This is a genomic window from Salinithrix halophila, from assembly GCF_042650125.1.
Classification (GTDB): domain Bacteria; phylum Bacillota; class Bacilli; order Thermoactinomycetales; family DSM-45169; genus Salinithrix; species Salinithrix halophila.
Window position 1 is genome coordinate 283,744 of sequence record NZ_JBHSAP010000009.1, and the last position, 57,380, is coordinate 341,123.

The 57,380-nt window shown below is 51.9% G+C and carries 60 protein-coding genes, 1 other RNA gene and 1 riboswitch (2 of these 62 only partly in view); of the genes, 7 read left to right on the forward strand and 54 right to left on the reverse strand.

Features of this window, described 5'->3' with window-relative positions; translation table 11 throughout:
• Window positions 1–790: the 3' portion of a cation:proton antiporter gene (locus tag ACFOUO_RS07655; RefSeq protein ID WP_380703861.1), read on the forward strand. The gene continues 446 nt to the left of window position 1, outside the view; only the last 790 of its 1,236 coding nucleotides appear in the window; its start codon lies off the left edge, out of view; the stop codon is at window positions 788–790.
• Window positions 791–886: 96 nt separating this feature from the next.
• Here ACFOUO_RS07655 and ACFOUO_RS07660 read toward each other — a convergent pair whose 3' ends face one another.
• The 3 genes from ACFOUO_RS07660 to rodA are packed head-to-tail and all read right to left on the reverse strand — an operon-like array spanning window position 887 to window position 2,642.
• Window positions 887–1,105, reverse strand: a complete 219-nt coding sequence (locus ACFOUO_RS07660; RefSeq protein ID WP_380703863.1) for a DUF1540 domain-containing protein — start codon at window positions 1,103–1,105, stop codon at window positions 887–889.
• Between the two features lie 56 nt (window positions 1,106–1,161).
• On the reverse strand, window positions 1,162–1,434 hold the full coding sequence (locus tag ACFOUO_RS07665) for a hypothetical protein (protein WP_380703865.1): 273 nt from the start codon (window positions 1,432–1,434) through the stop codon (window positions 1,162–1,164).
• A gap of 59 nt (window positions 1,435–1,493) precedes the next feature.
• Window positions 1,494–2,642, reverse strand: a complete 1,149-nt coding sequence (gene rodA / locus ACFOUO_RS07670) for a rod shape-determining protein RodA (protein ID WP_380703867.1) — start codon at window positions 2,640–2,642, stop codon at window positions 1,494–1,496.
• A 169-nt stretch (window positions 2,643–2,811) separates the two neighbouring features.
• Between rodA and ftsW the strand changes: the two genes are divergently transcribed.
• Window positions 2,812–3,987 (forward strand): putative lipid II flippase FtsW, encoded by a 1,176-nt coding sequence (gene ftsW / locus ACFOUO_RS07675; protein ID WP_380703869.1) that lies wholly within the window; start codon window positions 2,812–2,814, stop codon window positions 3,985–3,987.
• Between the two features lie 66 nt (window positions 3,988–4,053).
• Here the strand turns inward: ftsW and ACFOUO_RS07680 are convergent, their stop codons facing one another.
• The 10 genes from ACFOUO_RS07680 to ACFOUO_RS07725 all read right to left on the reverse strand — a co-directional run bounded on the left by ACFOUO_RS07680 (window position 4,054) and on the right by ACFOUO_RS07725 (window position 11,975).
• Window positions 4,054–4,818 carry a thiazole synthase gene (locus ACFOUO_RS07680; RefSeq protein WP_380703871.1) on the reverse strand — a complete coding sequence of 255 codons (765 nt, stop codon included), beginning with the start codon at window positions 4,816–4,818 and terminating at the stop codon, window positions 4,054–4,056.
• Between the two features lie 2 nt (window positions 4,819–4,820).
• A complete protein-coding gene (gene thiS, locus ACFOUO_RS07685; protein ID WP_380703873.1) occupies window positions 4,821–5,024 on the reverse strand; it encodes a sulfur carrier protein ThiS in 204 nt (67 codons plus the stop codon).
• Window positions 5,025–5,045: 21 nt separating this feature from the next.
• Window positions 5,046–6,155 carry a glycine oxidase ThiO gene (thiO, locus tag ACFOUO_RS07690; RefSeq protein WP_380703874.1) on the reverse strand — a complete coding sequence of 370 codons (1,110 nt, stop codon included), beginning with the start codon at window positions 6,153–6,155 and terminating at the stop codon, window positions 5,046–5,048.
• Window positions 6,155–6,844: a thiamine phosphate synthase gene (locus ACFOUO_RS07695; protein ID WP_380704786.1), complete on the reverse strand. Its 690-nt coding sequence runs from the start codon at window positions 6,842–6,844 to the stop codon at window positions 6,155–6,157. The genes thiO and ACFOUO_RS07695 overlap by 1 nt, the downstream gene beginning before the upstream one ends.
• 9 nt (window positions 6,845–6,853) lie before the next feature.
• Window positions 6,854–6,958: riboswitch (TPP riboswitch) on the reverse strand.
• 124 nt (window positions 6,959–7,082) lie between these two features.
• A complete protein-coding gene (locus ACFOUO_RS07700) occupies window positions 7,083–7,382 on the reverse strand; it encodes a 2Fe-2S iron-sulfur cluster-binding protein (RefSeq protein WP_380703876.1) in 300 nt (99 codons plus the stop codon).
• A gap of 6 nt (window positions 7,383–7,388) precedes the next feature.
• Window positions 7,389–7,751, reverse strand: a complete 363-nt coding sequence (locus ACFOUO_RS07705; RefSeq protein ID WP_380703878.1) for a DUF488 domain-containing protein — start codon at window positions 7,749–7,751, stop codon at window positions 7,389–7,391.
• Window positions 7,752–7,771: 20 nt separating this feature from the next.
• A complete protein-coding gene (locus tag ACFOUO_RS07710; RefSeq protein ID WP_380703880.1) occupies window positions 7,772–8,386 on the reverse strand; it encodes a DedA family protein in 615 nt (204 codons plus the stop codon).
• Window positions 8,387–8,649: 263 nt separating this feature from the next.
• A complete protein-coding gene (locus tag ACFOUO_RS07715) occupies window positions 8,650–9,747 on the reverse strand; it encodes an NADH-quinone oxidoreductase subunit D (RefSeq protein ID WP_380703882.1) in 1,098 nt (365 codons plus the stop codon).
• 80 nt (window positions 9,748–9,827) lie between these two features.
• Window positions 9,828–10,562 (reverse strand): isochorismatase family protein, encoded by a 735-nt coding sequence (locus tag ACFOUO_RS07720; RefSeq protein ID WP_380703884.1) that lies wholly within the window; start codon window positions 10,560–10,562, stop codon window positions 9,828–9,830.
• 348 nt (window positions 10,563–10,910) lie between these two features.
• Window positions 10,911–11,975 (reverse strand): M42 family metallopeptidase, encoded by a 1,065-nt coding sequence (locus ACFOUO_RS07725; protein WP_380703886.1) that lies wholly within the window; start codon window positions 11,973–11,975, stop codon window positions 10,911–10,913.
• A 179-nt stretch (window positions 11,976–12,154) separates the two neighbouring features.
• On the opposite strand from ACFOUO_RS07725, the gene ACFOUO_RS07730 reads away from it, so the two are divergent.
• The gene (locus tag ACFOUO_RS07730; protein ID WP_380703888.1) at window positions 12,155–13,837 is read left to right on the forward strand and encodes a hypothetical protein; all 1,683 of its coding nucleotides are present in this window, start codon (window positions 12,155–12,157) and stop codon (window positions 13,835–13,837) included.
• Window positions 13,838–13,951: 114 nt separating this feature from the next.
• Here ACFOUO_RS07730 and ACFOUO_RS07735 read toward each other — a convergent pair whose 3' ends face one another.
• Both ACFOUO_RS07735 and ACFOUO_RS07740 read right to left on the reverse strand, forming a co-directional pair.
• Window positions 13,952–14,233: a hypothetical protein gene (locus ACFOUO_RS07735; protein WP_380703889.1), complete on the reverse strand. Its 282-nt coding sequence runs from the start codon at window positions 14,231–14,233 to the stop codon at window positions 13,952–13,954.
• Between the two features lie 250 nt (window positions 14,234–14,483).
• The gene (locus ACFOUO_RS07740; RefSeq protein WP_380703890.1) at window positions 14,484–14,873 is read right to left on the reverse strand and encodes a hypothetical protein; all 390 of its coding nucleotides are present in this window, start codon (window positions 14,871–14,873) and stop codon (window positions 14,484–14,486) included.
• Between the two features lie 149 nt (window positions 14,874–15,022).
• On the opposite strand from ACFOUO_RS07740, the gene ACFOUO_RS07745 reads away from it, so the two are divergent.
• Window positions 15,023–15,943: a hypothetical protein gene (locus ACFOUO_RS07745; RefSeq protein WP_380703892.1), complete on the forward strand. Its 921-nt coding sequence runs from the start codon at window positions 15,023–15,025 to the stop codon at window positions 15,941–15,943.
• 90 nt (window positions 15,944–16,033) lie between these two features.
• Here the strand turns inward: ACFOUO_RS07745 and ACFOUO_RS07750 are convergent, their stop codons facing one another.
• The 14 genes from ACFOUO_RS07750 to ACFOUO_RS07815 all read right to left on the reverse strand — a co-directional run bounded on the left by ACFOUO_RS07750 (window position 16,034) and on the right by ACFOUO_RS07815 (window position 33,813).
• A complete protein-coding gene (locus ACFOUO_RS07750; protein WP_380703894.1) occupies window positions 16,034–16,852 on the reverse strand; it encodes a GDSL-type esterase/lipase family protein in 819 nt (272 codons plus the stop codon).
• 222 nt (window positions 16,853–17,074) lie between these two features.
• An RNA gene (gene rnpB / locus ACFOUO_RS07755) (RNase P RNA component class A) lies at window positions 17,075–17,500 on the reverse strand.
• A gap of 86 nt (window positions 17,501–17,586) precedes the next feature.
• Window positions 17,587–18,690 carry a Nif3-like dinuclear metal center hexameric protein gene (locus ACFOUO_RS07760; RefSeq protein ID WP_380703896.1) on the reverse strand — a complete coding sequence of 368 codons (1,104 nt, stop codon included), beginning with the start codon at window positions 18,688–18,690 and terminating at the stop codon, window positions 17,587–17,589.
• Window positions 18,666–19,466, reverse strand: coding sequence for a tRNA (adenine(22)-N(1))-methyltransferase (locus tag ACFOUO_RS07765; protein WP_380703898.1), 801 nt, complete (start codon window positions 19,464–19,466; stop codon window positions 18,666–18,668). Before ACFOUO_RS07765 ends, ACFOUO_RS07760 begins: the two co-directional genes overlap by 25 nt.
• A 44-nt stretch (window positions 19,467–19,510) precedes the next feature.
• Entirely contained in the window at window positions 19,511–20,218 is a 708-nt protein-coding gene (locus tag ACFOUO_RS07770) for an endonuclease/exonuclease/phosphatase family protein (RefSeq protein ID WP_380704788.1), read from the reverse strand.
• Between the two features lie 141 nt (window positions 20,219–20,359).
• On the reverse strand, window positions 20,360–21,808 hold the full coding sequence (locus ACFOUO_RS07775) for a M1 family metallopeptidase (RefSeq protein WP_380703900.1): 1,449 nt from the start codon (window positions 21,806–21,808) through the stop codon (window positions 20,360–20,362).
• A 101-nt stretch (window positions 21,809–21,909) separates the two neighbouring features.
• Window positions 21,910–23,025 (reverse strand): 4-hydroxyphenylpyruvate dioxygenase, encoded by a 1,116-nt coding sequence (gene hppD / locus ACFOUO_RS07780; RefSeq protein WP_380703902.1) that lies wholly within the window; start codon window positions 23,023–23,025, stop codon window positions 21,910–21,912.
• Window positions 23,026–23,205: 180 nt separating this feature from the next.
• Entirely contained in the window at window positions 23,206–24,849 is a 1,644-nt protein-coding gene (locus tag ACFOUO_RS07785; protein WP_380704790.1) for an AMP-binding protein, read from the reverse strand.
• Window positions 24,850–24,888: 39 nt separating this feature from the next.
• The gene (locus ACFOUO_RS07790; protein ID WP_380703904.1) at window positions 24,889–26,028 is read right to left on the reverse strand and encodes an acyl-CoA dehydrogenase; all 1,140 of its coding nucleotides are present in this window, start codon (window positions 26,026–26,028) and stop codon (window positions 24,889–24,891) included.
• 223 nt (window positions 26,029–26,251) lie between these two features.
• Window positions 26,252–27,370, reverse strand: coding sequence for an RNA polymerase sigma factor RpoD (gene rpoD, locus ACFOUO_RS07795; protein ID WP_380703906.1), 1,119 nt, complete (start codon window positions 27,368–27,370; stop codon window positions 26,252–26,254).
• Window positions 27,371–27,406: 36 nt separating this feature from the next.
• Window positions 27,407–29,239, reverse strand: a complete 1,833-nt coding sequence (dnaG, locus tag ACFOUO_RS07800) for a DNA primase (RefSeq protein WP_380703908.1) — start codon at window positions 29,237–29,239, stop codon at window positions 27,407–27,409.
• A gap of 386 nt (window positions 29,240–29,625) precedes the next feature.
• On the reverse strand, window positions 29,626–32,298 hold the full coding sequence (gene ppdK, locus ACFOUO_RS07805) for a pyruvate, phosphate dikinase (protein WP_380703910.1): 2,673 nt from the start codon (window positions 32,296–32,298) through the stop codon (window positions 29,626–29,628).
• The gene (locus tag ACFOUO_RS07810; protein WP_380704792.1) at window positions 32,295–33,122 is read right to left on the reverse strand and encodes a pyruvate, water dikinase regulatory protein; all 828 of its coding nucleotides are present in this window, start codon (window positions 33,120–33,122) and stop codon (window positions 32,295–32,297) included. Before ACFOUO_RS07810 ends, ppdK begins: the two co-directional genes overlap by 4 nt.
• Before the next feature lie 19 nt (window positions 33,123–33,141).
• Complete coding sequence (locus ACFOUO_RS07815; RefSeq protein ID WP_380703912.1) at window positions 33,142–33,813, reverse strand: helix-turn-helix transcriptional regulator; 672 nt, start codon at window positions 33,811–33,813, stop codon at window positions 33,142–33,144.
• Between the two features lie 200 nt (window positions 33,814–34,013).
• Here ACFOUO_RS07815 and ACFOUO_RS07820 point away from each other — a divergent pair, with 200 nt between their 5' ends.
• Window positions 34,014–34,937 carry a TIM barrel protein gene (locus tag ACFOUO_RS07820; protein WP_380703914.1) on the forward strand — a complete coding sequence of 308 codons (924 nt, stop codon included), beginning with the start codon at window positions 34,014–34,016 and terminating at the stop codon, window positions 34,935–34,937.
• A gap of 82 nt (window positions 34,938–35,019) precedes the next feature.
• Here the strand turns inward: ACFOUO_RS07820 and glyS are convergent, their stop codons facing one another.
• The 20 genes from glyS to ACFOUO_RS07920 all read right to left on the reverse strand — a co-directional run bounded on the left by glyS (window position 35,020) and on the right by ACFOUO_RS07920 (window position 51,971).
• Entirely contained in the window at window positions 35,020–37,110 is a 2,091-nt protein-coding gene (gene glyS / locus ACFOUO_RS07825; RefSeq protein ID WP_380703916.1) for a glycine--tRNA ligase subunit beta, read from the reverse strand.
• Window positions 37,103–37,990, reverse strand: coding sequence for a glycine--tRNA ligase subunit alpha (gene glyQ / locus ACFOUO_RS07830; protein ID WP_380703918.1), 888 nt, complete (start codon window positions 37,988–37,990; stop codon window positions 37,103–37,105). Before glyQ ends, glyS begins: the two co-directional genes overlap by 8 nt.
• Window positions 37,991–38,315: 325 nt before the next feature.
• Window positions 38,316–39,068: a DNA repair protein RecO gene (gene recO, locus ACFOUO_RS07835; RefSeq protein WP_380703921.1), complete on the reverse strand. Its 753-nt coding sequence runs from the start codon at window positions 39,066–39,068 to the stop codon at window positions 38,316–38,318.
• A gap of 12 nt (window positions 39,069–39,080) precedes the next feature.
• Window positions 39,081–39,215, reverse strand: coding sequence for a YqzL family protein (locus ACFOUO_RS07840; RefSeq protein ID WP_380703923.1), 135 nt, complete (start codon window positions 39,213–39,215; stop codon window positions 39,081–39,083).
• A gap of 122 nt (window positions 39,216–39,337) precedes the next feature.
• Complete coding sequence (era, locus tag ACFOUO_RS07845) at window positions 39,338–40,252, reverse strand: GTPase Era (protein ID WP_380703925.1); 915 nt, start codon at window positions 40,250–40,252, stop codon at window positions 39,338–39,340.
• Window positions 40,242–40,646, reverse strand: coding sequence for a cytidine deaminase (locus ACFOUO_RS07850; protein ID WP_380703927.1), 405 nt, complete (start codon window positions 40,644–40,646; stop codon window positions 40,242–40,244). The genes era and ACFOUO_RS07850 overlap by 11 nt, the downstream gene beginning before the upstream one ends.
• A gap of 32 nt (window positions 40,647–40,678) precedes the next feature.
• Entirely contained in the window at window positions 40,679–41,377 is a 699-nt protein-coding gene (locus ACFOUO_RS07855; protein ID WP_380703929.1) for a DUF502 domain-containing protein, read from the reverse strand.
• Between the two features lie 30 nt (window positions 41,378–41,407).
• Window positions 41,408–42,097, reverse strand: coding sequence for a diacylglycerol kinase (locus tag ACFOUO_RS07860; protein WP_380703931.1), 690 nt, complete (start codon window positions 42,095–42,097; stop codon window positions 41,408–41,410).
• 2 nt (window positions 42,098–42,099) lie between these two features.
• The gene (gene ybeY / locus ACFOUO_RS07865; protein WP_380703933.1) at window positions 42,100–42,573 is read right to left on the reverse strand and encodes an rRNA maturation RNase YbeY; all 474 of its coding nucleotides are present in this window, start codon (window positions 42,571–42,573) and stop codon (window positions 42,100–42,102) included.
• Window positions 42,570–44,705, reverse strand: coding sequence for an HD family phosphohydrolase (locus ACFOUO_RS07870; protein WP_380703935.1), 2,136 nt, complete (start codon window positions 44,703–44,705; stop codon window positions 42,570–42,572). The genes ybeY and ACFOUO_RS07870 overlap by 4 nt, the downstream gene beginning before the upstream one ends.
• A gap of 27 nt (window positions 44,706–44,732) precedes the next feature.
• Window positions 44,733–45,692, reverse strand: a complete 960-nt coding sequence (locus ACFOUO_RS07875; RefSeq protein ID WP_380703937.1) for a PhoH family protein — start codon at window positions 45,690–45,692, stop codon at window positions 44,733–44,735.
• A gap of 6 nt (window positions 45,693–45,698) precedes the next feature.
• Entirely contained in the window at window positions 45,699–46,907 is a 1,209-nt protein-coding gene (yqfD, locus tag ACFOUO_RS07880; RefSeq protein WP_380703939.1) for a sporulation protein YqfD, read from the reverse strand.
• A gap of 13 nt (window positions 46,908–46,920) precedes the next feature.
• Entirely contained in the window at window positions 46,921–47,199 is a 279-nt protein-coding gene (yqfC, locus tag ACFOUO_RS07885; protein ID WP_380703941.1) for a sporulation protein YqfC, read from the reverse strand.
• 207 nt (window positions 47,200–47,406) lie between these two features.
• Window positions 47,407–47,613, reverse strand: coding sequence for a small, acid-soluble spore protein, alpha/beta type (locus ACFOUO_RS07890; protein ID WP_380703943.1), 207 nt, complete (start codon window positions 47,611–47,613; stop codon window positions 47,407–47,409).
• A gap of 145 nt (window positions 47,614–47,758) precedes the next feature.
• Window positions 47,759–48,226 carry a hypothetical protein gene (locus ACFOUO_RS07895; protein ID WP_380703945.1) on the reverse strand — a complete coding sequence of 156 codons (468 nt, stop codon included), beginning with the start codon at window positions 48,224–48,226 and terminating at the stop codon, window positions 47,759–47,761.
• A 33-nt stretch (window positions 48,227–48,259) separates the two neighbouring features.
• Window positions 48,260–49,237, reverse strand: a complete 978-nt coding sequence (gene floA / locus ACFOUO_RS07900) for a flotillin-like protein FloA (protein ID WP_380703947.1) — start codon at window positions 49,235–49,237, stop codon at window positions 48,260–48,262.
• A gap of 89 nt (window positions 49,238–49,326) precedes the next feature.
• A complete protein-coding gene (locus tag ACFOUO_RS07905) occupies window positions 49,327–50,661 on the reverse strand; it encodes an NfeD family protein (protein ID WP_380703949.1) in 1,335 nt (444 codons plus the stop codon).
• Between the two features lie 121 nt (window positions 50,662–50,782).
• Entirely contained in the window at window positions 50,783–51,223 is a 441-nt protein-coding gene (locus ACFOUO_RS07910; protein ID WP_380703951.1) for a GatB/YqeY domain-containing protein, read from the reverse strand.
• 17 nt (window positions 51,224–51,240) lie between these two features.
• The gene (gene rpsU / locus ACFOUO_RS07915) at window positions 51,241–51,411 is read right to left on the reverse strand and encodes a 30S ribosomal protein S21 (protein ID WP_380703953.1); all 171 of its coding nucleotides are present in this window, start codon (window positions 51,409–51,411) and stop codon (window positions 51,241–51,243) included.
• Between the two features lie 215 nt (window positions 51,412–51,626).
• Entirely contained in the window at window positions 51,627–51,971 is a 345-nt protein-coding gene (locus ACFOUO_RS07920; protein WP_380703955.1) for a histidine triad nucleotide-binding protein, read from the reverse strand.
• Window positions 51,972–52,124: 153 nt separating this feature from the next.
• Here ACFOUO_RS07920 and ACFOUO_RS07925 point away from each other — a divergent pair, with 153 nt between their 5' ends.
• Window positions 52,125–52,436 carry a hypothetical protein gene (locus ACFOUO_RS07925; protein WP_380703957.1) on the forward strand — a complete coding sequence of 104 codons (312 nt, stop codon included), beginning with the start codon at window positions 52,125–52,127 and terminating at the stop codon, window positions 52,434–52,436.
• Window positions 52,437–52,540: 104 nt separating this feature from the next.
• Entirely contained in the window at window positions 52,541–53,509 is a 969-nt protein-coding gene (locus ACFOUO_RS07930) for a Na/Pi cotransporter family protein (RefSeq protein ID WP_380703959.1), read from the forward strand.
• On the opposite strand, the gene deoC is transcribed toward ACFOUO_RS07930, so the two are convergent.
• From deoC to ACFOUO_RS07955, 5 genes are all read right to left on the reverse strand, one after another.
• Window positions 53,503–54,174, reverse strand: coding sequence for a deoxyribose-phosphate aldolase (deoC, locus tag ACFOUO_RS07935; RefSeq protein WP_380703961.1), 672 nt, complete (start codon window positions 54,172–54,174; stop codon window positions 53,503–53,505). The genes ACFOUO_RS07930 and deoC overlap by 7 nt on opposite strands.
• Window positions 54,175–54,189: 15 nt before the next feature.
• Window positions 54,190–54,627 (reverse strand): NUDIX hydrolase, encoded by a 438-nt coding sequence (locus ACFOUO_RS07940; RefSeq protein WP_380703963.1) that lies wholly within the window; start codon window positions 54,625–54,627, stop codon window positions 54,190–54,192.
• A 118-nt stretch (window positions 54,628–54,745) separates the two neighbouring features.
• Window positions 54,746–55,249 (reverse strand): hypothetical protein, encoded by a 504-nt coding sequence (locus ACFOUO_RS07945; RefSeq protein ID WP_380703965.1) that lies wholly within the window; start codon window positions 55,247–55,249, stop codon window positions 54,746–54,748.
• A gap of 148 nt (window positions 55,250–55,397) precedes the next feature.
• Entirely contained in the window at window positions 55,398–56,744 is a 1,347-nt protein-coding gene (gene mtaB, locus ACFOUO_RS07950) for a tRNA (N(6)-L-threonylcarbamoyladenosine(37)-C(2))-methylthiotransferase MtaB (RefSeq protein ID WP_380703967.1), read from the reverse strand.
• Window positions 56,741–57,380, reverse strand: the 3' portion of a protein-coding gene (locus ACFOUO_RS07955; protein WP_380703969.1) for a 16S rRNA (uracil(1498)-N(3))-methyltransferase. 116 nt of this gene lie beyond the right edge of the window; 640 of the gene's 756 nt are visible here — the last part of the coding sequence; its start codon lies off the right edge, out of view; its stop codon occupies window positions 56,741–56,743. The genes mtaB and ACFOUO_RS07955 overlap by 4 nt, the downstream gene beginning before the upstream one ends.

A 57,380-nucleotide genomic window follows, 5' to 3' on the forward strand; every position in this document is an offset into this window, starting at 1 on the left:
AACCCTGCGGGAACTGGGGAAGCTTCAGAGCAAAGAAGGGGTTACCATTCTCGGAGCCGCTGTGCTGGATGATGTTCTCGGCATCATCATCCTGTCTGTGGTAATCGGCTTCACCGCCGGTGGCGGTGGCGGGAGCGTCATCGATATCGTCATTCTCCTGGCTAAGATCATCCTATTCTTTATCTTGACCGTATTTATTGGTCGTAAGATTTTGCCCCGCTTTTTTAATTGGGTATCCAATCTGATGACAACAGAGGTACTTCTAACTTTTGGTATCATCATAGCCCTGGCCTTCGCCTATTTTGCGGAGCTCTTCGGCTTGGCGGGAATCGTCGGATCTTATTTCGCCGGCTTGATGCTCAGTGTCACCCGTTACCGGCATGAACTTTTCGAAAAAGTGGAAGTGGTCTCTTTCTCCTTTTTCGTTCCCATTTTCTTTGTCAGCATTGGAGTAACCGCGGATGTGAGCGGTTTGAAACCGGATATTATCTTGTTCCTGGTCGTGTTGACCCTGGTTGCCATTCTGACCAAAATCTTCGGCGGGGGTCTCGGAGCCAGAATGGCCGGCTTCAACTGGAATAGCTCCGCCGGGATCGGAGCCGGTATGATCGCACGGGGGGAAGTGGGACTGATCGTCGCTTCCATCGGCCTGACCCGCAACCTGATCGATAAGGAATTGTTTACAATCACCGTCATCATCGTACTCGCCACTACCCTGGTCACCCCTCCACTCTTGAAACTAATTTTCAACCCGAAAAAAAAGAGGACCCGTCCCTCTGACATCGGATGAAATCTGCGTTTCAAAACCCCTCCCGACGCGCCATGGGAGGGGTTTTTTATATTGAAAAGACACCGGCCTAGACCGGTGTCTTTTCAGGAGGAATTCTTAGTGGGCTTTTTTCGGTTTGAAGGTATGACAGCAAGTGTCGGCGGAAATCCGCGCTGCGTAATCCTGGTGGTTGGAGTCGACAAACTCTCCCCCGATCTCTTCATGATACTTAGCATCGCTGTGTTGATCGATGTCCACCATGATTGCATCCGCCTGACATTTGTTCCCTTCACCCCAATAATGGCAGTTGGCTACGCTGCACTTTACCACAGGCATTCTAACACCCCCTGCCTATAGGGTAAACCAGTAGCAGGGGTTCTAGACGGGCCAAATTAATCCGGCGTTTTGTCGGCTTCCTTTAGCTCACGGAGGATGTCGTGAATGGATTCAATGGTGATTCCTTCGCTGTTACGGGCTGAGACGGTAAGGTAAACTTCTGCGCTGAAAGTGGGGATATGTTCTTTCACTTCTACTTCCGTTTCCCCATATGCCTTGCGGAAAACCGGCTGATTCCCCACCTTTTTCCATCCCATGGCCGTTAATTCTTCTTCATAAAGATCAAAATCCTCTTCCTTGATGTTCAAGAGTACACTGGTAACTTTCAACGTGGGACCTCCTCCAAGTGAAGTCGATTGTATTATACCACAGAGCTAAGCCCTTCCAATCAATCCGTAAACAACAAATCGTTACCTCGCCTCATGGAAATGTTGAGGACAAGGCCAGCAGCTACCATCTGTACCAAGAGGGAGCTCCCCCCGTAACTGATATAAGGCAGCGGCAATCCCGTAATGGGCAACATGCCCACGGTCATACCGATATTTTGGGCCACTTGGAAGACGATCATTCCGACAACGCCAGCTATCACCATGGAGCCAAAGCGGTCCTCACAAAGAATGGCCACCCGTATCATCCGGTAGACGAGAAAGATAAAAATGCACAACAGAAAAGCTCCTCCGATGAATCCCCACTCCTCTGCATAAACGGCAAATATGAAATCATTGTGGGGCTCGGGAATCCATTTTCCCTGGGCCTGAGTTCCGTTATGGAAACCTTTCCCCGAAAGTTGGCCGGAACCGACAGCGATCATCGATTGGGTCAGCTGGTAACCCGCACCACTGGGGTCGGAAGCCGGATTGAGAAAGGTGCTGATCCGTTGGATCTGATGGTCCTCCAACACGATGTGAAGAAGCGGGCTATCGGAGAGATAGAGACCTAGGATCCCCCCCACCAGAACCCCCACTAACACGATCGCAGTTAAAATATACCGCCAGTCGAGGCCTCCCGCCAGCAGGATGCTTCCTAGGATTCCGACCAAGACCAGAGCGGTTCCCAGATCGGGCTGTTGCAGGATGATGAGGATAGGAACGGCGAACAGGGCGAGGATCTTTCCGATCTGTCGACCGTTAAAGATGGGTAACGTCCGAATCTCACTGACCAATTTAGCAGTCAAAACGATAAGAAAAAGCTTCATGAACTCCGACGGCTGGAATTGGAACCCTCCTAAGCGGATCCACTGCTGTGCTCCCTTCACCGTCACGCCGATTCCAGGGATCATCACCAGTAACAAAAGGAAAATCCCGAATCCGTAGAGAACGTAGGCAAACCGCCCTTGGGCTAAAACACGATAGTCAAAGAGGAGTGTCGCTGTAAGAAGTAGAATACCTGTAATGTACCAGGAGATCTGCTTCTCCAAAAATGATGGATTGGTGGAGTAAGTAGCCCCCGATATGGCAACGATGCTGATAAGGGCCAACACCAAAATTAAAATGATCATCAGATAATCCAACTGCCGAAGCATCCGGCTGATTTTCATGCATGAACACCCGTTTCTGACAAAACGTTTTTGCGGGTAAACAGAGACAAAACCAGTATACCGCAACTGGAAGAGAGGTTGGAACCGGAAAAATTAAAGATGGGGGGTCTACCTGTGATATAATTCCAAGCTGGACCCCCTCTGAAAAACCACGATTAAGGAGATTATGATGGTACGCGGCAAACCTGATTTCTGGTTGATGCTGATCGTCTTCCTGCTGACGGGTTTCGGTCTGGTCATGGTTTTCAGCGCCAGCTATTACGATGGCCTCACTAATCACAACGATAGTTACTATTACTTCAAACGACAACTCATGTGGAGCCTGATCGCCTTTCTGTTCTTCTTTGTGGTGGCGAATATCCCCTATACCCTGTATCAAAAGTATGTGGGTATCATTTTGTTGAGCAGCCTGTTCGTCCTACTGTTGGTATATGTACCCTTTATCGGGGTGGAACTTAACGGATCTAACCGTTGGGTGCAGCTTGGCCCTATCGGCTTTCAACCCTCTGAGTTGGCCAAAGTGGGGGCAATCATCTATACGGCTTCGATCATGACAAAGAAACAAAGTTATCTCCACGACTTCAAGCGAGGGCTCCTCCCTCCTCTGGTCGTGATCGGTCTCTTTTGCCTCCTGATTGTACTGGAACCCCACTTCAGCAGTACCGTGATCCTGCTCGGTTCATGCATGTCCATTATTTTTATCGCCGGAGCACGCATCAAACACCTCCTGTTGCTCCTTTCCGCCGGCCTTCCAATTTTAGTCGGAGTCATGCTCTCCGCCAGTTATCGCATCGACCGGTTGCTGGTGGTGCAAGATCCCTGGAAAGATCCAACGGATAAAGGCTTTCAGACGATCCAATCCCTTTTCGCCATCGGCCCCGGTGGTCTATCGGGAAAAGGATTAGGCAACAGCATCCAAAAACTAGCTTATCTCCCGATGTCCCAGACGGATTTCATCTTCGCTATCATAGCCGAAGAACTGGGTTTCATCGGGGGATCGATGCTGATCCTCCTTTTCATCGCCCTGATTTTCCGTGGAATCCGCATCGCTGTACGTGCTCCAGATTCTTTCGGTCTCTTTCTCGGACTGGGTATTATCACCATGTTCTCGATTCAGGCCCTGTTCAACCTGGGTGTCGTGACTGCCATCCTACCCGTGACCGGTGTCCCTCTTCCATTCATCAGTTATGGAGGATCCTCGTTATTAATCTGCATGGTGTCGGCGGGAATTCTCCTCAATATCTCTCGTTACCGGACGACCCCCGCAACTCGAAAACAGGCAGAGCGGAATCACTCGCCACGGCAGACGGCACGTCCCCGATTAGCTACCCCTTATAAAATGTGAACAAAAAAGATCCCCGGTTCAACAAACCGAGGGATCTTCTTCTCTTGGCGCTCTTTCGTGTTTTTGTCACGTAGGAAGGCCTTCCATCGGACTACTGGCGGAGGCTGCCTCTTTTTTCGGGATACGGCCAGACTGATGGGCGAGCCTGCCCGCCTCCACCGCCAATCTCATCCCTCGGGCCATTGATACAGGATTTTTGGCGTGGGCGACAGCGCTGTTGAGCAACACACCGTCGGCTCCCAGTTCCATGGCCAGAGCAGCATCGGATGGAGCCCCGATCCCCGCATCTACAATCACCGGGATTTTCGCTTCCCGGATAATAAAGGTTAGATATAGCGGGTTGAGGATTCCCTGCCCTGAGCCGATTGGAGAAGCTCCAGGCATGACGGCATGGGCTCCCGCTTCTTCCAACCGTTTGGCGAGGATAGGATCGTCCCCGATATAGGGGAGGACGATAAATCCTTCTTCCACCAGCTGCCGAGTCGCCTCAAGAGTCGCGATGGGATCCGGCAACAGCGTGTGGCTGTTTCCAATCACCTCCACCTTGATCATGTCACACATTCCCGACGCCCTCGCCAGTCGGGCGATACGAACCGCCTCTTCCGCCGTCTTGGCACCGGCGGTGTTAGGCAGCAATCGGTATCTTTTTAAATCCAGCCGCTCCAGAAAGTGCGGTTCACGGGGGTTATCCAGATTGAGCCGACGAAGCGCAAAAGTAAGGATTTCCGCACCTGACTCTTCAACAGCCCGGGATTGTATTTCCAGGGAGGAAAACTTCCCCGTCCCCATTAACAGCCGGGATTGAAACTGGTAAGGTCCGATCGTTAGCATATTTATCCTCCTCCAACAAATCGTACGATTTCCACTTGGTCGTTCTCTTCCAGGGGTGATGCTGGATGTTCTTCCCGCTCCAGGATCTTACCGTTTTGTTCCACCATAACGATGGAATCCTGCACACCTAGTTCAGAAAGTAACTCTCCCACGGTCCGAACTCGGTCAGGAACCGAATACGGTCGTCCATTTAGCTGGATTTGCAACGTATTTTCCTCCTCTCCTATTCACGCACTGGAAACGGGGCGATCCGGCGCGAAAGGTTCCAGCATCGGCACCGATTCCCCCGCAATCAAGTCTGCCATGCTCTTACCGGTGACGGCAGATAGAAGAATCCCGTTGCGAAAATGGCCCCCAGCAACATAGAGGTTGCCCGGGGACGACATCGCCCCCAGATACGGTAGGCCGTCAGGGGTGGCCGGGCGAAAACCGGACCAAGCCCGAAGCCACTCTCCTTCTTCCAATTCGGGGACCAATTTCACCGCTGCCCTCACTAGCGAATGAACCGCTCCCAGCGTCACCCCAGGATCCATGTCCCGTTTCTCCGTCGCACCGACGATGACTTGGCCATCTGCCTTAGGGACCAGATAACAGTTCGGTCCAAAGAGCGTTCGTGTAAACAATGGTTTACGGGGTTGCAACGCGAAGGATTCTCCTTTGACAGGAAAAACGGGAAGAGCGCCCCCCGCCATGCGGACCAGTAAACCGTTAAGGGAGCCCGCCGCGGCCACCACCTGATCGGGTCGATAGATCCCGGCTGCAGTATCCAGAGAAACTACCCTCCCCCCTTCAACCCGTATGCTGTTTACCTTTGCTCCCTCTACCAATTGTGCGCCGCCCAACCGGGCAGCTTGGGCTAATGCCCGAACTAATCGAAGGGCGGACACCTGGCTGTCTCCGGGAAGGAAGAGACCTCCGGATAATTCCTCTGACAAAGAGGGCTCCAGATCCTTCAGTTCCCGTTTCTCCAGCCATTCCGCCCTCTCTCCCAACTGCTGTTGCCAACGGGCGCGTTCTTGTAACAGGGATGCCTCCTCCTCCGTGTCAGCCAAACGGAGGAGACCCGCCCGATTCAGCTCGATATCCAATCCAGTTTCGGCAAGAAGTTGCTCCCTCATTGCAGGAAACATGGCACGGCTGGCCAGACAGAGATCCACCATGGGTCCCGGATAGGCCATTTCTACCTGGGCCCCCAGCATTCCCGCCGCGGCAGAGGAGGCGTGAGCACCGATCCGGTCTTGTTCCAGAACGGTGACACGGAACCCCTTTTTGGTCAGGTGCCAGGCGATGGAGCAACCGATCACACCACCCCCGATCACCACTACATCGTCGTTCATTACCATCCGCTCCTTTCTGTCCAGCTCACCCGGAGTATCGTCGCCAGCCTTTCCGCCTCTTCCCCTGGACAAGGCGCATCAGCTATCGCCGATATGACTGCAACTCCGGCAGCCCCCACCGACTTCAGCTCCGAAATCCGTTCCACCGTCACTCCTCCGAGGGCGATAACCGGGAGGGAGACACCCGCACATAACGCCTTCAGTTCTTCCAGCCCTCTAGGGGGATAACCCCGCTTCGATGCCGTCTTAAAAACATGACCGAAAAAAAGATAATCTGCTCCATTCGCCGCTTTCCGACGAGCGGCTTCTAGAGAATGGACCGAACAACCCACCTCAGCCACGGAACCTAGGATGTTTCTCACCTCCGCTGGAGAAGGGCCCGCCTCCGGTAGATGAACTGCTCCACAACCCAATTCCGCCGCTACCCAGGGAGATCCGTTTACGGTAAGCTGCTCCCGGTCAATTCCTCCCTCCTCGATCAAGGCCTTCCCCCATCGAAGGAGTTCAGCTTGAGTAAGCGTTTTTTGGCGGAGATGGATTCGCGTCACCCAGGGAGCCACCTGGCGGCACATCCAAAGGAGCTTCTCCAGCCCTATCTTTGACGGGCTAATAAAGTGAAGCTGTGGTTCGGATACAAAAAAACCGGCATCCATGGGGATGCCGGTCCGTTTTTTCGTCTGTCGATGCATTCGATCCAACGGTTTCATTCCCCACTTTCTTACGCTGGTCTGAACCAGGTCAAGTTCAAAGGGTTGAGGCTCGGCCTCTCTCAGCACCCTTGCGGTGCACCCCCAGTGGAATTTCAGTGTGTATGGAGTTTTCTCTATTTTAGCAATCCGCCTCTTTAACGGTCAACATAAAAAAGGATCCGACCTTTGGCTGGTCTCGGAGGATCACACAGAAAAATGAAGCAGTTAACCGATACCTTTAGTAGAGACGGGGCTGGGGCACTTCCAACTTCACATCCCCAAACACATGAGTCTGACAGGCTAGCCGGAACCCTTGTTCAACCTTTTCCTCACCTAGGCGGAGGATTTCCCGGTCCCCCACCTCGTTCAGATTTTCCGCTCCTTCCAGCACTTTAACCCGGCAGATACCGCAGCGGGCCGATGTGCAGTTGAAGGGAATCATCACGGAGCGTGAGATGGCTTCAAACAACAAGCTTTCCCCTTTTTCCATATCAAAGGCGTGTTTTTGAGGTCCGATCGTCACTTCTACTCTGGGCATTCCTCTTCACTCCCGATCCGATTGACACTCGTCCAAAAAATCGCGGAGTACCCGCGCGTTGTTTTGCTGTTGATCTTTGCTGGCATATAGAAGTGTGATTACTCGATGGTTCCCTGCTTTTTTAAATAGACGGACTGCATTCTCAACGGTTAGTTCCTGGCGGTAATCCTTGGCAAAAACTTCGAAGTCCCTATCCTTATGGAATCGTTTACGCAATTTGTCAGAAGGAGCTAAATCTTTGGCCCACCAATCGATCTGGGCATCTTCTTTGCTCAGACCTCGGGGCCAAAGGCGATCCACCAATACGCGAAAGCCGTCCTGCTCATCCGCTTTCTCATAGACACGCTTGATTCGGATGAAGTCGGACACCCCGTGCACCTCCGTAGATCCTATTTCCTGACGGAGTTATAGCGCCGATGCTGGTTGTAGAAAAAACGAGTGACCATATAGGCGAGAACAGGCACAAGAATCCAGAGAGACAGAACCCCATAGCGGTGAAAGGATTCGAATACCTTCTCCCAGTGGGCTCCCACCATAAAGCCGAGACCGATAAATGTCATGCACCATATGAGAGCGCCCGTATAGGCGTAAGCCGCGAAACGAGGCCAGGACATATGAGAGATCCCTGCTAGATACGCTGTGACATGGCGGACACCCGGGATGAAGTAACCGAAAAAGAGCACCCAGTTTCCGTACTTACGGAACAGAAACTGCGTAATCCTCAGGCGTCTGCGGGTGATGAAAATCTTGCTCCCAAAACGCTTCAAAAATGGATATCCCAAGCGTCCCCCCAGGAAATAACTGATCGTTATCCCACTGAGAGAACCGCCGAGTGCGCTAATAAAAGTCAGGGAGAGATCCAATTGACCCGACGATGCGAGATATCCGATAAAAGTCATCATGATTTCGTCGGGAAGAGGTAATCCTACGATCCCAAACACCAAAAAGAAGAAGATCCCGAGATATCCGTATTGTGAAAGGAGATCCAACATGGTCTGTTCCATCATTCAACCCCGTTCGCTCCATACTCGCCAATAGTTATAGAATAACATACTTACCCGCCTGTCAAAAGGGAAGGGCACGAGTGTAAAAGAAGCTGTCCTCCCCAGTATATGTCCAAAAATCCAAAAAACTTTCAGGGGATGTCCCATTTTCGGATCAAGAATATGCAGAACAGCGGCCCGGCAGGCCGCTGGATAACTAGTGACTTCTTTCCCATAGGCTGGTATAAATCGTTTTTACAATAGGACCGTGTTATCACTTCCAGCTAGGCATCGACATCACCGAGAACGATATCCACGGCTCCTAGAATGGCGATCAGGTTCGCTACGTTCTCCCCCTCCAAAAGGTGGGGAAGGATCTGCAAGTTACTGAATGAAGGGCGTTTCCAGTGAATTCTCCAGGGTTTGTCTTTTCCTTTACTTACCAGATGAACACCCAACTCGCCCCGTGGATTCTCTACAGCCACATAAACCTCCCCTTCTGGAGGTCGCAAGACACGGGGGACTTTGGCCATAACTGGGCCGCTCTCCGGGAAGGATTCCACCGCCTGCTCCACGATCCGAAGACTTTGGGTGATTTCTTCCATTCGCAAGTTAAACCGATCCCGACAGTCACCGTTGACAGCGACCGGGACATCGAAGTCAAACCGATCATAGATAGAGTAGGGGTCATCTTTTCGCAGATCCCGCTGGATGCCGGTACAGCGCAGACAGGGTCCGGAGAGGCCGTATCGGATCGCCGTCTCTGCATTGTATTTCCCAATTCCTGTTACTCGGGAGAGGAAGATTTCGTTACCCCCGGCCAGGTCCCTATACTCCTGTTGCTTCACCCGAAGTTCGCGAACCAGATCGGCCACCTTCAGGATCCAGCCCTTAGGGGCGTCCCACTTTACCCCGCCTACCCTCATATAATTATAGGTAAGACGGGCCCCGCATAGTTCATTGAAGAGGTCTACAATCTTCTCCCGGTCCCGGAAAGCATACAGAAACGGGCTCATGGCCCCGATGTCCAAGAGGTATGTCCCGAACCAGACCAAGTGACTGGCAATGCGATTCAACTCGTTGACGATAACACGGAGGTATTCCGCCCGTTCCGGGACCTCAATCCCCATCAGGGTTTCAACAGCATGAACCACAGCATGATTGTTGTTCATCGCATTGAGGTAATCCATCCGGTCGGTGTAAGGAATGATCTGGGTGTACGTGAGATCCTCAGCTAACTTTTCTGTCCCTCGATGCAGGTAGCCGATGACCGGACGAGCTTCACGAATGATTTCTCCGTCGATCCGGAGAACGAGCCGAAAAACCCCATGGGTGCTGGGGTGCTGCGGCCCCACATTGAGCAGCATCTCTTCAGTCCGCATACTTCTTCCTCCCTCTTCACTGTTCCAGGGAAGCCGACTTGTAAGGCGCCCCCCTCTTGAACCAAACGCAGAACCAACGATCATTCCGCGCGGATGTCAGCAACGACGTCGATCCCATTCAGTTTCATGTGATAGAGGAAGACCGTATCCATCAGATCTCCATCGTGGGCCATTGCTCCTGTTTCTCTGGCAGCCTCTACGGGCATGTCGTAAGTTCGGGTGTGGGTTGCGGAGACGAGCACCCGGGCATCGGCATCCCTTTCATTGGCCAACAGCCGGATCCCCATGGCATTTTGATAGATGCAAAGGTCTGTGCAATCCCCCAAAACGAGGAAGACCGTCGGCCCTTCAGCGAATCGCTCTTCCAAATAATCAAAAAAACGGTTCCCTTCCCTGTCGGTGCCGAACAGCCCATTGGTGGCGTTTTTTTGGAATAGGCGGGCACCTTCCAGACAGAGGAAGGGACGTAACTCCTTCACTTCTTCTGCTTCTCTTGTGCCTCGTAGACAGTGGGGAGGAAAGGCGGCAAACTCCTTTGCCCCTTCCCGGTGGGCATCCTGAAGGAAGATTAGGTTGTCGGCAGACAACCCTCTATCAAGGAAAAAACCAGCCAACTCCCGAACAGGCTCCACCACTTCCCTCACCCTCTGAGAGGCAAGCACCCCTTCATCGCAGAATCCCTGGATGATATCGACGAAGACGAGGTGAATCCGACCGACTCCCCCCGCCTGATCCATGATTCGGGAAGCGGTTTCATTCGGAAGCCCGGACAGGGTATCTTCCAAATAATTGAGAAAGTTAACCCGTTTCTCCATCCCGTTCTCTCCCTCTCCCGATTCCGTTTGTCCTGTTTCCGTCCTCCATCTTACCATGAAAAGGAGAGGGTTTCCATCCGGTCATGCACCAGTGAACATCTTCGACCTTCATGAAAAAGCCCACCGTAAGGCGGGCGAGATTGAAAGTCCTTCCGTACCGCAAAGGCGGGACGGTTTCCGGCGAAGCGTCTGTTGGCACCGACCACTCAGCGGAGTAACCGGAGGGCACGAAGCGGACAGACCTACATCTCGGGAGGAACATCGGGCGCGGAGCCGGAAGTCCAGCTCCACATCCCTTCTCCGGGGTTATCCATAACCTAGACGCTGGATGTGATGTGAAAGACTTCATCACTGATACCGGGTAAGTTGGTCGACAGTGGAGCGATCCAGTTTTTTGACGGTTTCTACCAGTAGCTTGATCGCACTCTCCGTGTCCTTTTTGCTGATCATGGAAACATGGCTATGGATATATCGGGCGGGGACACCGACAACCAGGGAAGGGACACCCCGCTTAAACAGGTGGAACTTCCCTGCATCGGTGCCACCACCGGTCATGGTGTCCACTTGGTAGGGGATTTGGTGCTCTTCAGCGGTGTCAATCACCAAATTGCGAAGGCGTGTGTTGGGTATCATCGTCGCGTCGAGGAAAGTGATTAGCACCCCCCCACCCAGGTTGGGTTTGTTCTTTTTATCACTCCCGGGCCCGTCTTGGGCCACTCCAACGTCAAGAGCGAAAGCAACATCCGGGTCCACCACGTAGGGGGCGGTGGAAGCTCCTCTTAACCCCACCTCTTCCTGAACCGTTGCACCGGCGATAACGGTATTAGGGTGCTCCTCCCGGGAAAGGCGTTTTAATACTTCCAGCGCCAAGTAACAACCAAACCGATCATCCAAGGCTTTGGCTAAGACGGTATCATGATCGGGCATCATTTCAAAGGGGCAGACAGGGATGATCGGGTCCCCAACGCGGATCCCCCATTTCTTCACCTGTTCAGCATCCTTCGCTCCAACGTCGATAAACATCTCGCGCATCGGATAAATGCGTTTTCTCTCCTCCGGGGTAAGGATATGAGGTGGTTTGGAACCGATCACACCGGTAAATGCTTTCTTCTCCGTCATCACCTTCACCCGCTGCGAGAGAAGGACCTGATCCCACCAACCACCTAGGGGGGTGAAGGAAAGATATCCGTCTTTGTTGATCTCTGTCACCATAAAACCGACTTCATCCATATGGGCAGCCAACATGACACGCGGGCCTGTCCCCAGCCCTTCTTTTTCGCCGAAAATACTACCCAGTTTATCGGTGACAATCCGGGAGTTCTCCGCCTCCAATTCGCGGCGCATGATTCGGCGGACTTCTTCTTCGAAACCGGGAACCGCGTTGGCCTCGGTTAATTCTTTCAACAGATCCACTGCTGGCACGCTCCTCTGCAGGGTGATTTCTTCTAATGTAGTATGGGTAGAAGAAATCGGTTTTATTTCGGTAGTCATGCTGAAAGGACGGGATAATATAACTCCCGTTTTCAAACACTAGGGGAACGCCGCTCCCTCGAGGAGACGTTAACGGGAATATGGGAAAGGAAGGCACTGGAATGAGCCGAAACCGACGCACCGACTTGTTGATCCGCCGGGGATGGCTTTTTTTCTTCCCGCTCCTCGCTCTCGCCCTCACCTTTTCTTCCGGGGGATGGTCCTCTGTCTCCCCCGCATCACCTCCAATCCGAGCTGAAGAACTGCCCGCTCCCCTACTGGGGGATTATGCCGGAGAATTGCGAGAGCCGAAGCCGAGGGCGGATGGAATCCGTCACATCGACACCCCCCGTACAATCCGCAAGTTGAAGGAGCTGGGTGTCAATACGTACTTCTATCTTATCTGGCATGCCTCCACGGATTGGGACGACCTCCGAAGAGAATTCTTACCTGCCGCCAGGGAAGCTGGCATTGATGTCTGGGTCTATCTCGTTCCTCCGTCAGAAGCCCGCTCTCAGCAATCAGAACCCTATGGGACCGATTTTGTTTCCTGGTTCCGGGCCGTGGGAAGAGTTTCCCGCTCCTTTAAAAACCTCAAAGGCATTGTTATCGACGATTTCAACCATAACTTTTCCTTTTTCTCTTCGGGTTACGTAAAACGGATGCGAGCAGCAGGGGCAGCCATGAATCCCAGGCTCCGCTTCTATCCACAGATTTACTATTCCGCGATCCATCCAACGTATTTGAAGCGTTATGCCCCCCATATCGACGGAGTCGTCATGACCTTCCGGGATGGTAAATTTCGCAACACCCAACGAACCCGACATCTGAAAACCCAAATCAACCGAGTCTCCCATCTTCTGTCCCGGATGGATCTTCCTTTCATCCTGATGGTCCACGCCAGCAAACTATCAGCGACTCCAGCCAACCCTTCCGTTCAGTATGTCAAAGAAAGTCTGGGCATCGGAATGGACAGCCTGGCCGAAGGAAAGATCCAGGGTCTGGTCACCTATGTGCTGCAGAAGGAATGGTTCCCGGAACAAAAAGACCAAACGGCTCAATCTGGGTACGGTTACGGCTGTCTTTTCATCCCACCGGGACGGACCCCTTTGTCCGGGGTCAACGGAGAGTTAAAGCAAATCATCCGACCCGATGGTTCCGGAGATTATCGACTCACCTTCTCCCACCTGGACGTTTATCCTCACAATTTGGGAAAGGGACAATATGTCAAGCAGGTCCAAATCGACGGACGAGTGGTCTGGCAAGAGGACGTTACCCGGGGAAGGGCAGAGCGGTGGGAACGGAAGGAAATCGACCTTTCCTCCGCCCTCAAGGGAAAGAAGGAAGCCGTGCTCAGCCTTCGACTACTCCGAAAACGAACGGACTCCTCCGCTTGGCTATATACCGGGTTTGATTCCTTGAGCTCTCGCGGGTTTACCCTGGAAGATCCCGGTTTCGAAACCGGCCGTGGCTGGACCGCTTTCACGAACCACCCGTCAATCATCGCCGATATCATTCAGTACGATCCCAAACGCCGTTTACGCGTCTACCTGACAACCATGATCCTTAATAACGCTTTCCTCCTTTTTGACGATGCCCGCCGGACAGGAGACTTCCCCCTGGCAGACGCTGCCACGACCCTCCTCAAACGAGTAACGGAAAACCTGAACGATGCGGCGCTGCAACAGTTGAACGATCTCGACCGACTTCTGGCGGGAAGCGACGATCATCTATCTGAGTCCCTTCAAACTGAATTGACGGAACGGAGCAAAAAACTGGCTCGCTTGCTGCGAATCCGGCTGTAACTTCACGAAAAAAAGCCCCCCGGTTTTTTCCGAGGGGTTTGAAATGCGTGGGCGGAGCGCCTGTTGGACCGACAACCCAGCGAAGCAGTCCGGAGGTTCTAACGGTTTTGAGTGCTAGAGGCGAAATCTCCCTTTTTCCAGGAAATTGTCCGATCCGTCAGCGATCGCCAGATCGTTCTCCAAGCTATTGATCACATTGGCGTAATAATGGGCGGCTTCCTCCTCTTGACCCTGATTGATTAAATCCCGGTAATTTCCGTAACTTTCCCGGAGAAGTTGAAAGGTGTGCTGAAAATTCTCCTCTGTCATCATCGGGGGCCGATCATCCCCCTCTTCCGACCAGAAGAGACGGTAACGTTCGAGATATGCTTGATAGCTGGTAAAAGGGTGCTGCATGGAATGCCCATCCCCTTGTTGAAAGGTTGTTCCTATCCTTCCACCGGAATCCAGTTCTATACGAAAGCTACAACATTTTCAGTCTGCTGAAAACTCAACTCAAGGATCACAAAACCGTCATAATAACAAAATCTAGTGATCCACCAACTTTCTAGTTCATATGACCAATCCTGCCTTTTTTGAGGAGGGACTCTTCTCTGCATCCGCAAAGGCTCCCTAGCCCCCCTTTATGACCTAGATGTGAGTAGAGTTAATTCGGTGGATATAGATTGAAAAGAATACCAAATACACTTCCAGAAGCAATAGAGGTGGCCAACGTCAAGCGCAATGACTTTGTTCGAAATAGGTAAAACAGTCCTGTTACCCCTTGCGATATAATAAGAGATACAAAGGCTATTTCAATATTGATAAAAATTTGATTTTCCATAACGTAAATAGGAACAACAATAGAAATAAATGTTAACAACCACACTAGCGGAAAATGACTACTTAATTCTCTTTTCAACTCATTTATTAAAGCTCTTTTTTCTTGGCTGTTTTCAGGTTTGTCAACAGTGGTTTTAATAGAATTTTTAACACGGCAAACAGAGGAAACTAGTAATATAACAACAAAAAATAAACAAAATAAAATGGTCGGCATATTAAATCCCCATTTCACCGTTTTCCACTATTATATATTATCTAATGCGTGGTTGTAAACACCAAGGACAGATAAGTGCATAAAAACAATGAGTTATTATTGTATGCTTAATAAGCCTTCATAAAGAAGAGCAAAAGTTGGAGGGATTTATGACAATGAGGATAACCAGATTAATACCTTTATCTGTTACTGGTGCTATGTTGTTTTCGTGCGTTTTTCATCCTAATTTTTCTGAAGCATCCACATCAGATAACGGTGCTAGTTCCACTGCTTCTGTAATTGAACAGGTGACCGGTGTAGATGGCTTAATAGACCAAGGAGCCTCTGACAGTAAAAATATATTTATTGCTGATAATGAGTCAGGTACTACTAAAGTGCCTAAAAACCCCGAATCTGACCCTATTATAAATGGCAATGATATGGATTCATTAAAAATACACTTCCCTAAAATAGGTTTAAAAAATGGTGTTTTAACAGATAATGGGACTGTTGTGTACGAAGATAAAAATCATCCAGTGGATTTTTCTGTTCAGGTTACAAATGAAAGTGTTCGATCTCTTATAAAAATAGACAATGCTTCAGCACCCCATGAGTACAGCTTCACACTCGATTTACCCAAAGGGACAAAGTTAGTTTCAGCAAAAGATTACTTAGGTGAAGAGTATGACACTGGAGAAGTTTTTGTTGTTGACTCAGATAATATCATTCAAGGTGTTTTTGACCCTGCATGGGCAAAGGGTGCAAATGGAAAACCCGTCCCTACTAACTATATTATCGATGGAAATAAGTTAACTCAAGTAATTAATTTCAATAAAAACACTGCCATTCCCGTAGTTGCAGACCCCAGCTGGACGAAAATTGCTAAATGTTCAGGGGCGATAGCTTGGTTTCTTGGAAGTAATGCTGTTCCGGCAGCAAAAATAATAAAAGCTAAGAAATACATTAAGGCTTTAGGCGGGCTTAGAAAGAGTGCGATGCTTCTGATCAAAGCTTCTACTTGGGAGGAAAGACTAAGGGAAGGGAAGGTGGAACAGCTCTGCAAGTCTTGGGGCGATTGTTTTAGGCGTTGATTCAGTAGCAAAAAATTGTGGATAAATGTCAAAAAGACCGGCTGATAAGACTGAAAGCCGGTCTTCTTACCTAATTTGTAAACAAAAGTTCTACTTTCCCGCTTTCGCCGAGGTTTGGCTGGGGAACCGTATGTCATGAAGGATCCCATCTGCAATCATGCGATAACCCCGGTCATTTGGATGGATCTCGTCGGAAAGCCAGGTACCCTTGCCCGCTCGGAGGCGGGTGTTTACATCCACTACATGGGTCATGGAGTATCGGTAAGCCACCTCTTTTAACCCGACGTTCCATTTTTTCAGGAGCTTATTGGATAGATTGTAATAGGATTCATCTGGGGAAATCGGGTTGTATAGCGACGTAAGGAGAATAGGAGCATCAGGGTTCATTTTGCGGATATGGGACAGGATTCCCGCTAAGTTTTTTTGGTAGTTGCTCTGAATGGAATTAAAATCAGACAAAACGGAAAGTCGATTATCTTGTTCCAATGCTACCTTGATCAGATCGTTCCCTCCGATGGTCAGGGAGATCATGTCGGCCTTTTTCACATGACTTTCCACATCGGGAGTTCGGACAGCCTCATACAATTTCTTAGAGGTCTGCCCAACGACGCCTTTATTTATGAGGCGCAGGGGAACCCTCTCTTTCCCTAAACCCTTTACCACAAGCGAGCTGTAACCATGTTGGGAATGCTTTGAACCGATGCCCCGGGCAACCGAATCACCCAGCACAAGATAGTTCAACTTCTTTTTCTTATCTGCCGTTTGCTTCAGTTTTCCCATGATGTTGACATTGGAAACGACGATTGGTTCAGCAGGCTCCTCAGCCAAGAGGATCTGAGCAACCGGATAGAGCTTGACTGCGATGGCGACCAGGGAGAGGCTGGCGGCGAGCAGAATCCATTTTTTCATGGGTTTGCCCCTCCTTTAATCTCGATTTTCGGATAACCCATGGATATCCTTCATTATGCCAAGAATAACAAGAAATCATTACACGCTTTTCACAGACAGTTAAACAGTCAATAACCCTTCCATTACAAATGAATGGCCTTCTTCTAGGCCGAAAGGTGATAGGTACTCAAAAAAAAATGACACCGGATAACCGGTGTCATTTTCTTTGTTTATGGATGGAGTTAGGAAAGCAAACCGTAAGCCGAGTTCTGTACTCCGAGTGGTGAAACGGTGACTGTCGTGTCCCCTCCCACTGTTTGGAGTGGCAATCATCTGTCTAGGCGATGCATTGCTACACCGCTCAAGCGACCAACCCGGGATCACTGCGGGCTACAGCTGCGTTCATACAAACGCTGATCCCTTTGAGGTCTTGCTCCAGGTGGGGTTTACCTAGCCAGCATGTCTCCATGCTGCTGGTGCGCTCTTACCGCACCGTTGCATCCTTACCTGTGAAGCGGCTGAGCCGCTTCCATCGGCGGTCTTCATTTCTGTGGCACTAGCCTTAGAGTTACCTCCACCGGCCGTTAGCCGGCACCCTGCCCTATGGAGCTCGGACTTTCCTCCCGTGGGACCTTGCGGTGCTCCACCGGCGATTGCCCGGTTTACTTTCCAAATCAAAAGCGACAATGATCATTGTATCAGATATAAAAGGACAAAGCAATCGGTTATTTCTGGATGTAGCGGATATTTACCCCTTATACAAAGGTGAAGGGATTGGTATCTACCGTGGTCACCCTGACGAGATCCAAAGACAGCTTTTCTTGCAGCTTCTCTGAAACCCGTTCCAGCACCAGATTTTCTACATGATGTCCCGGATCGAGAAGACTGAGGCCGTCATTCATCGCATCCAAAGCGGTATGGTGATCCAAATCTCCTGTAATGAAAACATCCGCTCCCCTGGCCAAGGCATCTGAATAGTACCGTCCTCCCGAACCGCCCAGGACTGCCACAGATCGCACTTTTTTCTTTCCGTCCCCCATCATACGCAACCGGGGAATTCGATAAGCCTCTTTCAGTTTTTCCGCCAGTTGGCTGAGGCTGATTTCCTCAACCAGATTTCCGATACGGCCCAAACCCCGCACTTCGCCGGGCAAGTCCAGGGGATAGATGTCATAAGCCACTTCTTCGTATGGGTGGGCCTCCCACATCGCCCGGATAACTGCTTCCTGGATTTCCTCAGTAATAATCGTCTCCAACCGGATCTCCTTTACCTTCTCCAACTCTCCCTGTTTCCCGATGTAGGGGTTGGTACCCTCTTCGGGTAAGAAGGTGCCAGTGCCGTTCAAGTTGAACGTGCAGTGACTGTAGTTGCCGATCCAACCGGCGCCTGCCTTGCACATCGCACGAAGTACCTCTTCATGATGATCTTCCGGAATGAAGACAACGATCTTTTTTAACTTGCCCTGTAAGGTGGGGATCAAGACATCTGTATCTTTCAGCCCCAGCTTCTCACAGAGAACATCATTCACCCCACCCACCGCAACGTCCAGATTGGTATGGGAGATATAGACGTTTATTTTATTGGCGAGAAGTTTGGCATAGACACGTCCTGCCGGACGATCTGTCCGAAGGTCTTTGAGGGGGTGAAAGATGACAGGATGATGGGCGATAATCCAATTGGCACCAAGACGAACCGCTTCATCCACCACGGCTTCCGTCACATCCAGGGCCAGGAGTACACCCCTGACTTTATCTTCGGGATCCCCTACCTGAAGACCGATACGGTCATGTTCCACTGCCAGGGATTTAGGAGCCCAATCCTCCATCACAGAGATTAATTCGTTTCCTTGGACAGCCATGTAAGCAACCTCCTCCATCCACTAATCTCTTCCTGCAATTGCTGTTTTCTCAGCAAAGCTTCCCGAGTACGCCCGGCATCTAGACTTGTAAGGATACGTTCACGCCCTTCTAGCTCTTTCCTGATTTTTTCCGGGAAAAGGGGGTGACGCTCTTTCCACAGGAGAGGACCCGTCTCAAGGGCCTGTTGCAAGGGGAGGCCGGAATCATAGTAAGGGGCATAAGCATCCCCCGGCTCCGCAACCAAAATTTCATATAGAAGACCCCCATCCTCCACCAGGTCTTCAGCTACCACGCGCCATCCCCGTTCTAATAGCCAAGCCCGTACCCGCTCCGCCCCGTTATTGGGTTGTAGAATGAGACGCTCCGTATCCCGAAGCTTTTCCTCTCCTCTTGCTAAGATGGAAGCGATCAGGGCACCGCCCATCCCGGCAATCACGACCACGTCCGCTTCCCTGGGTGCCAAGACCGCAAGTCCGTCCCCCTGGCGTACATCGATGGTCTCGTCCAACGACCCATCCTTTACCCGGTCTCGGGCGTTTTCAAAGGGGCCAAGATTTACTTCCCCAGCAATCCCTTTTTGGATCCGCCCCTCTTGAGCCAAGAAAGCCAACAACAATGCATGGTCAGCACCGATGTCCGCCACGACGCGACCCTGGGGAACAAAGCGGGCGACAGCTGCCAGCCGGCGGGAAAGCTCTATTTTGTGACCGTCCCCCTCGGGGGTGGATGCAGCCCGTTGATCCATTACCTTTTTTCGCTCCTTTTCGAAGGCCAAACTATGACTCCCCCTATTATAACGAATGAGAGTACTGGATGCGATCACTGGGTTAAATCAAGCTCTCCAACCACGGGCAAATGGTCGGAGGGACAACTCGGAGTCGGTAGGATATAACCGTCCCGAATGAGGAAATGACGAGTACAGAAAATGAAATCGATCCGCTTTCTCGGATTGCGGCAGGAAAAGCTGCCCCGCTCCTCCCCTGTTTCCGTCAATACGTCAACAAGTTCCGGGGCCAAGCTCTTGACAATCGGGTGGCCAGGACCTGCATTCCAATCCCCCATCCCGATTAAAGGCAGGGGATCCTCCCGGCACAGCCTCCGGACAGCTTCTGTCTGTTTTCTCCGCATCCACGGCGTAAACCCCATATGGGTAACCATCCCCCGGTACGTACACCCTTGCCATTCGATCCGCGCTGTAAGAATGGAGCGCGGTTCCTCCCCTCTGCCGGGAAAAACCTGATTCTCCATGCTTTGCAGGTTGCCTCGAAATAACAACCCATTTCCATATTGACGTTCGGATTGACGACGGAAGATACGGTATCGGAGGGAAGGACCAAAGACCCCCTTCATCCCCAGGCGATCCGCCAGCCATTGGAGTTGATTTTCGAATTCACTTCGACGGTGGAATGCCACATCCACTTCATTTAGACCGACCAAATCCGGTGCTTCGCTTTCAATCACCCCGGCAATTCGTTCCAAATTAAGTGTTCCATCACACCCTACTCCATGGTGGATATTGTAAGCCATGACTTTCACCGCGCTACCCCCTGTCTATCGAATGCTTGCTTTACTTATAGTATATGGGGCTGTAATTCCCTCCCCTTCTGTTGCCCTTCGCAACAACACCCCCCGCGCTCCCGGCTCGGGGGGTGTTCTGTTCCGTTTTTGTCAACCGGGGGACTCTTTCTTGAAATACAGCCAACGATTGAAGAAAGGAGTCAAATCCTTGCCCGCTACTTCGTTGGCCGTCTGGATGAAGTCAGCGGTGGTTGCCGTTCGAAAACGGTAACGATCATAATACGTGTTCATGATCTTTAATACCTTATCTCGTCCCAAATCATCCATCAATGCCCACATCATCGCCGCAGGGCGCGCGTACACCATTAACCCGTAAATCGGATCAGAGTATTTGTAAAGGGACTCCACCGATGTCACCCCTTTAGCCTTATACACCTCATCGCTTCGTTCCGCTGCCTTCGTCAGTAAGTCCCGCTCATCGGCTCCCATCTGCTCATGCATAAAGAGAAATTCGGAAAAAGTGGTCAATCCCTCGTCCAGCCAGGGCTCTTTAACCTGGTTGTTCCCCACGGCCCCATACCACCACTGGTGAGCGAGTTCATGAGCCACCACGTTAACAGCAGGGACTTCCCCTTTCCGTGTAGGTATTTTGGCGACGGAAGTAACCAATCCCGGATACTCCATACCAGCAATCCCGTAACCGGTCTCCCCAAGAACAACATCCACTTGGGAGTAGGGGTAGCGACCGAAATGTTTGCTGAAGTAATTCATCGACGATATGGCCGCATCATGCAATTCCTGGGATACATCCTCCATCCCCTTTAAATACCAAAGGTTAACCTCAACACCGTGATCGTTTTTCCCTTGTACCCGTTCATAATCCTTGGTGATTACGGCAGCAAAATCCCGCACATTGGCTTGCCTCCGTGTAACGGTGCTGGATGAACCTCCGTCTTCAGGGTCTCGTGCGCTAGTAATGAGTTGATATCCATCGGGTACCCGAAAGGTAACCTCAAAGTCGGACATGCCGGTGTAAAAGGGATCGCCGGTGGCGGTGTAGGGTTCCGTATGCCAGCCTTCCGCATCTTTCATCGCCAGCATCGGATACCACTGCGCTAGAAAAGCAGTGTTTCCATAAACGTTAAGCCGGGTGCCGCCCTTGGGTAGTTTTAACCGGTAATCCATCGTCACCTCGGCACTTTTGCCCGGAAGGAGCGGAGAGGGAAGATCCACGCTCAGAACCGTTTCCTTGGTCTGATGGTCGGCTTTTACCCCGTTGACTTTGACGTTCGTCACTTTGAGCCAGCCCGGTTCGGAGGGGCGAGATTCTGCCCCCCACTTCCAATGTTGAAAGGCATTGGGATAAAGGCGAAACTTCAACTCTTTTAGTGCCTCGCTCCGTCCTTTCGGCAATTTCAGGGACAGATGTCCTGTCACCGTCTGCTTTTGGTCGTCATAGGCGGCATCAATCGAGTAGTAGGGGCGCTCCCCTTTGGCTTCCCATCCCCACTCCCCAGCTTCCGCTACCGGAATCCCGGCTCGAATCAGGGTCATGGCTATGAGCATTACAGCCGTTATCCGTACAATACGGCGTATCATCCGTCCCACTCCCGTCCTTGGAAATCTTACCCTCCTAGCTTTTCCAAGCACAGGATTTTTATTAGAAAAAACCCGCCCTTCCGGGCGGGAAGCGGGACGAATTACAGGTTTCCGCGGCGTTCTTGTTCGCGTTCGATCGCTTCAAAAAGGGCTTTGAAATTGCCTTCGCCGAAACCACGAGCCCCTTTACGCTGGATAATTTCAAAGAAGAGCGTCGGGCGGTCGACGATAGGTTTGGTAAAGATTTGGAGGAGATATCCTTCATCATCACGGTCAACCAAGATCTTATTTTTCTTTAGGTCCGCGATCTCCTCGTCAATCTGACCGACCCGGGCCGTCAATTCTTCGTAGTAAGTATCCGGTGTTTCCAGGAATTCAACGCCTTTAGCCTTCAATGCCTTGACGGTTTTGATGATATCTTTGGTGTAAAGAGCGATGTGCTGCACGCCAGCTCCGCGGTAGTATTCCAAGTATTCTTCGATCTGGGATTTCCGTTTTCCTTCGGCCGGTTCATTGATTGGAAACTTGATGCGACCGGTTCCGTTTTGCATCACCTTTGACATGAGGGCGGAATACTCGGTAGTGATATCCTTATCACTGAAATGGCGAAGCTCTTGGAAACCCATCACCTTCTCGTAATAGGCGACCCAATCTTCCATTTTTTCCACATTACCTACTACATGATCAATCCCTTGCAAGCCACAATCCTCAAAGGGAATGATCATTTTCGATTCCGTAAAACCGGGGGCAAAGATTCCGCTGTAATCCTTGCGCTCAACCAGGGTATGGATCGTATCTCCGTAGGTGCCGATGACGGCCTTTCGGATCGTGCCGTATTTATCGGACTCTTCCATCGGTTCCATGACCGAGATACCCCCCCGGGAAATGGCTTCCCGATAGGCTTCCTCTACGTTTTCCACCTCAAGGGCAATATCTCTCACCCCGTCTCCGTGCAGGTTAACGAAGCGGGCGATAGGATGATCCGGTGTGAAACTACCGCTGACCACCAACCGAATGGTCCCCTGTTCCAACACATAGGAAACCGTCTCCCGACTTCCCGTTTCCAGTCCTTTATAAGCGACGGGGTGGAAGCCGAAAGTCTTACAAAAAAAGTGAGCGGCCTGTTTCGCATTGCCGGAATAATATTCGAGGTAGTCCACATCCAAAATGGGGAGGAAGTCTTTCTTTCCCATTGTCTGCGCTTTCAATTCTTCCATAAAAAACGACCCCCTGCCTGAAATTTTTCTGTCTTCAGATTACAGGAGGGGTAAGGAAGGCCGCAAGCATCCACGGGAGCGCGTTGTTGCTTCGGTGCGGAAAAGAAACGAAGCTTTCCGCCGAATGATTTTAGCCTATCAAAAAAGCCGCGGATTTTTTCGCGACTTTAATCCCCCGGCTTATCCGGCAGGTACGTCCAGGTTTAATTCCTTCAGTGCCATCTCCCGGAGCTTATATTTCTGAATTTTACCGCTGGCGGTCATCGGATAGGAGGAGACGATTTTCACATAGCGAGGAATTTTGTAACGGGCGATCCGCCCATCGCAGAAGGCTCGGATATCTTCCACTGTCATTTTCTTACCCTCCCGGACCCTCACCCAGGCCATCAATTCTTCTCCGTATTTTTCATCCGGCACGCCGACGATCTGGACATCCAGGATATCGGGATGGGTATAAAGAAACTCTTCGACCTCCCGCGGGTAAATGTTCTCCCCTCCACGAATAATCATATCCTTCAGCCTGCCAGTAATACGGATATATCCTTCGGTATCCATTGTGGCCAGATCGCCGGTATGGAGCCAACCCTGGGCATCGATCGCCTGTTCTGTCGCCTCAGGCATCTTGTAATACCCTTTCATTACGTGATAGCCCCGCGTACACAATTCGCCCTGAACACCCCTTGCCACCTCGTCTCCCGTCTCCAGATCGACTACCTTCACTTCCACATGGGGAAGCTTCTTACCCACCGTGGCAACCCGCCTTTCAATCGGATCATCGGTACGAGTCTGGCTGATAACGGGAGAGGACTCTGTCTGGCCATAAGCGATCGTAATTTCCGATGCCCCCATAACATCCATCACCTTTTTCATCACTTCCATCGGACAGTTGGAGCCAGCCATAATCCCCGTCCGCAGGCAAGGCAAGGCGAAGCGAGAAAATTCCGGGTGATTCAATTCAGCGATAAACATCGTCGGCACTCCATGAAGGGCGGTACATTCCTCCTTTTCAACCGTTTCCAGCACTGCCAGGGGATCAAACTGGATCAGGGGGACCATCGTCGTGCCCGCCGTCACGCAGGCCAAAGTTCCCAATACGCAGCCGAAGCAGTGAAAGAAGGGAACAGGAATGCACATCTTATCTTTTTCCGTCAATTTCATGCAATCTGCAATGCTTTTAGCATTGTTGATGATATTTTTATGCGTGAGCATCACACCCTTGGGAAAGCCCGTCGTTCCCGATGTATACTGCATATTGATCACATCATCAGGAGATAAGGAGTCTTGTCGCTCCTGCAGCTCGCTGTCACTAATTTCTTCCCCCATGGTGATCAGATCGCTCCAAGTGAACATCCCTGGACGTCGCTCGTCATCAAGGAGGATGATGTTTTTAAGGCGAGGCAGCCGTTCTGCTATCAACATCCCGGGTTGACAGCGATCCAACTCAGGACAAATCTCCCGCAACATGTCGACATAACGGGTGCCTTTAAAAGATTCTGTTAGGATCAGCGTCTCGGCATCGGACTGGCGAAGCAGGTACTCCAGTTCCCGGGCACGGTAGTTCGTATTAACCGTGATCATCACTGCCCCCATTTTGCCGGTGGCGAACTGGGTAACAAGCCATTCAGGGTGATTGGCTGCCCAGATCGCCAGGTGATCTCCCTTTTTGACCCCTAACTTCATCAATCCCTTGGCTACCCGGTTGCATTCTTCCCAGAACCGACGATAGGTCCAACGAAGGTTTCGCTCCGGATAGACAACCCCTTCTCGGTCTCCGAACCGGTTCACGGTTTTATCCAGCAAGCCGCCTACGGTCACATGGAGCAACTCCGCCAATCTGATGACCTCCTCCCAGGAAAATCAGATTTAGCATCCTATCTCGCGGGCGATTACCATTCGTTGGATTTCAGAGGTTCCTTCTCCGATCTCGGTCAGCTTGGCATCGCGAAAAAACCGTTCCACCTTATAGTCATGCATATATCCATAACCGCCGTGGATCTGAACAGCCTGGTCACAGACCTTCATGGCGATTTCAGAAGCGAAGAGTTTGCACATGGAGGCTTCCTTGGTAAACTTTTTTCCCTGATCTTTTAGCCAGGCGGCTTTATAGACCATCGTTCGGGCCAGCTCGATGTTCATCGCCATATCCGCTAGCTTATGCTGGATCACTTGGAATTTGGATAGTGATTGACCAAACTGGACCCGTTCTCCTGCATACCGCAGGGCCGCTTCGTAAGCTCCTTGAGCGATCCCGACAGCCATCGCCCCAATCCCTATACGACCTCCATCCAGGGTAATAAGAAATTGCTTGAAACCATGTCCCACCTTGCCGAGGATATTCTCCGCAGGAATCCGTACATTCTCCATCACCAATTCCGTCGTGTTGGAGCTGTGCAGCCCCATTTTCACATAATGATCGATCACCCGGAAACCCAATGTGTCAGTAGGAACAATGAAAGCGGTTATCTCCGGGCCCGCTTCCGATCTGGAGGTAACAGCAGTCAAAGCTAAAAAGTCCGCGTAACTCGCATTGGTGATAAAACATTTAGAACCGTTGATCACCCACTCGTCCCCGTCCCGAACCGCGGTCGTTTTCGTCCCTCCCGCATCAGAACCCGCTCCGGGCTCCGTCAACCCAAAAGCACCAAGGGTTTCTCCGCGACAAAGGGGAACGAGATAGGTTTGTTTTTGCTCCTGGTTACCGAAGAGATGGAGTGGAGCACATCCGAGGGAAATGTGAGCGGAATAAGTGATTCCCGTCGACGCGCAAACCCGGGATAACTCCTCCACCGCGATAGCGAAACTGATCGAATCCGCACCCGCTCCCCCGTACTCCTCCGGAAAAGGAAGACCCATCAGATTCAGATCGGCCATCTTTTTAAAAACTTCCTTCGGAAACGCTTTGGTCCGGTCCCTCTCATCCGCCTCGGGAGCCACTTCTCCTTCCGAAAAGTCCCGCATCAACTTGCGGATCATCTTCTGCTCTTGCGTGAGATCGAAATTCACGTTTCTCCACCCCTTGCCTCTCTTTGATGACAACGCTTTCATATCTATTATAGGGAGAAGACCGAATTTCCTTCAAGAATTTTCGGAAGGGTCCGGTTTTTGCTGGATGGCGCACGCTGAAGGCATTTGCATTGGGTCTGGAAAAGGGATAAAATTGAGGTGTCAGAAAAGACACCCAAAAGAAAAAAGCACCCGAAAATGCGAGTGCTTCCAATTCGGACCATTATTCTAGAAAATCCTTCAATCGTTTACTCCGGCTGGGGTGACGTAGTTTACGGAGGGCTTTTGCCTCAATTTGGCGAATCCGCTCTCGGGTAACGCCGAACACCTTACCCACCTCTTCCAGGGTGCGGGTGCGCCCGTCGTCCAAACCGAACCGAAGGCGTAGAACGTTTTCTTCCCGATCGGAAAGCGTATCCAGCACATCCTTCAGCTGCTCCTTTAGGAGCTCGTAAGCGGCGGCATCCGCCGGTGCTTGGGCGTCATCATCAGGAATGAAATCTCCAAGGTGAGAATCGTCTTCCTCCCCGATCGGGGTTTCCAACGAAACAGGCTCTTGGGCGATTTTCATGATCTCCCGTACTTTTTCAGGAGAGAGTCCCATCTCCTCCGCGATTTCTTCCGGCGTAGGTTCACGACCCAACTCTTGCAACAACTGCCGGGACACACGAATCAGCTTGTTGATCGTCTCCACCATGTGTACAGGAATCCGAATCGTCCGTGCCTGATCGGCGATGGCCCGGGTGATCGCCTGACGAATCCACCAGGTGGCATAGGTACTAAACTTAAAGCCCTTGCGATAATCAAACTTCTCTACCGCCTTGATCAGGCCCATGTTCCCTTCCTGAATCAAGTCGAGGAAAAGCATACCGCGACCGACATACCGTTTGGCGATACTGACCACGAGACGGAGGTTAGCTTCGGCGAGACGACGTTTCGCCTCCTCGTCACCCTCCTCGATCCGTGTGGCCAAATTGACCTCTTCTTCAGCGGATAGGAGTGGGACGCGACCGATTTCCTTCAAGTACATACGAACGGGGTCGTTAATCTTGACACCAGGCGGAACGGTCAAAGCCTCCTGAAGGAGTTCCTCATCGTCAGACTCCTCTTCCTGAGAGAATTCGACGGCTTCTTCGTCCTCATTAAGCACTTCGATGCCTTGTTCGCTCAAGTGTTCGAAAAAGTCGTCCACCTGTTGCGGATCTTGGTCAAAAGCGGCCATCTTTTCCATGATTTCTTTATATGTGAGGACCCCGCGCTTCTTCCCGAGGTCCGCTAGTTGCTCTTTCACCTGTTCCAAGGTGAGTTCTTGTTCCAAATCAACATTCTGCTCATTTGCCAACTTTCGAGTTCCCTCCTTCCCTGGACACACTGCCTATCACGCCTCCCTTTGAATCTTTTCCCGGAGGCGGATTAGTTCAATCCCCAGCCGGGCGGCTTTGGCAATGTCACCAGAGCGCTCTGCCTGCTTTACTTGTTCCTGTTTCTGTTCAATTTCTTGATGAAGAGGATAATTGCGGATATGCCGGATATAATCAGTCACTTCTTCGTCGGTTACCGAATCCGGGAGGTCCATCATCAGGATGGCGCTGACTTCTTGTATAAGACTGCCGTCCCTTATATATTGGATGAATCGCCCTGGATCCACCGGGTTTCCCTCGGCAAAATAGCCGTATAAGTAGGCAGCGATCGCAGCGTTCGCCTCGATGTTAAATCCTGCCCCTACGGTCTCCCTCACCCGTTCGGCTACACCGGCGTCTTGAATCATCAAGGAGAGGAGACGGCGCTCTGCCGCTTCAAAAGCGGGGATTTTTCGTTCACGACCGACCATGTGTTTGCCATTATGATATCCATTATTCCACTTCTCTAGCCCTTTATCCCCATGGCTCTCCCTTCTCTTCTTCGACGAAGCGGTTCGCTGTTCCTGTTTCAAGGCATCGAGGGAGATACGGAATTCCTCAGATAGTCGGCGAAGGTAATGATCCCGTTCAATGGCCTTTGGTAGCCCGGAGATCACCTCGACCGCTCGGGTCAAGTAGCGCATCCGCTCGTCTTCATCTTTCAGGTCGAAACCTTTTTTTAGACTTTCTAACTTAAAAGCGGTAAAGGGGGAAGCCTGGGAAATCACTTTGGAAGAGAAAGCTTCAGCTCCGTATTTTCGGATGTAATCGTCCGGGTCCATTCCCTCCGGCATACGAGCCACTTTTACGATGCACCCCTCCTGTTTTAGAACTTCCATTCCCCGTTCAGTAGCGCTCTGCCCCGCGGAGTCGGAATCATAACAAAGAACGGTCTCTTCCGCGTTTCGTTTCAGAACCCTGGCCTGGGATTCAGTAAGGGCAGTTCCTAGGGTGGCCACTCCGGAACGGAGGCCTGCCTGCCAAGCAGCGATCACGTCCATATAACCTTCGAAAAGGATCGTTTGCTGATCTTTACGGATGGTTTTGCGGGCTCGATGCAGATTGAAAAGGAATTTTCCTTTGTGAAAGAGGGTTGTCTCAGGACTGTTGAGGTACTTGGGCCGACCTTCCCCCAACACCCGTCCCCCAAAAGCCACCACCCGCCCCTGGGAATCATGGATGGGAAACATCACTCGTCCGCGAAACCGGTCAAAATAAGAGGGCCGCCCTCGAACACCCTCGCGTTCAGCGACCAAGCCGGCTTCCAGCAACAACCCTTCCGCAAAGCCCCTTCTCTTCAGAAACGGATGCAGGAAGTGGTAGGAATCCGGTGCATAACCGATTTGAAATTCCTCAATGGTCTCAAGCTGGAGGCCTCGCTCGTTTAAATACCGGCGGGCTGCTTCACCGTGTTCCGTCTGTGTAAGCAGGTGATGAAAGAGACGGCTCGCCAAGTCCATCACTTTCAGCAGCTCCTGACGGTGCAACTCTTCCGCGTTATCTTCCCTGCCGCCTGACGGTATGTCAATACCGGCCTGTTCCCCGAGATAACGCACGACTTCGACGAAGGTCATCTGTTCCGTCTCCATCACGAACTTGAAGACGTTGCCCCCAGCCCCACATCCAAAACAATGGAAAATTTGTTTGTCCGGGGAGACGGAGAATGAAGGTGTCTTCTCAGAATGAAACGGACAGAGGCCAAAAAAGTTTCTCCCGCTTTTCCGGAGTTGGACCGTCTGACTGACAACGTCAACGATATCGTAGTGCTCCCGGACTCGGTCGATGACTTCCTCGGGGATTCTTCCCGACATGAAATCATCGCCTCCCAGCACGCAATTTTGCTATCCCTGTCGGGGGATTTTACCCCTCTGACACGAACCTATTCGCCAATGTTCGCCAAAATCCTTCATTGTATTGAAGGATTTTGCGGAGAAAAGTTTTCCAGCTCTCTCCGGTCATCAGAGGTCAACCTTTGCATATCTTCTAATTCTACAACAAACCGCGAACTCCTTCCACCTTCCATTCCCTTCGTATTTTCGCAACAAATGTCGAAGAATGGGATCTATGAACAATCTCCTTACTATTATACGCTGATGCCCAAAAAAAATCCTGCTTACGCTTGACATTATGTTTTTTTTCTGCATCAGAAAAGTTCAATAAGAAAACCGCCCGTCTCTTCGGGCGGTTTCCTGCTCTATCAGACTGTTTTCTGCAGGGCCTCTAAATCTTCTTCGCTCAGAGCAGCCTGGGCGGCAGCCAGTCGGGCAAGAGGAACCCGGAAAGGGGAGCAGCTGACATAGTCTAGTCCCGTGTTATGGCAAAAACGAATTGATTGTTTTTCCCCCCCATGCTCACCGCAGATCCCGGTTTTAAGAGAAGGATTTGCGCGACGTCCTCCTTCCACACCCATCGCCACCAACTGACCGACTCCCTCGGTATCCAGGATAATAAAGGGATTTTCCGGCAGAATTTTATGGTCAACGTAATGATGAAGAAATTTTCCTTCTGCATCGTCCCGGCTGTAACCGAAGGTCGTCTGTGTCAAGTCGTTGGTTCCGAAAGAGAAGAAGTCCGCTTCACCGGCAATCGCCTCTGCGGTCAGTGCTGCACGCGGCACCTCGATCATCGTTCCGACCGTGAAAGAGACGGTCCGACCGGTTGTCTCTCTCACTCGGGCAGCCGTTTCTTCAATCAGGTGCCGCATCTCCTTTAGCTCATTGACGTGGCCGACCAGGGGAATCATAATCTCCGGCTGCACCGAAATACCCTCTTCTGCCGCCTCCGCCGCAGCCAGGAATATCGCTTCCGCCTGCATGGCGTAAATCTCAGGGTGGATCAGACCCAACCTGCAGCCCCGATGTCCTAGCATGGGATTGAATTCATGGAGAGCCCTTACCTTTCGGAGCAGATGTTCTTTTTCTCGCAGTTTTAAGGGGTCCGTATCAGGAACCGCTGCAAGCCGGGCAGTTTCCGTTAGCAAATCCTCCAAGTTAGGCAGGAATTCGTGAAGCGGGGGATCGAGCAGCCGAATGGTGACAGGCAACCCATCCATCGCACGGAAGATTCCTTTGAAATCGCCTTTTTGCAGAGGAAGGAGCCGCTCCAGCGCTGTCTGCTGCTCCTCCAGGTTTTCAGCCAAGATCATTTCGCGTACCAGTGGAACCCGGTCCGTTTCCATGAACATATGCTCTGTGCGGCAAAGTCCGACGCCTTCCGCCCCGAATTCTCTCGCTTTGGCCGCGTCAGCCGGGTTGTCGGCATTCGTGCGGACCTGGAGCCGTCGGAACTGATCCGCCCATTGAAGAAGGGTTTGGAACTCCTCGGAAAGCTCAGGATCGATCAGAGGCACCTCTCCTTGGATCACATGGCCAGTACCTCCATCCATGGAGAGTTCCTCCCCTTCCCGGATCACAGTATCCCCCACGGTCAGTTCCTTTTTCTTCCCGTCGATTCGGAGCTCTTCACACCCACAGATACAGGGCTTTCCCATTCCTCGGGCCACCACTGCGGCGTGGCTGGTCATTCCCCCACGACTGGTTAGGATTCCCTGCGAGGCGACAATGCCATGAATATCTTCCGGTGTGGTCTCCGGACGAACCAGAACCACTTTTTTTCCTTCCTGAGCCCAGCGTTCCGCACGGTCGGCGTCGAAGACAACCCAGCCTGAAGCAGCACCTGGAGAAGCGGGTAATCCTTTAGCGAGGATTTTCAGTTTGGCCTTAGGGTCGATCCGCCGATGAAGGATCTGATCCAGGTGATCGGGATCCACGCGGGAAAGCGCTTCCTTTTTATCGATAACGCCTTCCTTGACCAAGTCGACGGCGACTTTGACGGCAGCGTGGGCAGTCCGCTTCCCGGAGCGTGTCTGAAGAATGTAGAGTTTTCCCCGTTCGACTGTAAATTCGATATCTTGCATATCCTCATAGTGGGTTTCTAAGTGGCGGCTGATCCGGAGGAATTCCTCATAGATGGGAGGCATCCGCTCGCTCAGGGCCTGGATCGGCTCCGGTGTACGAATCCCGGCGACCACGTCCTCCCCTTGGGCGTTAATGAGGTACTCGCCATAGAGGCTTTTCTCACCGGTAGAAGGATTTCGGGTGAAGGCAACACCGGTCCCTGAATCTTCCCCCATGTTGCCGAAGACCATCATCTGCACATTAACAGCCGTTCCCAGATCATCGGATATCTTGTGGATTTTCCTGTAAATGCGGGCCCGTTGATTGTTCCAGGAATCGAAAACAGCGAGAATCGCCCGGGTCAGCTGCTCCATCGGATTCTGGGGGAATTCTTCCCCTGTCTCTTCCCGTGCAATCCCTTTAAACCGGTCAATCACTTCCTGCCAATCCTCCGCTGTCAGCAGGGTGTCGGTGGAAACACCCCGTTCTTCCTTCTTCTTCTCGATGACCCGTTCAAAGCGGTAATGGGGGATGCCCAATACCACATCACTAAACATCTGGATAAACCGACGGTAACAATCATAAGCGAAGCGAGGGTTCCCGGTTAGTCCGGCCAACCCTTTCACTGTCTCATCATTCAGCCCCAAATTGAGCACGGTATCCATCATTCCCGGCATGGAAATCACAGCACCAGAGCGAACAGAGACCAAGAGTGGGTCCCCTGCATCCCCCAACTTCTTACCCGCCTGTTCTTCCAAGCGGACCAAAGCGGCGGCCACGTCTTGCTTCCGTTCTTCTGTCAGCGTCCTTCCGGCTCGGTAGTAATCCAGACAGGCTTCCGTCGTAATGGTAAAGCCAGGGGGCACTGGCAACCCTGCACGGGTCATCTCTGCTAGATTGGCCCCCTTTCCCCCTAAAAGATGTTTTTCCTCCAACCGACCGTCCTGAAAGGAAACGACAAATGCTTGACTCACGATTGGCTGCCTCCTTTGCGGAAAAGATCCAGGATGATGTTGGCAGTCTCTTCTACCGCTTTGTTGGACACATCGAGAATAGGACAACCGATACGCTTCATCACTTTTTCCGAGTATTCCAGTTCCGTGAGAATCCGTTCCATATTGGCATAGTTGGCACGGGAAGTAAGTCCAAGGGATTTGAGCCGCTCCCGGCGAATCCCGTTCAGTTGATCTGGATGAATGGTCAGACCGATGCATTTCTCAGCCGGGACCATGTAAAGTTCTTCCGGCGGTTCTACCTCTGGAACCAGCGGAACATTGGCCACTTTGAGCCGTTTGTGGGCCAAATACATGGACAAGGGGGTCTTAGAAGTGCGGGAGACACCGACGAGTACGATATCCGCCCGCAACAATCCCCGAGGATCCCGGCCGTCGTCATATTTGACGGCGAATTCGATCGCCTCCACTTTACGGAAGTATTCATCATCCAGACGACGGACAAGGCCGGGTTCCCGTTTCGGTTGACGCCCAAAAAGACCAGATAACCCTTCCAACATCGGCCCCATAATGTCGACCACGGGAACAGAGAGGCGAGCCGCTTCCCCCTTCAGGTACTCTTGCAATTCGGTAACCACCATCGTGAAGGCGATCATCCCTTTGGTTTCCGCCGCTGCCATCACCGTTTCCCGAATGATCTTCTTATCATCCACGTAAGGGATACGGCGGATATCCACCTCCCCGCCGTTAAACTGACTGGAGGCTGCCCGGACGACGAATTCTGCGGTTTCACCCACGGAATCGGACAGGATGTAAACGATGTGTTGATCATTTGTACTGGAAATGGTTCTTCCCTCCCTGGTTCTATACGGCCTCTCCTCCGCCCAGTTCGACGAAGGCTTTGGTGATAGTGGTCTTGGTGATCCGGCCGACAACTTCCACCCCGTCTCCAGATTCGGCATCCTTCACGACCGGAAGCGCATCTACTTGGTTGCGGATTAGTTTACTCGCCGCTTCCAGGAGCGACTCATCCAACTCACAACTGACGATGTTAGGCATCCGAGTCATAATGACACCAACGGGTATGCTGGAGAGATCCCGGGTTCCCATGGAGCTTTTCAGAAGATCTTTACGGGATACCACACCGGTTAGGATCCCTCCTTCCCTAACCACAAAAAGGGTTCCGACGTCTTCCAGAAACATGGTACAAATCGCGTCGTAAACGGAAGTCTCTTCCTGACAGACAACAGGAACCGACTTATACTCTTTCACCGACAATTTACGAAGGTGTTCCCCTAAAAGTTGGTTACCGGTTTTTCCTGAATAAAAGTAACCGACCCGGGGACGGGCATCCAGAAACCCCGACATGGTAAGAATCGCTAGATCCGGCCTCAGTGTGGCCCGTGTCAGGTTTAACTTTTCTGCAATTTGTTCTCCAGTGATTGGACCTTCATCTTTGACAATACGCAGGATCGTTTCCTGGCGCTTAGACAGCTCGATCGGTTGACACCCCCTTGCCCTTCGGCCCCTCTTCAATATGTCATACTTAAGTTAAATATGATTCATATAGTATATACTATATGGCATCGTCCCTTTCCGCAACCCCTTTTTGGGACGTTTTTCGCCTTCAGGACACAAACGGTCCCGGGTGAGGGTGTTCCAGTAAGACTCCAATTGTCAAAGAGACCATTTCTATATAGAATGAATGAAGAGAAGTGAATTGGAGGGTTCCATCCATGCTGTTTTCCAACCCGTTGGCGGCCCAATCCGAAGCGGCAATTCCCCCGCTACACCAACTTGCTGACCAGGGTTTCACCCAAGCGGAGGTCGTCCTCCCCTCCTCCCGCCGTGACAGAGAAAATCTGAAAGATTTGCTCCAAGTAACGGGCATCCGACCGATCGCCTTTCGGGCACCTGCCCATCTAGGCCTGGGAACGGCAGCACCCCTGAACAAGGAGGAATGGACCGGCTGGATGGAGGCAATCGCCCCTCTTTTCAGAGGCAAACACCGGTATCTGATCTGCCACGGCGCAACGGTCACCTTGGGAGAAGTCTTCGAGTATCTGGACGCCCGTCCCCGTGATTTCAATGCTTTACACGATTACAAAACCCAGTATGTCGAGCAGATGATCGAACAACTGGGTCAATTGGAAGAAGCGGCACAGCCTTTCGGGATTCATCTATTGGTGGAAAATGCCCCGATGGGCGGCCCAGAATACTTCGAACCAGGGAAAAACTGGATCCACCCTGCCCTGCGCACTCCACGTCATCTGCTGCGTATCACGGAAGCGACAGGTGTCAAACTATGCTTCGATACGGCTCACGCCCGAATCACATCCAATGTCTTCACTTATATGCACCGATCTCGAAGCCTCTTTGCCGCTTCGACAGAAAAGGAGATCCTCAACGCCACCCGCAGTTGGATCCAGTTTTACGAGCAGGTAAAAGAAAGGACTGCTATCGTCCGCCTCTCCTACTCCGTCAGTTGGGGAGATACACCAGATACATGCCATATCCCCTTCCCGGAAGCGGCCTATGCTGAACTCCTCGATTTCGCGGAACAGATCCCCTCGAAAACCCCGATCGTCCTCCCCTCTGGGGCTCGAGAAGAAACGCTTCCTGCACTGAAATCAGCGTTACACAGACTGAAAAAGCGGTAAAAAAGCCGGCATACTCTGCGGGCTTTTTTGCTTTGTCCAAAAAAAGAGTCCCGACCGATTTGGCCGGGACTCTCTCGTACCTTTATGAAGCAAAAACGATCTGTTTGAAAGCAGCGAAACGACCGACCAGTCCATCGATCTGTTGCAAAAGAGCAAGGCGGTTGTTGCGGATTCCGGGATCCTCAGCCATCACGAGCACATCATCGAAAAAGCGGTGGATGACCGGGGCCAATTTGCCGATCGCCTCAAACATGGCGCGGGCATCATGCTTTGCCTCGGCTTCCTCATAAGCTTCCGCGGCATTACGGATCGAGGCGAGCAATTCCCTCTCCGTCCACGCTTCAAGGAGATCCCGATTCACTTCCAGCCCTGCCTCCCCTTTCTCCGCCAGGTTGGCAGCACGGCTAAATCCTTCTACCACGTGTTTAAAATCATCCTTCTCCACTTCTTCTGCGAGAACACGGGCCTTTTCCAGTACCAGAGAAGGATGAGAGGTGTCCCCGGCGAGCAGGGCATCGATGATATCGTAACGGATCCCCGCCTCCTGAAGAAGGGCTTTCAGGCGCAGGTTAAAGAAGGAAGTCAATTCCTCCTTCACTTCGGAGGCGGGACGGTTCAGCCAGCCGTCCTGCTCCAGTCGCACCAGCGCCAAGTCGATCAAATTAAGGAGGGACACCTCTCTCCAGCCCCGTTCCGCCAGCATGTGAATGACTCCCGAAGCACGGCGGCGCAAACCATAGGGATCCTGTGATCCTGTCGGTTGGATACCGAGACTAAATGCTGAAACGACAGCGTCCAGCTTATCCGACAGGCTGATCAGAGAACCGACTGTCCCCTCGGGCAGCCGGTCACCAGCAAAGCGGGGGTAATGGTGCTCCTGAATCGCGCGTGCCACCTCGACGGATTCGCCAGCCTTTTTTGCATAAACTTCCCCCATCAAACCGGAGAGCTCTGGGAATTCGTCCACCATAAGCGTAGAAAGGTCAAATTTGCAGATTTCTGCGGCACGTTGTACTGTATCCCGTACCCCTTCAGACAGGCCTAAACGATGGGCCAGTTCAGTGGAAAGGGCTTGAATCCGACGCACCTGATCACCGATCGTGCCCAGACCTTCAAAGAAAACGACGTTATCCAGTTTGGCGACGGCAGTGGCAATCGGTACCTTCTGATCCTCTTCGAAGAAGAAGCGGGCATCAGCCAGACGAGCGGAAAGCACTTTCTCGTTTCCTTTCGCTACGGTGGCAAGGGCATGGTCGTCTCCATTACGTACCGTCACGAAATAAGGCAAAAGCTGACCGCCTTCCCCTTCCACCGGGAAATAACGCTGGTGCTCCCGCATCGTGGTGATCAACACGGCAGAGGGCAGTTCCAGATAGGTCTTGTCAAAGGACCCGTAAAGAGCTGTTGGGTACTCTACCAAGTGGGTAACTTCATCCAACAGGTCCTCATCTACAGGGATCCGCCAGCCGTAATCCTCCTCCAACCGGGAGAGTTGGGCGCGGATGGCGGCGCGACGCTCCTCTACATCAGCAACCACATATTGCTCCTTCAATCGTGCCACATACTGATCCGGGGCGGGGATTACTGTGTCCTCACCCAGAAAACGATGGCCGCGGGTAGTATTGTCCGCTGTGACGCCCGCCCATTCAAAATCGATGACTTCCTCCCCGAACAGGCCCACCAACCAACGCACAGGCCGAATAAAACGGGTGCGGCGGCTCCCCCAGCGCATCGCCTTGGGGAAGGAAATGGCACTCAACACATCAGGGATGCTTTCTTTCAGCAATTTGGCAGTCGGTTTTCCTTCCACATGTTTACGGGCGAAAACATAGGTTTCCCCTTTAAATTCTTCCAGGACAAGCTGATCAGGGTTCAACCCCTGTTTCCGGGCGAACCCTTCTGCTGCCTTGGACCAGCTGCCGTCTGCTGCAACAGCGATCCGTTTTGCCGGACCGCGAACCTCTTCTTCTACGTCAGCCTGCCTGTCAGCCACCCCTTTTACTAGAACCGCCAACCTTCTCGGAGTAGCATAGACCTCCGTCGATTGGTAGGTGATTCGGTTATCCTCCAACCAGCGGGTTAATTTTTGTTTCAATTGTTCCAGACCGTCCGCGACGAAACGGGCAGGAACCTCTTCCAAGCCGATTTCTAGGAGCCAATCCCGTTCAGGCATGGTTTTCCCCTCCCTGTTTCAGCATAGGAAACCCGAGGCGTTCTCGTTCTTCGACATAAATCCTTGCACAGCGGCGGGCGAGGCCTCGTACGCGGCCAAGGTAACCCGTTCGCTCCGTCACACTGATGGCCCCCCGGGCGTCCAACAAGTTGAACGTATGGGAGCATTTGAGCACATAATCATAAGCAGCAAAAACTAAGTGCTCGTCCATCGCCCGTTTCGCTTCTTCCTCATACTGGTCAAACCAACGGAACAGTTTGTCCGTATCAGAAACCTCAAAAGAGTACTTGGAATGCTCATATTCCGGTTGTTTAAAGATATCCCCGTAGGTTACCCCTTCCACCCAGGTCAGGTCGTAGATATTCTCCTTGTCTTGAATATAAGAGCCCAGGCGTTCCAACCCATAGGTGATCTCAACGGAAACAGGATCCACTTCGAGCCCCCCCACCTGTTGGAAGTAGGTGAATTGGGTCACTTCCATTCCGTCCAGCCATACTTCCCAGCCAAGACCGGCGGCTCCCATAGCGGGGTTCTCCCAGTTATCCTCTACAAAACGGATATCATGTTCCCTGGCATCGATTCCAAGGGACTTCAGGCTATCGAGATACATTTCCTGAATGTTGTCCGGGGAAGGCTTCATAATCACTTGAAATTGGTGGTGCTGATACACTCGGTTGGGGTTTTCCCCATAACGACCGTCTGCCGGTCGACGGGAAGGTTCTACATAAGCAACGTTCCAGGGCTCTGGCCCGAGACAGCGTAGAAAGGTCATGGGGTTCATCGTCCCGGCTCCTTTTTCCACATCATACGGCTGGGCGAGCACACACCCCTGCCGACTCCAGAATGACTGTAACTGTAAAATAATTTCCTGCATGTTCATCCTTTTTTTCCACCTCCAGAATACAAATAAAAAACCTTCCATCCCTGAAGAAAACAAAACACTTCCATAGGGACGGGAGGTTTCCCGCGGTTCCACCCTATTTGACCGGTCTACACACCGATCCCCTTGTTTGTCATTGGCACTCAGGACTGCCTTTCACCGGATTCCGACACCGGGCTCCCACCACCCCCGACTCGCTGGATACGAAGATTTCGGCTACTTTTTTCCCTCATCGTGCAACCTTATCATTTGAGTTCATCACACTAAGATTACATATACCAAACCGAGAAAGGCTTTGTCAATGTTTTCCCCCGGTACTCCGTATCTAGGAGGATTCCCAATCTTTTTTGAGCCGGTCGAGAAAAGCGCGGGATTTTAGTTTTAATTCCGTGTACTCCTCCAAAAAACGACGGATCACCTGTTCCAGTTGAGATTTGGTCTCTTCTTTGATCTGGACCTGCCCCAATCGGTCCGGGGTGATTCTTTGCAATTGACTGAGGATTCTCGCAGACGCTGGGGAAAGGGGGATTGCCTTCGGATCCCGGGATGCACAATCGTGACAGAGAATTCCCCCTAAGGTAATGCTGAAAGCCAATGGTCCCTTCACACCGCTACAGAAAAGACATCCGTTCAGCCGGGGACGATACCCTGCTGTCTCCAACACTTTCAACTCAAAAATCCGACACAAAATATCGGGGTCCACCCCTTCCTCCAGGTGGTTGAGGGTGGAAAGGAAAAGATCGTACAGTACAGGGGACGGTTCTTTCTCCTCTGTCATCTTATCCAACAATTCTGCTAAATAAGCGGCATAAGCCGTCAGAAACAGATCGGACCGCAGGGGATAGTGGGATTTTATGATATCTGCTTGGGAAAGCGTCGCCATTCCGGAACCGGCAAAGTAAAGAAACTGACCCCATGTAAAGGGCTGGGTGGCAGCACCCAGCCTGCTTTTTGGTTTCTTCGCCCCGCGCGCCATGGCAGGCAATTTTCCTCGCTCCCGGGTGAAGAGGACGACGATTTTGTTACTCTCCCCGTAATCCCTGGTTCGCAAGACCACCCCTTCGGTTTTCACCAACATGGGCCCTCACCCTTACTGTTCAATCTTCTCTTCGGATTTCTCTTCTCTTTCTTCCGACCGGTATAGAACCGATTCCGCGTCCTTAAACAACAAATAGGCGTCGATGTTGCCGGTTACCGCAAAACAATTCCAGGAAAAGCTGCGCACCTTGCCTCATCCTTCCCTCCGCTCAATTGTCATGCCCACATGGGTTAGGATGACCTGGAATCGGTGCGGGTAACCCGATAAACACTGTGATTTGTTTCCACTCATACATTCTGAAAGATGGATTATTGTTCGTCCCGATACCCGAATTGGCGCAGCATGAACTCTTCATTTTGCCAATCCTTTTTTACTTTGACCCACAAATCGAGATAAACCCGGCTGCCGAGAAGGCGTTGAATCTCTTCGCGGGCACGCCTTCCGACTTCTTTCAACATCGATCCCTGTTTGCCGATTAAAATTCCCTTTTGGGAAGAGCGCTCGGTATAAATCGTCGCCCGTACATAAACTGTGTCATCCTCTTCCCTGGTCATCTCTTCCACATTTACTGCCACGGAATGGGGGACTTCTTCCCGGGTCAAATGGAGTACTTTTTCCCGCACCAATTCCCCCACGATAAAGCGCTCCGGATGGTCCGTGACATAATCGGAGGGATAGTAGGCAGGTCCTTCAGGAAGACGATCCTGGATCACGTTGAGAAGGGTGGGGGTATTGTTTCCGTGAAGGGCGGAGATCGGTACCACCTCAGCAAAATGATGGAGCTGCCGGTAGCGGTCGATAAACGGGAGCAATTGATCCGGATGCACCTGATCGATCTTGTTGACCACGAGGAAAACCGGTGTCTTCACATTTTTTAGCTGCTCGATAATAAAGCGATCTCCTGGGCCAAGGCCTTCTTTGGCATCGACCAGGAAAAGGATCACATCCACTTCTTCAAAGGTTTCCCGTGCCGTTTTAACCATCCAGTCTCCCAACCTCGACTTGGGTTTATGGATTCCGGGCGTGTCCAAGAATACGATCTGGGTTTTCTCCGTGGTATAGATCCCTTGAATTTTGTTGCGTGTGGTCTGGGGTTTGTCCGACATAATCGCAATCTTCTGGCCCAACACTTGGTTCAAAAGAGTGGATTTCCCCACATTGGGCCGTCCAATCAGGGCAACGAAGCCAGATTTATAGCCGGTTTTTTCCCTTTCATTCGGCATGATCCAGATCCTCCTTGGTAAAAGCGCCCGGTAGCAAATCATTCACAGCGGTCACCACTGAATCTCCATCCAAGTTACCCAGATAGACCGGCATATCCCCTGGGCAAAGTTCAGCCAACACCTGGCGACAGGCACCACAGGGAGAAACCGGTTCCGCCGTATCAGCTACAATCGCCATCGCTTGAAAATCCTTTCCACCTTCGGATATCGCTTTGAAAAGAGCGGTCCGTTCGGCACAGTTGGTAAGTCCGTAAGAGGCATTTTCCACATTGCAGCCGTGATATACGACCCCTGTTCCTGATAGGAGAGCCGCCCCTACCTTAAATTGTGAGTAAGGAACGTAAGCTCGCTTTCTCGCTTTTTTTGCTTCATCCATCAATTGTTCTTGGTCCATCTTCCATTCCTTTCTTCCCGTTTTTCCTGTTATCAGGGGCGAGAGATGAGTTCCGGTTTTTTCCCCGCTCCGGTAGAATCCGTTGACCCCTTTTTCTCCCAATACGGCACGACCACTCCGCCTGAGATAATGTATTTTAGACCGTCTTCTACCGACATATCCAGAAATATCACATCCACTTGCGGAATCATCACCAACCACCCTGAAGTTGGGTTCGGGGTGGTTGGCAAAAAGATGTTAAGCATCCGTTCTTCTGTACGACATTGGATTTCCCCGTTAGCCTCCCCGGTGTAGAAGCCCAGGGTATACAGCCCCTTGCGTGGATATTCCACCATCACCACTTGCTTGAAACTGGACTTGTCGTGGGCGAAGGCGCTAGTGATCTGTTTCACTGTCGAGTAAATGCTGCGGGCAAGAGGGATCCGGGAAAAAAAGTGCTCTGTATAACGAAAAAGCTGCCTACCAAACAGGCTCCGAGCAAGCATTCCGAACAGGATCAAAAGTCCCAGCGTAAGGATGGTCCCGACACCGGGAATATGGGTGTAAAAGACGACCCCCCCGACATGGAAGGGGAATTCCATTACCCCGACTGCATCGAGAAGCCGGGCGAGGGCCACCCCAAGGGTAGGGTCGATAAAGCCAAAAAGTAGCTTCAATATGTAAACGGTAGCAATAGCGGGAAGCAGTGCGATAAGCCCAAGTATAAGGTACGTTCGAATCCGTTTCAGCATCCCTGTGTACTTTCCCCTTTCGCATGCGCTCTACATCAGTTGAAAGCCGATTACCGCCACCAGGACTCCTAGAATCGCCCCCAGTATAACCGGATTCTTTCGTGTCTTAATTCGAAGGCGCGTTCCCAAAAGAAGAGCGGTAAGAAGAATCACGAGCAATGTCACCAGCAGATTGCCCACCATGATGACAAGGGAGGCAGCAATACAACTGGCGAGGGAAGTCGTCATACTCGGTTCCCAATCATACCGACCGATCCGGTGAAAGAGGCTTTTCATCAGGAGGGTAAGAAAAAAATTGAAGGCGATCAGGGCTGCTAAACCGATGTTAGGGGGATAGGGAGCTCCTTCAAAAGTATGGAAGGAGAGCAGATCCAAATAGGGATAAAAAACGCTCACCCCCACCACCACCGCCATACCTGAACAAAGAAGAACGGCCCCAGCAGCTACATCTTTCGCCACTTTTGCCAGCGGGTGAAACTCCTCCGTCACCATGTCAATAACCGCTTCCACCGCTGTGTTGATCAACTCCGCCACTATCACAAGCAGGATGGTGACGAACAATATCAACACCTCCGCTTTGGTCAGCGGCAAGTAGAGGGAAAGGAGAAGGACTGCCAGAGCAGCAAGGAAGTGAATACGCATGTTCCGCTGGCTGACTAGGGTATATTTCAAACCTTCCAGGGCAAAACGGAAGCTTGCCAAGAGCTTTGATAACCACATGACTACTCCTGCCTCGCAAGGCCGACCCGGGACAATATCTCTTCCTGACGGGAAAACATCGCCCGTTCATCCTCCACTGTTTCATGGTCATAACCAATCAGGTGAAGAAAACCGTGAACCGCGAGAAAACCCAGCTCCCGCTCCAGGGAATGTCCGTATTCCCTTGCCTGCTCCTTGGCGCGGGGGAGAGAAATGACAAGGTCCCCAAGAGGAATCGGCACGCCATTTTCATCATTCCATTCCTCCCCCGCTTCCCATTGGGGAAAGGAGAGGACGTCGGTGGGGCGATCCACTTGGCGAAATTCTCGGTTGAGGCGGTGAATCTCTTCGTCGTCCGTAATAAGGACGGAAACCTCGGCCCCGTTGATTTCCTCGGCTTTCGCTGCGGCATCAAGGGAGCGCTCCACCCATTCCAAAGCGGAAGTATCCGCTGCTTCCGCCTTTATTTGAATGTCCATGTCTACTTGGAGATTCATGCCGGTTTCACTCCTTTCCCCTGAGCGTCCTCAGGGTATTCGATGCGAGAGTGAAAAATGCCCTGTAGGGTTTCACACATCGACCGTGCAATCAAATCCAGTTCCTTTAACGTTAAATCACATTCGTCAAACTGCCCGTCATCCAGTCGATCACGGATGATTTTGCGTACCATCGATCCGACCCGGTCCGGGGTCGGGCGCGACATGGAACGGACAGCGGCTTCAACACTATCCGCAATGCCGACAATGGCTGCCTCCTTAAACTGCGCTTTCGGACCTGGATACCGATAATCCGCTTCCAACACTTGCCCGCCGTCTGCCTGTTCTTTCGCTTTGAAATAGAAAAATTTAAGCAGGGTCGTGCCGTGGTGTTGAGCAGCGATATCGAGAATGGGCGTCGGGATATTGTATTCTTTTAGCATCTCCACTCCGTCCCTCGGATGGGCGATTATAATCGATTTCGATAAGTTAGGGGAGATCCGGTCGTGGGGATTCTCTGCTTGCATCTGGTTTTCAATGAAGAACTGGGGCCGTTTCATCTTCCCTACATCGTGATAGTAGGAGCCAACCCGAGCAAGCAAGCCGTCTGCTCCGACAGCTTCAGCCGCCGATTCGGCCAAGTTCCCAACCATAATGGAGTGGTGGTAGGTCCCCGGCGTCTGGATGAGCAGCTTTCGCAAAAGGGGATGATTGGGATTGGAAAGTTCTAAGAGCCGAAGCGGAGAAAGCATGTCGAATAAAGCTTCGATATGCTGAAGAAAGCCAATCGTTAAAACCGCTGAGAAAAGCCCACTCGCCGCCCCAAACCCCAAAGACTGCAGGAGCACCATCCCGTTTCCATCGACCGGAACAAGGGCGTAAAGAGAGGCAATAGCGGCCATGCTGGCTACGGAAGCGATCAGTCCGGCTCGAAGGATAGACAACCGGTTGCGAACGCCTGCCAAGGCATATGCCCCTGCACAACTGCTGACAAGGGCGACAAATCCATAACGAAAATCGAAGAGAAGGTGGTTTTCCGCATTGAAAAACATCCCCGCCGATAGGCTGAACAAAACCCCGCACCAAAGAGCGAGAGGGAGACCGAGAAGCAAAGTCAACAACATGGTACCAAGGGCCGCTGGGGCCAAATAACCGACTGTGCTCCATTCCAAATTTTGCCCAAGGCTAACCACCTTCATCCCGATCATGGTCAGAAGGAAAACTGCGAGCAACATCACCGTCTTGACGTTATCCTTGTGTACAGCAGGTTGGAAACGCCGAACAAAGAGGTATAGCATCATCATCATCAGAATGATCAAGAGCAGCAGGCCGAGATGGGGCCAGGGATTGATCCGGTTTTTTAAAAACCCGAGTTCTTCCAGCTGTCGAACCTGCTCCTCGGTCAGTATTTCACCGGCGACCACAATGGCCTCTCCTTTGTTGATCGGGATCGGGTCGACGCTTTCCATCGCCGCTTCTTTTAGTTTCTTTGTCCGTTCTTTATCATAAAGTTTATTCGGTACGATCATTTCACGGGTGATCTCCCGTACGACAAAGCGGGCATTTTTACCAAGAGAAGAGGTGACCAAGGCACGATCCACCCGATCCTGCTGCTTTTCCAACTCATCGCTGCGGACCCCTTCAGACAGGATATCTTGTAAAATCTCCCGGCTGATCACGCGCATTTCCGTCACTTCATCCACTTTGACACGGGAAAGTCTCTGATAGAACTCACCGGTCAAGTTCGTGGGAAGACGATCTTTCAAGTTGGAAATTCGTTCCTTGTCCGACAGGGAGTCGTCAGAGAGGTTGCGCCGAATATCGGCGTAAAAGCCGTCCAGCCGTTTTAGCTGTCGCTCTGCCAGCCGGTCATCCACTCGATATTGCCGACCGACACTGTCGGCGGCTTTCTCACGGGCTTCTTCCGTTGCTGCCTGATCCACTTTGGTAACTGGCGAAGTAATGGTTTCCTTGCTGATAGAACCAGGAGTAAGGTTGTATTGCTGCGGCAATACATGATCCATCAGGAGGAGATAACAAAGGAACCCGAGACCGGCGTAAAGAAGAACCCGGATCCACCCGCTTTCTTTCCAGTGGGCGGGAAACCGGATCCATTTTCGCCATGAATCCCGGGATTGTTCCGAATCTATCATCGAGACCGACTCCTTGCGAGGAGGAATTTAATCCGCCTGGGCGTAGGCGTCAATCACTTTTTGAACCAACGTATGGCGGACGACGTCCGCTTGGGTCAGATGGACAAATTGAATATCCTCCACGGGCGAAAGCAAACGTTCTGCCTCTTTCAAGCCGGACTGCTTTCCCTTGGGCAAGTCCACTTGGGTCACATCGCCAGTGACAACCATCTTGGACCCAAAGCCCAACCGGGTGAGGAACATTTTCATCTGTTCATTCGTCGTGTTCTGGGCTTCATCGAGGATGACGAACGAATCCTCCAGCGTTCGGCCCCTCATGTAAGCCAGCGGGGCTACTTCGATCATCCCTCGCTCCATCAGTTTGTTCACCTGCTCAACGCCGAGCATGGCATAGAGACTGTCATAGAGGGGACGCAGGTAGGGGTCCACCTTTTCCTGCAGATCTCCGGGAAGGAAGCCAAGACTTTCCCCCGCCTCAACGGCTGGCCGAGTCAGCACAATTCGTTTTACTTGGTGGGCCTTGAGGGCGGTCACAGCCAACACCACCGCGAGAAAAGTCTTTCCCGTGCCAGCAGGCCCGATCCCGAAAACGATATCCGACTTTTTAATGGCGCTGACATAATGCCGCTGGCCCAGGGTTTTTACTCGAATCGGCTTTCCTTTCAAAGTGACACCGATCTGTTCATCATACAGTTCCAAAAGTTCGTCGGCCAGCCCATCCCGTGCCAGCCGTTCAGCGTATACGACATCTCTCTCCGTAAGCGTGATCCCCCGCCTTACCAAGTTCAGAAGCACTCGAAACAAGTGGTTAAGTACCTCTAGCTCTTCGGGAGCGCCGGTAATGGCAACCTCTTCCCCACGGGAGACGATCTTGGCAGGGGTGCGTTCCTCGATCATTCTCAAATAACCATCCTGCGGACCGAACAAGGCTAATGCCTCACTCGCGTCCCGCAACCGGATTTTAATCGTATGCTCCTGATGTGACAAATTAGCTCATTCTCCTTGAAGAATCGGTTGTGGGCTGGCGATGTCTTCCACGACGTCAAAATGAATCTTTAACACAACTTTACCATTGTCCCGACGCGGGTGCAAAATTTTTTCCTCCAGGATCCTCCCGTGTTCACCCAGGCGTGCCAGTAGATCTTCCCGTGCCCGGGAACGCCCGATTGCGATCGCTTCTCGAACCGACAACTTCTGCTTCACCCATGTCATTTCCATTCGTTCTTCCTCCACCCAACCAAAGGGAAGACGCCAGTCCCGTGCACGCAGGGCGTGAACCCGCTGGATCCGTTCCACTTGGCGATAGGTGTCGGGGTAGAGAAATGGAAGTCGGATCACCCTTGACGCTAAGTAAGGATAGTATGCCCTTTCCCGGTTTCCGGTGTACACTTTTCTTTTCTGAATCAGGGGAACGGATACTTCCGATTCATACCAAACTTCTCCCAGAACGCTTCCCTTTGCCCCGACCAATTTCCCTTCCTTCGGGTTTTCCGGATCTCCATATCTCCCTGACACCAATAACTGCCCTTTTTTTACAACATCGTTCACTTCCACCACGGGGCGGCCCCTTTCCACCCGCAGATCGTAGATAAGACCAGCCCGCTTCGCCACCAAGTTGATGGGGCCTTTTTCTCCTGATTTTTCTCCTTCTTCCACCCGTTTTTTTTCAACGACCGTCACAATCGCACGGGTTCCCTCTATGCGAAATCCGGCCCAGGATAAATGGGGCATCTGTTGAGTCAGCCGATATTGGATCTGGAGGTTGTCAGGCATTCGACTTTTCAATTGCCCGACAAAAACCCCTTCTTTTTTCAGCACAGACAGAATTTCTGCTGTCGGCACCGTTTCGTTCCCCTCCACTTCTACCGACCAGACCATCGAAGTAAGGGAGAATATCAAGATAACAAATAAAACCATCCCCCAGACGAAAAAGCGGCGGCGTTTTATCCGTGCCAACCAAAAAGGAAGACCTTGTTTATTTAAGATCCGCATTTTACTTCCTGTTTCCCGAAGGATGGGGCGCAGCCGCCAGTAGTCGGGAATGGCGATCGTGAGACGGATGCGTGTTGGGGCTACCCTAACGATCTGGCTGATATCCATCCCGACCCCTGTCGCACGATTGATGAATTCAGCAAGTCTATTACCGGTCAACTCGATGCGGAGATTTCCTTTGATCGTTTGCGGCCAATTCTTTTGCTGCAACGCATCTCTCTCCTTAATCCAGGTACTTCACCTCGGAGACAGTCCCGCCAATCCATATTTCTCCGGGGTAAATCGCCTGAATGACCAGTTTGTTTCCCGCGATCCGCAAAGTACCTTGGGAGGTACGCATCCGGATCTCCGTTTCGGAAAACATCTCCACCCCTTGATGGTTTTCCACATGAACCCGGTAGGGGCCAACAATCAGAATACGAGGAACATTGGCAGCGACATCCCTTGGAATGTCCAGCCAGTCCGAAGCTATTTTCCGCACTCGGTTTCCGATATTCCGCATGGGAACGAGCCCTCCATCTTCTTGACTAACTTTATGCATCGTTGTCCCATTTTATGAAAGAAGCTCAAACAAACCACGCCTTTGATAAACATACATCAGGAAAGTGTATGTAAAAGGCATGGATGACATGAAACAGCCGAACAAAAAGGAAAGGCGATGCAGATTTAACCTGCATCGCTCGTTCACCATATGACTATGGGCTATGGGTTACTGCTGCTGTTGACCGGATTGCTGTTGCTGGGCTTGACGAACCAAACGTTTGGTGATCTCGCCGCCGACAGAGCCGTTGGCCCGAGCGGTGCTGGATTCACCCAGCTGAACCCCGAATTCGGAAGCGATCTCTTCCTTGTACTGGTTGAGAACCGCGGCAGATTGAGGAACCAAGAGACGATTGCTGCTACGGGAACGCGCCATGTTTTTCACCTCCCCTTGTATCCATAGTGTGAACGGTTGACAGAAAAGCATGTTACGAACTTGTTTCCAAGGGAACAGGTGGGAGGGATCTTTCATCCTTCACCGATAAAAAACAGCTGCCTTTTCGGCAGCTGTTTAAGCCTCGTCATCGAACGCCTTTTCCGCGACGTCGGGAACGAGGCGGATCGAGGACCTCTTTCATAATGATTGCTCGTTTCCACCCGGCTCGGGGCAGATCCGCCAGAGGGGATCTTTTTTTGTTTTTGGGCGGTTTGAGTGTTGTCTGCATCGACCGTTTCATGAGATCCGGGTCAAGCCGACGAGCTGAGTCCTCTGGAATTTCTGGTCTTTCTTCAATCTGCTTTTTGGCATCGGTCACAGCTCGCCCTTCTCCCATCTTCCCCTTCCTGTCGAAGGGATTTGTTTCTTTTTCATCATCCTCCCCGCCGAATACGTCCCAGGGATTTTCCCAGGGCTGTTTCTTCCCAGGATTGGCGGGGCGGCCACCGGAGTTCTTCTGGTCTTTAAAGGCCTTTAACAACATGGAACCCAGAAACAGGATGATCGGTATCAAGAAACCCACGTTCTCAGATAACAGGTCCAATAATTTCACTCCGGCACCTCCTCCCCGTCAGAGAGAAAGACCTCAATCGTCTTCCTCATCCGTTTGGGAGATAGATTTACGCATATCGGTATCGGCCATGACATTTTGCATGTTGTAATAATCCATGACACCTAGTTTACCGGCACGTAAGGCTTCGGCCATCGCCATCGGCACTTCAGCTTCCGCCTCGACCACCTTGGCACGCATTTCTTCGACGCGGGCGCGCATTTCTTGTTCTTTCGCCACAGCCATCGCACGACGCTCTTCGGCTTTAGCCTGTGCGATATTTTTGTCGGCTTCCGCTTGGTCCGTCTGCAATGTAGCCCCGATGTTTTTGCCTACATCCACATCAGCGATGTCAATGGAGAGGATTTCGAAAGCGGTGCCAGCATCCAATCCTTTTTCCAACACGGTGTTCGATATCATATCCGGGTTTTCCAAAACTTCCTTGTGACTGGCAGCGGAACCGTTAGTCGTAACGATCCCTTCACCGACCCGGGCGATAATGGTTTCCTCACCAGCTCCACCGACAAGGCGGTCGATATTGGCACGCACGGTCACCCTGGCAACCACCCTTACTTCGATCCCGTCCTTGGCCACGGCGGAGACAACCGGAGTCTCGATCACTTTCGGATTGACACTCATTTGGACTGCTTCGAGTACGTCACGGCCTGCTAAGTCAATCGCAGCCGCTCGTTCAAACATGAGATCGATATCGGCCCGCTGAGCAGCAATGAGGGCGTCGACCACACGATCGACATTTCCCCCTGCCAGATAGTGGGTCTCTAACTGTTCAATATTGACTTCGAGTCCTGCTTTACGAGCTTTAATGAGCGGATTGATGATCCGAGACGGTGTAATTCTCCGCAAGCGCATCCCAATCAGGGTCGTCAGCCCTACGTAGACACCGGAAGCCATGGCCGAAATCCAAAGCATGATCGGTACAAAAGAAAACAGAATCGAGAGAGCAATCACAGCAACAACAGCGATCAGAATGATGCTTAGTACATTAGGTTCCATGAATAATCCCCTTTCTGAATCCGAATGTGTAAGCTAATTATAACGTACTTACCAAGGTCATCCAAAAGGTGAAATGAAAAAGGAGTGTCTCAATCTGCCTCCTCTTCCTTGATAAGCCGAACGACTACCCGCACTCCCTGAACATCGACCACTTTCACTTGGGAGTTCGGAGGGATGAACTCACCCTCACTGACCACATCCTGCCGTACCCCATCGATCAGGGCAGAGCCTGAAGGTCTGAGTGGTGTCTGAGTTTGCCCGGATCGTCCCAACAGTTCACTTCGGCCTGTCTGGGAAGTATAACCGGTTTCGTTCCGTTGGGTATCGGCAAGGATGAATTTCTTCCACGTTCCCCGGACCCCGAAAATTTTAGCGACCACTGCCAGGAAGACTCCCGCCATCACCAGAGCAATCAGGAGGGAACCGAGACTGAAAGCCTTGTCTTGGGAAGCGCTTACCAAGGAAGCTCCCAAGGAAAGGAGCCCCAAAATTCCGAAGAGACCGAAGCCTGCCACAAACACCTCGATCAGCATTAGGATCAGGCCCAGGACCAAAAGGAAACCTGTTTCCACTCCGGCGAAACCAGCTAGATAATGGCCGAAGAAATAAAGGCCAAAAGCGGATATCCCAATCGCTCCCGGAAGGCCGAAACCCGGTGTCAGCACCTCGAGAATGAGCCCCGCCATTCCAAGGAAGAAGAGAACGGGAATGACGTAGGGGCTGGTAACAAAGCGAGCCACTTTTTCTGCCAAACTGGGATTACCCTGTATGACATCCCCCGGATCCGCCTTGACAAAATCCAGTACCTCTTTTTTACTCGTAGCCAACTGATCAGCCATTTTCAGCTTAACAGCCTGATTGGCGGACAGACTGACCAGTTCTCCCTTTTTCTTCAAACCTTTGATCGTGAGATTTCGGTCCGCCATGCCAGCGGCGATCTCCGGATCACGCCCGTGAGCTTCGGCGGCAGCCCGCATGTTGGAAGCCCAGAAGGCTACTGTCTTCGGATCTGCAGGCTTTCCGGTCATTGTTCGGGGCTCTGCCGCTCCCATAGCACTTCCCGGTGCCATCAGAATATGATCAGCATTCAAAGCGATATAGGAGCCAGCCGAGATCGCCTCCCCTTTAATATAGACAGTGACTGGGATGTCGGAGTGACGGATCAGTTTGCCGATAGCGAGAGCAGCATTCACTTCACCGCCTAAGGTATCCATCTCCAAAACGATAGCCCGGGCACCCGCTTTTTCTGCCTCTTGGAAGGAGCGCTCCAGAAAGCGGGTAAGACCCCGTTCCACCTCTTGCTTAACAGGAACCCAATAAACTACCCTACCCTGAGCAGCGGCGGGTTGAGAAGAAGAAACCCACAGCGACACCACTCCAAGCAGGACAGAAAAGGCGACAAAAACGGCTACCAGTCTCCTCATCCGATTCACCCCCCTCTGATATATACGGATACGTGCCCCTTTTGTTACATACCCCACCACATTTTTTGCAAAAAAAGCGTAAAAAAACACAGCGCAGGATTGCGCTGTGTTTTTTTTACTTTCACAAGGACTCCTGAACCAGACGGTTAACCAATTGCCCGTCGGCTCGCCCTTTGACACGGGGCATGACCGCACGCATCACTTTACCCATATCGGCCTTAGAGGAGGCACCCGTCTCGGTGATCGCTTCTTGGATGATTCCCTTCAATTCCTGTTCAGACAGGGGTTCGGGAAGGTACGATTGCAAAACAGCGATCTCTGAGCGTGCTTTTTCAGCCAGGTCGTCACGACCGGCCTGTTCGAATTCCACGAGGGAATCCTTTTGTTGTTTCAGCTCTTTGGCCACCACGTCCAGCGCCTCGTCCTCGGAGAGGGGGCGCTTCAGTTCGATCTCCTTGTTCTTAACGGAGGAACGAACCATGCGGATAACGGAGAGTCTAGCTTTGTCTTTATTTTTCATCGCGGTCTTCATATCATCGTTCAACCGCTCAATCAGGGTCACTGGTCCTTCGCACCTCACTATTTGCGCTTACGGGCAGCGTCAGACTTTTTCTTCCGCTTGATGCTGGGCTTCTCGTAATGCTTGCGTTTTTTCAGCTCCCGCATCGTCCCGTCCTTGGCCGTAGCCTTCTTGAAACGGCGCAGTGCTTTATCCAGCGTTTCGTTTTTGCGAACGTGAATTTCCGCCATGCTTATCCCTCCCTCCGCGGGCCATTAAGCGCCCGGGGCTGAACACCGCCGGGAATCGTAAACCCTAAAGCGATGAAAAAGCGAAGGGTTCTGTCCCACAAGAGGGGGACACGCACCTCGCAAACGCTGCTTGTCAGATCCACGCAGATGTTGGACATGAAAGCAAACTCAACGATTATTATACTATAGAATAAAAAGGCGTGTCAAAAGAAGGTTTAACCTGGAGGCCATGTGAGAGCCCGGCCACCCAGAAGATGAAAATGGATATGGTGGACGGTCTGCCCGCCTTCCTCCCCACAGTTATTGACGATTCGGTATCCTCGCTCAGAGAGGCCGTGTTCCTTTGCTAGACGGTTGATTACAGAAAAAATCCGACCGAGGAGCATCCCTTCTCCCTCGCCGATCTGTTGAACGGAAGGAATGTGTTTCTTCGGAATAACCAGGATATGGACCGGTGCCTGGGCGTGGATATCTTTAAAAGCTATCACGTGCTCATCTTCGTATACTTTCTCCGAAGGAATGCTTCCTTCGACAATGCCGCAGAATAGGCATTCCGTCATCTCAATCCCACCTTCCTTTGGTTGTCCGTATTGTACCAAAAAATGGCCCTGGTTTGCGAGCCGAATCCCGGTACAACCGATTTACCCCCTTACACATTCCGAGGACCGGGCGCATATCCTGTTTCAACGGAAAAGAAAAAAGGAGTGACTGCTATGTCGAAACAATCCGGACGAAATCAGATCAAACTGAAACGGCTGATCCGGGATATGATCCGAGAAGAACTTATTCGAATACGGGAAGAAGAAACCAGTCCCAAACCTGCCAAAAAAACCACCTCCACGGTTGAAATCCAACATTCTATACCACCGAGCCCTCCCAAAATCGCAACGTCTCCCCGGGCCGTGTTCGGCTCCCCACAACCCGCCCCCGACCGTCCGTTGAATCAACGTTATCCGCAAGAGAAGGAACGACCCTTTCAACCCGATTTTGCTTTCGAAACGCCTCCTTATTTGCCCCAGAGATGAGGCCCCCGAAACAAGGGGGCTTTTTCTATAATGAAAAGACCTCCCCGTCATGCCTGTCCCGAAAAAGCATATACATGGGGTACAGGCTGGAGGAGGCTCGTCAGATGAAAGAAATCGTCATCCCTTTTGCTACTGGACTGTCCATCTTTCTCTTTGGTATGCAGTTGTTGCGCCACGGATTGGAGACATTGGCAGCTGATCGGTTGAAATCGTTGCTCCTTCGTTTCACCCGCACCCCTTTCCGCGGCTTTACAACCGGGATGTTGGCTACTGCTTTTCTTCAGAGCAGCAGTGCGGTCACCGTCGTCACCATCGGCTTTGTCAATGCTGGGTTGATGAGTTTTACCCAAACGGTGGGCATCATTCTGGGTACCAATATCGGTACCACCATTACCACAGAATTGCTCGCTCTCAAGGTGGAGGATTTCGCCGTCCCTCTTATCCTGGCAGGAGGAGCCTGTTTCCTGTCACCCTGGAAACACCTTTCAAACATCGGGATGGCTCTTGGGGGATTCGGCTGTATCTTCCTTGGTATGGAAACGATGCAATGGATAGCTGGCCCTCTCCAATCGCGAGGCTGGATCACCTGGATGTTGGATAACAACCAACATCATGTCCTGGTAGGCGTTCTGACCGGGATGCTCATCACCGCTCTGATTCAGAGCAGCAGTGCGGTAATCGCCATGGCTATGGGTTTTTTTGCGACAGGGATCATCCCACTCCCCTTTGCTGTCGCCGTTGTTCTGGGAAGCAACGCAGGCACTTGCATTACGGGGTTTCTGGCCGCGATTGGAGCCAATCGGGCCGCCAAACAGGTAGCCCTAGCCCATCTCGTCCTCAACCTCGGAGGTATCATTCTATTTGCCCCTCTGGTTCCGATGATTGTTCATTGGGCACCTGCCCTTTCCGAGAACCCAGCGACTCAAGTTGCCCATATCCAAACCTTATATAACGTCGTCTGTTCTCTCCTCGTTCTACCTTGTTCCCACCTGTTCGCTGATGGTATCAATCGCTTGCTCCCGGAAAAGACCCTGGCTTGGTCCCTCTCTGAATATCGGAAACGGGATCAGTAGGCGTCAGTTCCCTCTCCGCCGGTTACGATAGCGACGCTGGCGCTAGCTCCGAGGCGGTTGGCACCGGCGTTAATCATTTTTTCTCCCGTGGCACGGTCCCGGATCCCCCCAGAAGCTTTGACCCCCATATCCGGACCGACGGTCTCCCGCATCAGACGAACCGCTTCTTCCGTAGCACCACCATATCCGAAACCGGTGGACGTTTTTACAAACTGGGCACCAGCCGCCTTCGCTCTTTCCGAAGCGACGCGGATCTCATCGGAACTAAGGAGTCCTGTCTCCAGGATCACTTTGACAGGAACATCGGCAGCGGCTTCCACTACCGCCTGGATATCTCTCCGGACGGTATCCAGATCTCCCGATTTGAAAGCACCGATATTCATCACCATGTCGATTTCGCCAGCGCCGTTACGGATCGCATCTTTTGTTTCAAATGCCTTGGTTTCCGGGGTGGACGCCCCGAGAGGAAAGCCGACTACCGTACATACGATCACACCGCTTCCCTTCAGCTTCTCCGCTGCCCGTGCCACCCACCAAGGATTGATGCAAACCGACGCAAATTTATATTTTGCAGCCTCCTCGCAAAGGCTGTCAATCTGATCAGAGGTAGCCTCCGGTTTCAACAACGTGTGGTCGATCTTCGATGCCAATTCTTTTTGGTTCATATGGTGAACTCCTTCCTATTCAGCTTGGATCCCCAAATGCTGGTACGCCTGACCGAGAACACCGTCGTTATTGTCATACCCTTCTTCCTGCTGTTTTCTCCACGCCTCTTCCGGGGAGAACCAGGCAGCACCCGTGATTTCCGATAGTTGCGGCGTGACGGAACCAGCACCCGCCTCCACCAGGAAGTAGTGAACTTCCTTCGAAATATCTCCGTGGTTGGGATGGAAATAACGATAACGAATCGTCTCCAAGCGTTTCTGAATCCTTCCACGAATCCCCGTCTCTTCTTCAATCTCCCGAAGAGCCGTCTCCTGGTCAGTCTCGCCGGGCTCTTTCTTCCCTTTGGGCAGTGTCCAACGGGAATAGCGGTCTTCGATCAGGAGAATCTTCACCTGACTGTTCTCCCGGCGGTAAACGACACCGCCGGCGGATATCTCTTTCACAGATCTCACTCCTTTCCGCCTCTACGGATCGGCGGATTGATTTTAGCATACCATACCGACGGCATTTTCAGTTTTAGTCTCCTTGATGCCAACGAAAAAAGAACAACCAGTTCCTCCCGGGCCTCTCTTAACCCTCTTTCATCTCTTGAACCATGGCCTCAACAGCACACTGCGGGGCGCAAAATTCCTCCCCGGATCCATCCTCCTCCGCAAAAATCCCCTCAATTCCCAGCTCCTGCCGGGCAGGATCATTGGGATCAAAATGCATCCCGCAATAGGAACACGTCTTCAGAGGATAGCTCTCCCCGATCATCCGGGCTAGTTCATCGATGCTTTCCCCCTGAAGTTGAAACGTTTCCATCGCATAGTGTAGAAAGAGCTGCCCTGTTTCAAAAAACCGGACATCCTCCTCGACATATCGCTTTTCATGCCAGAAAGCCAACCTTCCATCCGATAGGTGGGTGAGGTAGTACCCTTCTCCGAGAGAAAGAGAGGATTGCTTTAAAGCTTCGTATGTACTGAAACGCAATTCCAATGCCAGATTCTCCAACAGCTCGCCGTCCACTTCTTTCAATATTTGATTCCAATCAATTTCGTCTAGGGCTTCTTCCCAATCGTCCCGTGCACTCATGATGCGGTCACTCCTCTCTGTCGCTGTCTGTTCGTGGGTTCGGAGTGCATCCTCCAGTATAGAGGAAAAATTCCGAGTCCGACAACGCCATTTTTTGTAGCCAAAAAAAGTCGAACTCCCTGCCGGGAATTCGACGTGATTCCACTCCTCAAACGGCCTTCGGCGCTTGGGGTTCATCATCCAGGGTACGGACAAAGGTACCGAAGCAGTATTCTGAACCCGGCTTGTCGAGGCGTACGCGGCACACCTTGCCGATCATATCGGCAGATGCCGGGAAGACCACCTGGAGATAGTTATCGGAGTAGCCCATGAAGAGGCCGCTTGCCGGATCCTCTTTCCAAGGTCGTTCCGGGATCACTTCCAAGACATCGCCAACATAGGTTGAAGCGTATTCCAGGGCGAGACGGTTGGACAAGTCGATCAGACGTTGCACCCGCTCCTGTTTTACATCGGCGTCCACCTGATCCGTCATCCGGGCTGCGGGTGTTCCCGTACGGGTGGAATAAGGGAAGACATGGAGTTCGGAGAAGCCTAGTTCCTCGATCAGGCGGTACCCGTTTTCAAACTGCTCATCGGTCTCCCCCGGGAAGCCGACGATCACATCACTGGTAATCGCAACACCGGGCATCGCTTGATGAAGGTGCTCGATCTTACGACGGTATTCATCGACGGTGTACCGGCGGCGCATCCGTTTCAGGACCACATCATCCCCCGCTTGAAGCGGAATGTGCAGGTGCCGACACATCTTATCCGATCGGTTGAGCACCTCAATCACTCGGTCGTCGATTTGGCTGGCCTCGATAGAACTGATGCGGATCCTCTTCAGGCCTTCCACTTGATCCAGCTCCCACAGTAGGTCGGCCAATTTATAGTTGTCAAAGTCCTCGCCATAGCCACCAGTGTGGATGCCAGTAAGGACAATTTCTTTGTAACCGGCATCCACCAGCTTACGTGCTTGTTGCAAGACGCTTTCCGGTTGGCGGCTCCGCAGAAGCCCCCGTGCCCAGGGGATAATGCAGAAAGTGCAAAAGTTGTTGCACCCCTCTTGGATTTTAAGGGAAGCCCGGGTCCGGTCGGAAAAAGCCGGCACATCCAGATCCTCAAATTCCCGGGCTTTCATAATGTTTTTAACGGCGTTGACCGGTTGCCGAGTGGTTCGATGTTCTTCGATATAGTCGAGAAGCTTATCGCGACCCTGGGTTCCAACGACGACGTCGACACCGGGAATCTGCATGATTTCCCCCGGAGAGGTTTGGGCATAACAGCCTGTCACCGCTACAACAGCCTCGGGATTTTTACGGACCGCCCGACGGATCATCTGCCGACTCTTCCGGTCCCCCGTGTTGGTTACTGTACAGGTATTGATCACATAAACGTCTGCCTTCTCTTCAAAATCAACTTTTTGATAACCGTGCTTTTGAAACAGTTGCCAGATCGCTTCTGTTTCATAGGCGTTCACTTTACATCCTAGTGTGTGGAATGCCACCGTATTCACAGCGGTTCACCTCCCATCTCGCCAAAAGTATAGGAAATACAGGATAAGAGAGCAAGAGGAGCGGTTTCTGCCCGCAGGATCCTTGGACCCAAATGGACGATATCCGCCCCTGCGGACCGGGCTTCCTCTGTCTCCTCATCTGTAAAGCCCCCCTCGGGACCGACGACGACCAGAATGGAACCAGGCCCCCTCTCTGTAAGGAGGCGGGCTAGGGGAGCACCCCCCTTTTCATAGGCAAAAAGAACCTGATCGAAGTCGGCAAAGCGACCGATCAGCCCCTTCCAGTCCATCAGAGGTTCCACTTGGGGAATGCGTCCCCGACAGGATTGTTCTGCCGCTTCTTTCACGATCCGCTGCCAGCGCTCCCGCTTCTTCGAAACCTTTTTACCTTCCAATTTCACTACCGTACGGATCGAGGAAAAGGGTAGAAAAGAAAAGGCGCCTAGTTCGGTCCCTTTCTGTAATACCCAATCCATCTTATCCCCTTTGGGTAGGGACGGGGCAACCGTCACTCGAAGGCGTTCCGGTTCTCCCGTGGAAGGGGTTTTTGCTACAATCCGGCAATGGACTTCCTCGCCTTCCAAACCGGTGATTTCCACTCGGTAGTCAGCTCCATCGCCGTCACAGCATACAAGT

Excerpts from the sequence above, each read along its gene's own strand:
- hppD (WP_380703902.1), bottom strand. The coding sequence starts at position 23,025 with ATGGAAGAATTGAAAGCGCAGACAATGGGAAAGAAAGACTTCCTCCCC.
- ACFOUO_RS07735 (WP_380703889.1), bottom strand. The coding sequence starts at position 14,233 with ATGCAGCACCCTTTTACCAGCTATCAAGCATATCTCGAACGTTACCGT.
- floA (WP_380703947.1), bottom strand. The coding sequence starts at position 49,237 with ATGGAACCTAATGTACTAAGCATCATTCTGATCGCTGTTGTTGCTGTG.
- dnaG (WP_380703908.1), bottom strand. The coding sequence starts at position 29,239 with ATGTCGGGAAGAATCCCCGAGGAAGTCATCGACCGAGTCCGGGAGCAC.
- ACFOUO_RS07850 (WP_380703927.1), bottom strand. The coding sequence starts at position 40,646 with ATGGACCAAGAACAATTGATGGATGAAGCAAAAAAAGCGAGAAAGCGA.
- ACFOUO_RS07860 (WP_380703931.1), bottom strand. The coding sequence starts at position 42,097 with ATGTGGTTATCAAAGCTCTTGGCAAGCTTCCGTTTTGCCCTGGAAGGT.
- ACFOUO_RS07760 (WP_380703896.1), bottom strand. The coding sequence starts at position 18,690 with ATGGCTGTCCAAGGAAACGAATTAATCTCTGTGATGGAGGATTGGGCT.
- thiO (WP_380703874.1), bottom strand. The coding sequence starts at position 6,155 with ATGAACGACGATGTAGTGGTGATCGGGGGTGGTGTGATCGGTTGCTCC.
- ACFOUO_RS07775 (WP_380703900.1), bottom strand. The coding sequence starts at position 21,808 with ATGATACGCCGTATTGTACGGATAACGGCTGTAATGCTCATAGCCATG.
- ACFOUO_RS07680 (WP_380703871.1), bottom strand. The coding sequence starts at position 4,818 with ATGCTAACGATCGGACCTTACCAGTTTCAATCCCGGCTGTTAATGGGG.
- ACFOUO_RS07870 (WP_380703935.1), bottom strand. The coding sequence starts at position 44,705 with ATGATAGATTCGGAACAATCCCGGGATTCATGGCGAAAATGGATCCGG.
- ACFOUO_RS07930 (WP_380703959.1), top strand. The coding sequence starts at position 52,541 with ATGAAAGAAATCGTCATCCCTTTTGCTACTGGACTGTCCATCTTTCTC.
- ybeY (WP_380703933.1), bottom strand. The coding sequence starts at position 42,573 with ATGAATCTCCAAGTAGACATGGACATTCAAATAAAGGCGGAAGCAGCG.
- ftsW (WP_380703869.1), top strand. The coding sequence starts at position 2,812 with ATGGTACGCGGCAAACCTGATTTCTGGTTGATGCTGATCGTCTTCCTG.
- ACFOUO_RS07820 (WP_380703914.1), top strand. The coding sequence starts at position 34,014 with ATGCTGTTTTCCAACCCGTTGGCGGCCCAATCCGAAGCGGCAATTCCC.
- ACFOUO_RS07695 (WP_380704786.1), bottom strand. The coding sequence starts at position 6,844 with ATGCATCGACAGACGAAAAAACGGACCGGCATCCCCATGGATGCCGGT.
- ACFOUO_RS07890 (WP_380703943.1), bottom strand. The coding sequence starts at position 47,613 with ATGGCGCGTTCCCGTAGCAGCAATCGTCTCTTGGTTCCTCAATCTGCC.
- ACFOUO_RS07920 (WP_380703955.1), bottom strand. The coding sequence starts at position 51,971 with ATGACGGAATGCCTATTCTGCGGCATTGTCGAAGGAAGCATTCCTTCG.
- ACFOUO_RS07770 (WP_380704788.1), bottom strand. The coding sequence starts at position 20,218 with ATGGCTTACAATATCCACCATGGAGTAGGGTGTGATGGAACACTTAAT.
- yqfC (WP_380703941.1), bottom strand. The coding sequence starts at position 47,199 with ATGCGGAATATCGGAAACCGAGTGCGGAAAATAGCTTCGGACTGGCTG.
- era (WP_380703925.1), bottom strand. The coding sequence starts at position 40,252 with ATGCCGAATGAAAGGGAAAAAACCGGCTATAAATCTGGCTTCGTTGCC.
- ACFOUO_RS07710 (WP_380703880.1), bottom strand. The coding sequence starts at position 8,386 with ATGGAACAGACCATGTTGGATCTCCTTTCACAATACGGATATCTCGGG.
- ACFOUO_RS07855 (WP_380703929.1), bottom strand. The coding sequence starts at position 41,377 with ATGCTGAAACGGATTCGAACGTACCTTATACTTGGGCTTATCGCACTG.
- ACFOUO_RS07730 (WP_380703888.1), top strand. The coding sequence starts at position 12,155 with ATGAGCCGAAACCGACGCACCGACTTGTTGATCCGCCGGGGATGGCTT.
- ACFOUO_RS07700 (WP_380703876.1), bottom strand. The coding sequence starts at position 7,382 with ATGCCCAGAGTAGAAGTGACGATCGGACCTCAAAAACACGCCTTTGAT.
- ACFOUO_RS07905 (WP_380703949.1), bottom strand. The coding sequence starts at position 50,661 with ATGAGGAGACTGGTAGCCGTTTTTGTCGCCTTTTCTGTCCTGCTTGGA.
- deoC (WP_380703961.1), bottom strand. The coding sequence starts at position 54,174 with ATGAACCAAAAAGAATTGGCATCGAAGATCGACCACACGTTGTTGAAA.
- glyS (WP_380703916.1), bottom strand. The coding sequence starts at position 37,110 with ATGCCTGAACGGGATTGGCTCCTAGAAATCGGCTTGGAAGAGGTTCCT.
- rpsU (WP_380703953.1), bottom strand. The coding sequence starts at position 51,411 with ATGGCGGAAATTCACGTTCGCAAAAACGAAACGCTGGATAAAGCACTG.
- ACFOUO_RS07745 (WP_380703892.1), top strand. The coding sequence starts at position 15,023 with ATGACAATGAGGATAACCAGATTAATACCTTTATCTGTTACTGGTGCT.
- ACFOUO_RS07750 (WP_380703894.1), bottom strand. The coding sequence starts at position 16,852 with ATGAAAAAATGGATTCTGCTCGCCGCCAGCCTCTCCCTGGTCGCCATC.
- recO (WP_380703921.1), bottom strand. The coding sequence starts at position 39,068 with ATGTTGGTGAAAACCGAAGGGGTGGTCTTGCGAACCAGGGATTACGGG.
- glyQ (WP_380703918.1), bottom strand. The coding sequence starts at position 37,990 with ATGAACATGCAGGAAATTATTTTACAGTTACAGTCATTCTGGAGTCGG.
- ACFOUO_RS07945 (WP_380703965.1), bottom strand. The coding sequence starts at position 55,249 with ATGAGTGCACGGGACGATTGGGAAGAAGCCCTAGACGAAATTGATTGG.
- ACFOUO_RS07925 (WP_380703957.1), top strand. The coding sequence starts at position 52,125 with ATGTCGAAACAATCCGGACGAAATCAGATCAAACTGAAACGGCTGATC.
- ACFOUO_RS07660 (WP_380703863.1), bottom strand. The coding sequence starts at position 1,105 with ATGCCTGTGGTAAAGTGCAGCGTAGCCAACTGCCATTATTGGGGTGAA.
- ACFOUO_RS07715 (WP_380703882.1), bottom strand. The coding sequence starts at position 9,747 with ATGCGGACTGAAGAGATGCTGCTCAATGTGGGGCCGCAGCACCCCAGC.
- ACFOUO_RS07740 (WP_380703890.1), bottom strand. The coding sequence starts at position 14,873 with ATGCCGACCATTTTATTTTGTTTATTTTTTGTTGTTATATTACTAGTT.
- rodA (WP_380703867.1), bottom strand. The coding sequence starts at position 2,642 with ATGAAAATCAGCCGGATGCTTCGGCAGTTGGATTATCTGATGATCATT.
- ACFOUO_RS07720 (WP_380703884.1), bottom strand. The coding sequence starts at position 10,562 with ATGGAGAAACGGGTTAACTTTCTCAATTATTTGGAAGATACCCTGTCC.